This window comes from Kribbella sp. NPDC059898, assembly GCF_042730855.1.
GTDB lineage: Bacteria > Actinomycetota > Actinomycetes > Propionibacteriales > Kribbellaceae > Kribbella.
Genome location: NZ_JBHWKR010000008.1, coordinates 278,059 through 334,642, shown reverse-complemented (window position 1 = coordinate 334,642; position 56,584 = coordinate 278,059). Strand labels below are relative to the sequence as shown.

Genomic DNA, 56,584 nt, shown 5'->3' with positions numbered 1-56,584 from the left:
GCCTGCACGACCTGTGGCGGGAGGCGCTCGCGATGACCCAGGAGACCGAGAACCTCTACCTCTGCATCTGCGGTACGCCGCCGTACGCCGCGCGCCGCATTCTCGCCGAAGCCCCGCCGCACAAGGTGATCTTCGGGACCGACGCCGGCCTGTCCGACAAGGCCAGCCAGGACTACGCGGTCGCGCGGATCAAGGAGATCGACGGCTGGGGCATCACCGACGCGCAACGCCAGGCGATGCTCGTCGACAATCCGCGCCGCCTGCTGGAGCCCGCGTGACGGCCACGATCGCAGCGATCCAGACCGCCCACGTCACCCTGAACGCCGACCCGGAACTCCTGGTCCGCGGCGCCCGCGGCCCGCACGACCGCTCCGACTTCCTGCTCGTCCGGGTCCGCACCGGCGACGGCGTCGAGGGGTACGGCGAGGTCAGCGCGACCCCGATCTGGTCCGGCGAGGACGGTACGTCGGCGGACCACTTCATCCGCACCGTCCTCGCGCCGGCCCTGGTGAACCGGCCATTGACGCCGGTCGGTGCGCTGGAAGACCTGATGGACAAGGTGCTGCAGGGCAACCCGTTCACGAAGGCGGGCGTGTCGATCGCGTTGTGGGACGCGTTCGCGCGAACCCTCGACGTACCGCTGGCCGTCGCGCTGGGCGGGCCGTACCGGACCGAGGTCCCGATCAAACTCTCGCTCTCCGGGAACGACGAGGAACTGGAGCGCGCGTACCAAGCGGCAACCGCGGCCGGCTTCGACGCCTTCAAGGTGAAGGTCGGCCTCGACCTGCCCACCGACCTCCACCGAGTACGCCGAGCCCGCGAACTGTCCGGCGACGCCTTCCTGGGCACCGATGCCAACGGTGGTTGGACCCGAGCCGAGGCAGTCAGAGCGGTCCCCGAGCTGAAGGCCTTGGGCGTTGCGTTCTTGGAGCAGCCGCTGGAGCCCCGCGACGTACGAGGGGCGAATGAGGTGCGGCAGCTCGGACTGCCCGTGATTGCCGACGAATCTGTGTTTGACGTGCACGATCTGCTGAGCGTGATCGAGGCGGAGGCCGCGGATACCGTCAGTTTGTATGTGGGGAAGAGTGCTGGGCCGGGGCGGGCTGTGCGGATGGGGCTGATCGCGGCGGCGCACGGGGTCGACGTGCTGATCGGGTCGAACGGTGAGTTGGGGATCGGCGCGGCGGCGCAGTTGCACGTCGCGGCCGCGTTGCCGCGGTTGTCGGCGTACCCGAGCGACATCATCGGCGCGCACTACTACACCGAGGACGTGCTGGCGAAGCCGCTGGACAGCGACGGGCGGTACGTCCGGCTGACCGGCGGAGCCGGCCTGGGAGTGACCTTGCGAGACGACCTGTTGCGGGAGTTCCGATGATCGTCGACGTCCATGCGCACACACCGACCCACCGCGACGCCGTCCCCGAGGGCGAGCGGCAGGTCTACCACAACTGGCGCAACGACCGCCCGGTGGAGACCGCGAACTCGTGGGCCGACTACGACCGGGCGATGGCGGCCGCCGACGTGTCGATCGTCTTCAACATCGCTGTCGACAATCCGCTCGAGCTGACCGGTCTGCCGTATCCGCCGGAGCGCTGCAACGACGCGACCGCGGAGTTCGTCAAGGACAACCCGGCGAAGCGGATCGGTTTCCTGTCGGTGAACCCGACGGCGCCTGACGCGCTGGAGGAGGCCGACCGCAGCCGCGAGCTCGGCCTGGTCGGCGTGAAGCTCGGCCCGAACTACCAGAACTTCGACCCGCTCGGCGAGCCCGCACTGGCGTTCTACGACTACTGCCAGCGGCACTGCCTGCCGATCCTGTTCCACTCCGGCGCCTCGCCGATGCGGCACGCGCCGCTGCGCTACACCTATCCGCTGGTCACCGACGAGATCGCGCTGCGGTACCCGGAGCTTCGGATCGTGATGGCGCACATGGGCCACCCGTGGAGCCGGGAGACGGTCGTGACGATCCGCAAGCACCCACATGTGTACGCCGACGTGTCGTCGATCTACCTGCGCCCGTGGGTGCTCTACCAGTCGCTGATCAACGCGGTCGAGTGGGGCGCGACCGGGAAGCTGCTGCTCGGGTCGGACTATCCGATCGCCACCACCGGCGAGGCGATCGCCGGATTGCGGACTGTCAACAACATCGTCGAAGGCACCCGGTTCCCGCGCGTCCCCGACGAGGTCGTCGACGGGATCGTGCACGCGGACGCCCTCGGTGCCCTCGGGCTGGAGGTGCCCGCATGATCATCGACGCCCATGTCCGGATCGGCGACAGCCGGGAGGCGAGCCTGAAGCCGGCCGGCCTGCTCGCCACGATGGATGCCCTCGGCATCGACCGGGCACTCGTCGCGCCGTCCGAGCGCTGCATCGCGTACGACAACCGCGAGGGCAACGCGGACACCGCGCAGGCGGCAGCAGAGTCGGACGGCAGGCTGCTCGCGTACGCCGTCGCGAACCCTTGGCGCGGCCGCGCGGCCCTCGACGAACTCGACCGCGCCCGCGACGCCGGTGCCGTCGCGCTCGCGGTGGACTCGGTACTGCAGGGGTTCGACCTGCTCGACGGCCTGCTCGACCCGCTGCTCGACTTCGCGGCAGGCGCCGGCTGGTTCGTGTACGTCCGCACCGGTACGCCGCCCACCGCGCTTCCGCTGCCGCTCGCCAGCCTCGCCCGCCGGCGGCCCGAGCTGCCGGTGCTGATGGGCAAGAGCGGCGCCACGGACTTCTGGATCGACGCGATCCCGGCCCTGCTGCACGCGCCCAACCTGTACGGCGACACGTCGTACGCGCCCTGGGACACGGTGCTCAGCGGGTTCCTCGCGGAGCCCGGGATCGGCGCCGAACGGCTCGTGTTCTCGACCGATTCGCCGTACACCGTGCCGCTCGCGGAGGTGGACCGGATCCGGGACTGGCCGGTCGAACCGGACCAGAAGGCGGCCGTCTTCGGCGGGAACATCACCAAGCTGCTGGGGCACCACCGGTGAGCACAGTGACCACACAACGGGAGGCAGACATGGTCACCACGGAGGAGATCGAGGCCGGGCGGGCGGGCGACGCGTCGCTGCTCGTACGCGGCGTGTCACCGGTGCTCGAAGTACCGTTCACCGCCGACGGCGAGGTGGACTACGACGGCTTCGACCGGGTCGTGCGGTACGTGCTGGGCACCGGCGTGACCAGCGTGATGTTCCCCGGCTTCGCGTCCGAGTTCCACAAGCTCTCCGAGGACGAGCGCCGCCGGCTGACCGAGATCCTGCTGTCGCACACCCGGGACCGGGACGACGTCGCGGCCGTGGTCGCCGTCCAGGATCACGCCACCCAGCTCGCGGCGCGGCGGGCGCGGGAGTCGGTGGAAGCGGGCGCGGACCTGATCAACCTGCTGCCGCCGCACTTCCTGTCGCCGTCGCGGGGTTCGCTGGAGCAGCACGTCCGGACGGTGCTGACCACGATCGACCCGGTGCCGATGGTGCTGCAGTACGCACCGACGGAGACCGGGACCAGCCTGGACGCCGACCTGCTGCGCGCGATCGCCACCGACCACCCGAACCTGCGGCTGGTCAAGGTCGAGTCGAGCCCGCCCGGCCCGCTGATCGCCGAGCTCGCCCAAGGTACGCCGCCGCTCGCGTCGGTCGAGGGGTACGCCGGCGTCCAGCTCCCCGACGCCGTACGCCGCGGCGCCGTCGGGACCCAGCCGGGCTGCTCGCTGACCGAGCTGTATGTCGAGATCTGGCGCCGCCTGACCACCGGCGACGGGGAGGCCGGCGTCGACCTGCACCGCCGGCTGCTGCCGTACATCTCGTACTGGATGCTCGACACCGAGCGGATCATCGCGGCCGAGAAGCTGATCTCGGTACGCCGGGGCCTGTTCGCGAGCGCGTACTGCCGCGAGCCCGCCCACCGCCTGGACACCGAGGAGATCCGGATGGTCGACCGCCTCGTCGCGGAGTTCGCCGACCTCCTGCCCCACCTGGGCTGACGTTTGAGGGGTTAACCACGCAAATTGCCCGTTCACCGGCTGGATGCAGCAGGTGAACGGGCAAGGCGCGAGGTTAACCCCTCAAACGGGTCTGGTTCAGGGGGCGCGGAGGCGGGCGGTGAGGGCGTGGCCGTACATCAGCTCGGCATCGGCGATCGCGGCTGTCGACGGGGCGATCGAACGAGCGCCGTCGGCGGTCAGGCGCTGGTACGTCACCGTCTTCAGGAACTTCCCCACCCACAGTCCGCCCGTGTACCGCCCGGCGCGGCCCGTCGGCAGCACGTGGTTGGTCCCGATCGACTTGTCCGAGAACGCCACCGTGGCTTCCGGGCCGATGAACAGCGACCCGTAGTTGCGCAGGTTCGCGGCGTACCACTCGTCGTCCGACGTCTGTACTTCGAGATGCTCCGGCGCGTACGAGTCCGAGATCTCGATCGCCTCCTCGCGGGACTCGCAGACCACGACCGTGCCGTGTTCCCGCCACGCCGCGCCTGCTACCTCGACAGTCGGCCAGTCCCCCGCCAGCCAGCGCTCGACCTCGGCGATCACCGCCGTACCGAAGGATCGTGAGGTGGTGACGAGCAGCGCCGGGCTGTTCGGGCCGTGTTCGGCCTGGCCGAGCAGGTCGGCGGCGACCAGGCGGGCGTCGGCGGACTCGTCCGCGATCACCGCGACCTCGGTCGGGCCGGCGAGCAGGTCGATGCCGACCGTACCGAACAGCTGCCGCTTCGCCTCGGCGACGTACGCGTTCCCGGCGCCGACTACCAGGTCGACCGGCGGTACGTCTTCGATGCCGAAGGCAAGCGCCGCGAAGGCCTGGACGCCACCCAGACACAGGATCACGTCGGCGCCGGCGAGGTTCATCGTGTAGAGCTGCGGGCCGTAGATGCCGGCGGCGTCGCGGGGTGGGGCGACGGCGACGACGGTGTCCACGCCGGCGACCTTCGGGACGGTGACCGTCATGATCGAGGATGCGATCAGCGGGTACCGGCCGCCGGGTGAGTACGAACCCACCTTCGCGACGGGGAGGTGGCGATGGCCCAGAACTACACCTGGAAGGGTTTCGGTCTCCAGGTCGGTGAGGGTGGCTCGTTGGGCGCGGGCGAAGCTTTCCACCTGGGAGCGGGCGAACTCCAGGTGTGCCGCCAGGTCGTCGTCGACCGTCGCCGCCTTGATCTCGGCGGCGGATACGACGAACGAGTCCGGCTCCCACTGGTCCAGGCGGGCGGACCACCGGCGGATCGCCGGGCCGCCCTCCTGCTCCACCTCGGACAGGATCCGGCTGACGGTGTCGATCACTTCCTGCTGCCGCTCGACCCGTTGCGGCCACCCGGTCTTGAGGTGTTCGGCCATGATCACCCTCCTTGGTACACACGCGAGATGGCCGCGAAGATACGCGCCGGACGGTCCCGCAGGTAGTGGTCGTAGACCGACAGGAGTGGACCACTGCCGCGCAGGATCCAGTCGGCGTCCTCTTCGAACCCGCCGTTCCGGATGCCGAGCCCGATCGACTCGACGTGGTCCACACCGACGTCGATGTACTGCCCCGCCGTCTCTTTCAGCACGTGCAACCGGAACGTCACGTCCACGACGTTGCGTCCGGCAACGTACTGCGTGACGTCGACAGGGCCCTCCATGCCGTCACCATTGGTCCACACGGGCCAGCGCTGTTCGTACAGGTCCATGGTCCACACGACCGCGTCGTCGATCAGCAGCTCCAACTGGTACAGCCCGGGCTCGATCCCCGGCGAGAGGAACCAGCGGTGGTACCAGAACGACACCTCGTAGCGCGGCGACCGCGGATCGACCGGCACCCGCTGCGTCGCGGTGGCCGTCGTACCGGCGGCGGCCCGGCCGCGCGAGTTGACCAGCGCCAGCCGGCCGTCGCCGTACAGCGCCTTGTTGTCGGCGGTCGGCGCCGGCCCGTCGTCCAGCTGGGTGCCGTACGAGATCACGCCCGGGATCCGGCCGGCCGCGACGTACTCGGCCGTCGTCGTCAGCGTGTCGGTGCAGTACTGCGGGGTCGCGTGCAGCGGCGCGTCCAGGAACCGGCCGGTGTAGATCAGCGGGATGAGCTCCAGCCCGCGCGGGTCGGTCAGCGCGAGGATCCCGTCCAGGCAGGCGCCGAGCGAGGACGCGACCGTGGTGTTCTCGTGGTGCCCGTCGAGGAACGGGTAGATGATCCCGTCCACGAACTCGCCATACTTGTCGAGGAACTCCGGGTTGGTCGCCATCCCGAAGTACGCGCAGGTGTAGAACCGCAGGTCGGGAGCGTGGGACAGGAACTCCCGCATGTACTCCGGCGTGAACAGCGTGGCGTTGTTGCCGACCTCGAAGTCGTCGATCGCCCAGGCCTTGAAGTTCGGGTACTTCACCGCCAGCTCGGCGAACGCCTTCGCCCAGCCGACGTAGTCCAGCCGGTACGGACGGGAGGCGCGGCCGTACTCCGACGTCTCGGTCGGCGGCACGATGTACGGGATCACGTCGATCCCGGCGGCCGCGGCGGCGGGCAGGAACTCGTCGCACAGGTCCTCGAAGTCGGTGGCGGAGTCCCAGATGCAGTACAGGTACGTGTTCGCGTTCAGGTCGAGCAGCCGGCGGACCAGCGCCGGGGTGTCCAGGTGCCGGTAACCGTCCGCGCGCGGCTGGCGCTCGCGGAGCGAGGCGCCGACCGTGTTGCCACCGGTCAGGGTGGCCTTGATACCGCCGGCGGGCTGGGGATACGGGCCGTGCGTGGTCATCGCAACCACTCCTCAGTATTTTCGAGATTTCGAAAACGATTCCGCTATCTCAGAAAAGCCTAAGTCGCTCGCCGGGCCCCGGCAAGCCTCAGAGCTCGGTCGCGCCGAGCCGCTCGGAGATCGTGGCGGCCAGCTGGACCAGTCCGGACTGCGCCTGCTTGCGCTTGTCCCGGGTCAGGTCCCGCGCGAACGAGGTGACCCCGACCGCGCCGGTGACGTGGCCGCCGGCCGCGAAGAACGGCGCGGCGACACAGGCGATGTCCGCCTGCTCCTCCTGGTCCTCGACCGCGTACCCCTGCTTGGCCACCCGGGCCAGCTCGGCCCGGAAGCTCTCCTCGTCGACCGGCTTCGCCTTCGGCCCGTAGCCGGGCTCGAGCCGGGTGAGCAGCGGCTTCAGGTCCTCTTCCGGCAGGTACGCCGCGATCGCCCGGCCGAGGGCGGTCAGGTTGAAGTGCGAGACCTTGCCCGGATACGTGTCGAACTGGATGAACCCCGGCATCGCGGCCTTCGCGACGTACACGACCGAGGAGCCGGTGAGGACGCCGATGTGCACCGGCATGCCGAGCCGGTCGGCCAGCTCGCGCATCTCCCGGGACGCGACCGAGGACAGGTCGACCTTGCGGATCAGCTGCGTTGCCAGCCCGTACAGCCGCAGCGTCGGCCGCCAGAAGTGGCTGCGGCCGACCACCCGCCTGGTCGCGTAGTCGCGCTGCTCGAGCGTGTAGACGATCGACGCGCAGGTCGCCAGCGGGATCTTCGCCTTCTTGGCCAGCGCCGTGAGCGTGAGCTCCTCGTCGGACTCGACCAGGGTCTCCAGCACGGTCAGCGCCCGTGCGACCGCCGGCGACGGCGATCGGTCCCCCGCTGTCTCACTCACCATGCTCGGAGTGTAGCGCCCGGGCCGGAAGCTTTCTTCGAGTCACGGTATATACGGCATCATGAAAATGCACCTCAGATCTTGAAGTATGCAACGATTCGTGTCACTGTCCGACAAAGGGAGGTAGCCGCCATGTCCGATCCCCTGAGCCGCCGGACGTTCCTCCGGGTCTCCGGTCTCTCGCTGTCCGCGACCGCCGTCGCGGGCTGTTCGTTCTTCTCCACCGATGCCAAGAAATCCACCGGTTCGGCCGCCGCCGACGCCGGCGCCAAGGAGTCACCGGTCCTGACCAAGCTGGTCAAGGACGGCAAGCTCCCGCCGCTCGAGCAGCGGCTGCCCAAGAACCCGCTGGTGGTCAAGCCGATCCAGAGCGCCGGCAAGTTCGGCGGGGTCATGCAGCGCGGCCAGATCGACCGGAACGCCACCCAGAACCAGTACGTCGAGTTCGCCGGCCTGCTGGAGTGGACGCCGACGACCCCCGCGAAGGCCGGCCCCGGCCTGGCCGAGAAGTGGGAGATCGAGGACGACGGCAAGACCTACGTCTTCCACCTGCGCGAGGGCCTGAAGTGGTCCGACGGCCAGCCGTTCACCACCGACGACCTCATGTTCGCCTACGAGAAGGAGTTCCTGAACAAGGAACTCAACCCGGTCTTCCCCGGCTGGCTCGCGCCCGGCGGGAAGCCCGGCAAGTTCGTCAAGGTCGACGACCACACCCTGCGGATGGAGTTCGAAGTACCGCATGGTCTGCTGCTGAAGTACCTGTGCTTCATCGGGCTGACCGGATTCGGCTCGTCGTCCGCACTGTTGCTGCCGGCGCACTACCTGAAGCAGTTCCACAAGGACTTCGCGACGCCGGCGCAGCTCCAGGCCGCGATGAAGAAGGACCCCGCGCCGTCCTGGGCCGAGTTCTTCTCGAACAAGCGGAACATCTGGAAGAACGCCGACATCCCGGTCCTCGGCCCGTGGAAGCTGGTCGCGCCGCTGCAGGGCTCGGGCGTGACAGCCCGCCTGGACCGCAACCCGTACTACTGGAAGGTCGACGAGCAGGGCCGCCAGCTGCCCTACATCGACAGCCAGCAGTACACGGTGATGCCGTCGGAGACCCTCGGGCTGCGCGCCGCGAACGGCCAGCTCGACCTGCAGGTCACCGACATCCAGGCCGAGCAGCTCCCGTTGCTGATCAAGAATCAGGAATCCAAGGGCTACAAGGTCAACCGCTGGGTCGCCGAGCCGAACACGTCGCTTCAGCTCAACCAGAGCCACCCGGACCCGGTACTGCGCACCCTGTTCCAGAAGCTCGACTTCCGCGCCGGTCTCTCGCACGCGATCAACCGCAAGGAGATGAACGACGCGCTGTTCGCCGGCCAAGGCTTCGTCCGGCACCCGTGTGCCCAGCCCGAGGACGAGTACTGGGAGAAGGGCATGGGCCAGCGCTTCATCGAGTACGACGTTGCCGAGGCCAACAAACGCCTCGACGCCGCCGGCCTCACCAAGCGCGGCCCCGACGGGATGCGGCTGCGGCCGGACGGCAAGAAGCTGCAGCTCGTCGGCCGCTGCTTCGAGGTCGGTGTCGGCATCGACGCGATCAGCGTGCTCGAGTACGCGCAGCGGTACTGGAAGGCCGTCGGCATCGACATGGTCGCCAAGCAGATGACGCTGGAACTCTGGTACGACGAGATCCCGCACGGCAACTACGACCTGGTCGCGTACCCGCCGGCCACGATCCTGTGGGACATCGACTCGCTCTGGTACATCCCGACCAACGGCCTGACCTACTGGGCGCCGAAGTTCGGCAACTGGTACGGCAACCACAAGGACCCGTTCGGGATGGAGCCGACCGGCGACTTCCGCAAGCTGCAGCAGCTGTACGACGAACTGGTGACCACCGCCGACGACGCCAAACGGCTCGACCTCGGCCACCAGATCCTGCACCTGCACGACCAGAACGTGTGGATCATCGGCACCGTCGGTACGCCGTTCCAGCCGTTGATCGCGGCCGGCGACCTGAAGAACGTCCGCCCGGACGCGATCGCCAGCTTCCGCACCCACTACGAGAACGCCTCGTCGCCGGAGCAGATGTACTTCGACTCCCCGGAGAAGCACTCCTGACCCGAAGGGACTCAATTGGCCGGCTATCTGCTCCGTCGCCTGCTGGCGATGCTGCCCACCGTGCTGCTGATCTCGTTCGTGTCGTTCCTGATCATCCAGCTGCCGCCCGGCGACTTCCTCACCTCGGTCGTCGCCAGGCTGCAGCAACAGGGGCAGACCGTCGGGGCGGATCAGCTCGCGGCACTGAAAGCGCAGTACGCGCTCGACAAGTCACCGTTCGAGCAGTACCTGCGGTGGATGTCCAACATCGTCCTGCACGGTGACTTCGGTCAGTCGTTCGAGTACAACAAGCCGGTCGCCCAGCTGATCGGCGAACGGCTGCCGCTCACCCTGGGCCTCGGCCTGGCGACGTGGCTGATCGGCTGGACGGTGGCGCTGGTGGCGGGGATCTACTCCGCTGCCCGGCGCTACTCGAAGCTCGACTACGTGATCACCGCGCTGACGTTCCTCGGCCTCGCGATCCCCGGGTTCCTGGTCGCGCTGACCGTCGTCTACCTGGAGTTCAAGCTGTTCGGGCAGACGCTGTCCGGGATCATGTCGCCGGAGTTCGAGGGCGCCCAGTGGAACCTCGGCAAGCTGCTCGACGTACTCAACCATCTGTGGCTGCCGGTGCTCGTGCTCGCCTCCGGCGGGGTCGCGGGCACGATCCGGGTGCTGCGGGCGAACCTGCTCGACGAACTGCACAAGCCGTACGTGACCGCCGCCCGCGCCCGCGGGCTGGACGAGCGCAAACTGCTGATGCGCTACCCGACACGGGTCGCGCTGAACCCGTTCATCGCCACGATCGGGTGGACGATCCCGGCGCTGTTCGACGGCGAGGTGCTGGTCGCGAGCGTGCTCGGCCTGGAGACCACCGGGCCACTGCTGCTGAACGCCCTGAAGGCCCAGGACATGTACCTGGCCGGCGGCATCATCCTGATCGCCTGCGTGCTGACCGTGATCGGCACGCTGATCTCCGACCTGCTGCTCGCCGCGGTCGACGCCCGCGTCCGGGTCGGGTACGTCGGGAGCGGCAAATGACGACCGTGGAAGCCGAACCGACGCTCGCGCTGGCGTCTCAGCGGACGCTGATCTGGCGCCGGTTCAAGCGCAACAAGCTCGCGGTCGTGTCGCTGTGGATCCTCGGGCTGATCTACTTCACCGCCGCGTTCTGCGAGTTCCTCGCGCCGCAGGCCCAGGACACGTACGCCGCCGACCGGGCGTTCGCGCCGCCACAGGTACTGAAGGTCTCGCTGACCTCGAGCCCGCACCTGTACGTCAACGGCTACAAGGGCACGCCGAACCCGGAGACGCTGCTCCGCGACTACACCACGGACAAGTCCCAGCGGTACGGCGTACGCCTGTTCGCGAAAGGTGACCACTACAAGCTGTGGGGGCTGATCCCGTCCGACCGGCATCTGTTCGGGCCGAGTCAGCACGGGGCGCCGTTCCACCTGCTCGGCACCGACGACCAGGGCCGGGACAACCTGTCGCGGATCATCTACGGCACCCGGATCTCGATGTCCGTCGGGCTGATCGGCGTACTCATGGCGCTCGTCCTCGGGCTGTTGCTCGGCGGCATCTCCGGGTACTTCGGCGGGCTCACGGACGGGATCGTGCAACGCGTGATCGAGTTCTTCATGTCGATCCCGACACTGCCGCTCTGGCTCGGGCTCGCGGCCGCCGTACCGCCGGGGTGGAGTGCGTTGAAGACGTACTTCGCGATCACGCTGATCCTGTCGCTGATCGGCTGGACCGGCCTGGCGCGGGTGATCCGCAGCCGGTTCCTGCAGATCCGCGGCGAGGACTTCGTACTGGCGGCCGAGCTCGACGGCGCCCGCTGGCACCGGGTGGTCGGACGGCACATGCTGCCCGCGTTCACCAGCCACATCATCGCGTCGCTTACCCTCGCGGTCCCCGGCATGATCCTCGGTGAGACCGCGCTGTCGTTCCTCGGGCTCGGGCTGCAGGCGCCGGTGGTCAGCTGGGGTGTGCTGCTCAGTACGGCGCAGAGCATCCGGGTGCTGACCGCGGCGCCGTGGCTGCTGGCGGCCGGTGCCGCCGTGGTGATCGCGGTGATGGCCCTCAACTTCGTCGGTGACGGCCTCCGGGACGCCGCCGACCCGTACGAATCATGAGGAGGGACGTGGGCGAGCCGCTGCTGGAGATCGAGAGGCTCAGTACGCACTTCGACACCGCTGACGGACTGGTGAAGGCCGTCGACGACGTGACGCTGCGGGTCGAGCCGGGGAAGACGCTGTGCATCGTCGGTGAGTCCGGCTGCGGGAAGAGCGTCACCGCACGGTCGATCCTGCGGCTGGTCGACCCGCCCGGGGAGATCGTTGCCGGCAGCATCCGGTTCCGGTCCGGCGGCGAGGTGGTCGACCTGGCCGGGCTCGACGCCCGCGGGCCGGAACTGCGGCGGATCCGCGGCAAGGAGATCGGGATGGTGTTCCAGGAGCCGATGGTCGCGCTCAGTCCGGTGCACACGATCGGGCAGCAACTGGTCGAGGTACTGCGGCTGCACGAGGGGCTGGGCAAGAAGGAAGCGCGCGAGCGGGCGATCGCGGAGCTGCGCGGTGTCGGGATCCCGCAGCCGGAGCGGCGGATCGACGCGTACTCGTTCCAGCTGTCCGGCGGGATGCGGCAGCGGGCGATGATCGCGATGGCGCTTGCTTGCCGTCCGCAACTACTGATCGCGGACGAGCCGACGACCGCGCTCGACGTGACCACGCAGGCCCAGATCCTGCGGCTGCTGCGGACGCTGCAGGAGGAGCGCGGGATGGCGATCCTGTTCATCACCCACGACCTCGGCGTGGTCGCGGAGCTCGCGGACCGGGTCGCGGTGATGTACCTCGGGAACGTCGTCGAGGAGTGCGACGTGGACTCGCTGTTCCACGACCCGCGGCATCCGTACACGCGGGCGCTGCTCCGCTCGGTCCCCCGGATCGAACGGCGGGCCCGCCGCAGACTGCCGACGATCCGCGGCCAGGTCCCCCATCCCCAGCAACGCCCGACCGGCTGCCCGTACCGCACCCGCTGCGACCACGTCGTACCGGGCGAATGCGACACCGAAAACCCGGCCCTGGTCACCGACGGCACCCGAGAGGTCCGCTGCGTCCACTACCCAACCGCCGAATCCATCCGCACCGGCCACGACCTACAACCACTGGAGGCGATCGCCGATGCCGGCTGACGACATTCTGCGGGTTGAGGGTTTGACGATGCGGTTCAGTGGTGGGAGCGGGTTGTTCGGGCGGCGGAACCGGGCGACGGTGCACGCGGTCGACGACGTCGATCTCGTCGTACGGCGGGGTGAGACGCTCGGGCTGGTCGGGGAGTCGGGGTGTGGGAAGACCACGCTCGGACGGTGCATCCTGCGCGCGCACAAGCCGACCGCGGGGCGGCTTGTGTACCGGCGTGCGGACGGCACCGAGGTCGACCTGGCCGGACTGTCGCGCGCGGAGCTCCGGCCGCTCCGGACCGAGATCCGTACCGTCTTCCAGGACCCCAACTCCTCGCTCAACCCGCGGATGACTGTCCAGCAGATCGTCGCCGAACCGCTGATTGTCAACAATCTGGCAACCGGCAGCGAGGTGAAGGACCGGGTCGGCGAGGCCCTCCGACGCTGCGGCCTGCGCCCCGAGCTGATGCGCCGCTACCCGCACGCCTTCTCCGGCGGCGAGCGCCAGCGGATCGGGATCGCCCGGGCACTCGTCACCGAACCGCGGCTCGTCGTCGCGGACGAGGCGGTCAGCGCCCTCGACGTCTCCGTCCGCAGCCAGATCCTCAACCTCCTGGAAGACCTCCAGGACGAACTCGGCCTGACGTACGTCTTCATCTCCCACGACCTGTCGGTCATCCAGCACCTCTGCAACCGGGTAGCGGTCATGTACCTGGGCCGGATCGTCGAGGAAGCCGAGACCGAGGACCTGTTCGAGCGCCCCCGGCACCCGTACACCGAGGCGCTGCTCCGCTCGGTCCCCCGCCCCGACCCCCGCCTGCGACGACGCGACGATGTACTCCCGGCCGGCGAGATCGCCATCCCCGACCAGACGTTCACCGGCTGCCGCTTCCAGCCGCGCTGCCGGTACGCCGTGGACCTGTGCGCGCAGGTGGAGCCGGCGACCGTGCCGCGCTGCCACCGGACCGACGAGCTGGAGTTGGACGGGGTGTACGCCACGATCTGACGTTCCCGGTTGCTACGGTCGGACCTGCAGTCCGATCTCACGGGGAGTAGTCGATCATGTCCGAAACGCAACAGGCCGGGGAGAAGTCCTTCTTCGGGCATCCGCGCGGGTTGATGACCCTGTTCACCACCGAACTGTGGGAGCGGTTCAGCTACTACGGGATGCGCGCGATCCTGCTGCTGTACCTCACCGACAAGGCGCACGGCCTCGGACTCGGGCAGTCGCTCGGCCAGGCCGTGGTGTCGATCTACGGCGCCTCGGTCTACCTGCTCTCGGTGCTCGGCGGCTGGTTCGCCGACCGCGTCTTCGGCGCCCGCCGCACGGTGCTGTACGGCGGCAGCGTGATCGTCGCCGGCCACCTGTGCCTGGCGCTGCCGTCCACGGGTCCGGCGTACGCCGGGATCGCGCTGGTTGCCCTCGGCACCGGTCTGCTGAAGCCGAACGTGTCCACGATGGTCGGCACGTTGTACGAGCAGGGCGATCCGCGCCGCGACTCGGCGTTCTCGATCTTCTACATGGGGATCAACATCGGGTCGTTCTCGGCGCCGTTCGTGGTCGGGTTCCTGCGCCGCGAGTTCGGGTTCCACGTCGCGTTCGCGGCCGCCGCGGTCGGGATGACGCTGGCTTTGGTCGCCTACCTGCTCGGCCGCCGGACGCTGCACGGGCGCGGCGACACCCCGCCGAACCCGCTGACCGCCGCGGACCGGCCCGGGATGGTCAAGGTGTCGGTCGCCGTGCTCGCGCTGCTCGGTCTGGTGTTCGCGTGGTCGGCCTGGCGGTCCGGCGGCATCGGCCCGAAACCGGTCGTCGACGCGATCTCGTACCTGTGCTTCCTGGCCCCGATCGCGTACTTCGTGATGCTGCTGCGGAGCCCGCTGGTGACACCGGTCGAGCGGCAGCGGGTCCGCGCGTACATCCCGCTGTTCATCGCGGCGATGCTGTTCTTCATGCTGTTCGAGCAGGCGGCGACCACGCTGACGTCGTTCGCGGCCGACCGTACCCAGTTGAAGCTGTTCGGCGCGGAGATCTCGCCGGAGTTCTTCCAGTCGGTGAACCCGTTCTCGATCATCGTGCTGGCGCCGGTGTTCGCGGTGATCTGGATCAAGCTCGGCGACCGTGGGCCGTCGATCGGCCAGAAGTTCGCGACCGGGCTGCTGCTGGCCGGTGTGTCGTTCGCGGTGATGTCGCTCGCGTCATCGGTGGCCGGCCGCAACCTTGCGTCACCGTTGTGGCTGGTCGGGGTGTACGTGATCCAGACCCTCGGCGAGCTGTTCCTCTCCCCCGTCGGCCTGGCGGCCACCACCCGGCTCGCCCCGCAGGCGTTCCTGAGCCAGATGATGGCCCTCTGGTTCCTCGCCCCCGCGGCCGGCCAGGCCATCACGGCCCAACTGGTGCAGGCGACGCAAGGCGCGTCGGACACGGCGTACTTCGGTGGGCTGGCGGTCGTGACGATCGTGGTCGCGTTCGTCGTCTACGGGTTCGCCCCGTGGATCCGCCGCCACACCGAGGCCCAGAGTTAGCCGATCCAGGTCTTGAGGGATTCGTCGAGGCCGGTTGTGGTGTTGGCGTCCGACGCCCACGCGACGTAGCCGTCCGGGCGGATCAGTACGCCGGTGAGTTCGCCGGCGTACTTGGTGGTCAGGACGCGGACCCGATCGCCGGCGAGGTCGCGGAGTGCCGAGGAGTCGGCGAGGTCCAGCAGCAGCGCCTTCCCGTCGAGCAGGTGCTCGCCGAGCCGCGTGCCGTCGGAGAACTCGAAGTCCGGCGCCCCGGATCCCACCAGCTCATGGTCACCCTCGATCGGGTACCGGTGCAGCACTCCCGACAGCTTCTTCGCCAGGTACGTCGACCCGCTCGCCGACCGCAGCAGATCCGTGACGACGTCGCGCAGCGCCGCGCTCCGGAAATCCGTCCGCATCAAGGCGATCTGCGCCCGTGTCCAGTCCAGCACCCACGCGCCGACCGGGTGCCGCTCGGTCGTGTAGGTGTCGAGCAGTCCCTCCGGCGCGGTGCCCCGAACGGTCGCCGCGAGCTTCCAGCCGAGGTTGACCGCGTCGCCGATCCCGAGGTTCAGCCCCTGACCGCCGAACGGCGAATGCACATGCGCCGCGTCCCCCGCGAGCAGCACCCGACCCTTCCGGTACGACGTGACCTGGCGCGCGTTGTCGGTGAACCTGGTCGCACTGTGCACCGCGGTGACCGTGACCTCGACACCGGTGACGCGCCGCAGACTTCCCTGGATCTCCTCGGCGGTGATCGGTGCGTCGCGATCCTCGGGCGGTCCGTCGAACTCGACCGTCAGCACCCGCCCGGGCACCGGCCCGTGGGCGTAGACACCCGTCGGCGTGTGGTTCCAGCTGCTCTTGAGCCCCTCCGCCCCTTCGAGCTCCACGATCGCCTGCCGCCCGGTGATCTCCGGATCCGTCCCCGGGAAGTCGAACCCACCCAGCTTCCGCACCAGACTCCGCCCGCCGTCACACCCGACCAGCCAGGCCGCCCGCACCGTCACCTCGTCGACAATCCCGCCGGCCGGGCGGGCGTCGCTCAGGTGGACCGTGACGCCGTTGCCGTCGTCCTCGAAGCCGGTGACCTCGACCCCGCGGCGGATCTCCACGCCCAGCTCGGCCGCGCGCGCACCGAGTGCCGCCTCGACCGCCTGCTGGCCGACGGCGAAGATCGACCTCGCCGGACCCGCGTCCCGGAACGCCGGGTCCTCGAAGTCGACCTCGGCGGAGCTGACCATGATCCCGGCGAAGTGCCCGGCCGGCGGCGGCCCGCTCGGCCCCTTCCCACCCCGGAACGCCTTCATCTGCTCGAACGCCTGCCGCTGCACCTCCTGCAGCCCCGGCAGCATCCCGCGCCGGTAGAACGCCTCCGCGGTCGGCACATTGATCGACCCCGCCTTGATCGTCGGATCGATCTCCGTCAACCGCTCCACCACCAGCACGTCCAGCCCGGCCAGCCGGAGTTCGCAGGCCAGCATCAGGCCGACCGGCCCGCCCCCGGAGATCACCACGTCGTTGTCCATGCGACAAATAGTAGACCGAGTACAAAATTTGGTCCAGTATAATTCTCACCATGCCCCAGCCAGGACTGCGCGAACGCAAGAAGCAGGCCACCCGGCGGATGATCGCGGACATCGCCACCGGGCTGTTCGCGCTGCGCGGGTTCGACGCGGTGACGGTCGCCGAGATCGCCGAGGCTGCCGGCGTCTCGAAGATGACCGTCTTCAACTACTTTCCGCGCAAGGAGGACCTGTTCCTCGACCGGCACGCGGACCGCCTCCGTGAACTCGAGGCGGTCGTCCGTGACCGCCCCGCCGGCGAGCCGGTGCAGGACGCCTTGCGCCGGTACCAGCACGAACTGCTCGCGGCCGGCCATCCGCTGTCCGGCGCAATCGAGGGCGTCCGGGGTTTCTGGGTCGTGCTGCAGTCCAGCCCCGCCCTCGTCAGCCGCAGCATCGAGCAGGAGCACGAGGTCGCCGACCTGCTGACAGGCCTCCTGACCGAGGAGACCGGCGACGAGTTCGGCGCCCGGCTGACCGGGAACCTGCTGGCCGCGACGCTCAGCACAATCTTCCGGACCGCGGTCGTCCGGATCGTCGCGGGCGCGGACGTCGACGAGGTACGCCGTGATCAGCTCGCTGTCATCGACCGCGCGTTCGACGTCCTCGAGCACGGAATCGGTCCGCGGAGGGAGCCGCTTCACTCTGGCGGGTGAGGCGGCGGGGCGGCGTAGGCCGGATGCTCGGAGCGTGAGTACAACAGAGCGTCCCGTCCCCCGCTGGGCCTACGTCCTCGCCCACGCGATCCCGTTCCTCACGCTGCCGTCCGGGCTGTGGCGGCTCGGCCTGGTGTTCGGCTCGTCGATGGGCATGCTGGACGACAGCGGCCAGCCCGCGTACGCCGGCGGCCTCGGCACCAAGGTCTACATCGTCTGTCTGTCGATCTTCTCCGAGCTGGTCGCGCTGACCGCGCTCGGCATGGTCAGCCGGTGGGGCGAGGTCGCGCCGCGCTGGATCCCGTTCATCGGCGGCCGCCGCGTCCATCCGTACGCCGCGATCCTGCCGGCCACGCTCGGCGCGCTCAGCCTGATCGCGATCTGGACGTACGGTTTCCGCGACGCCTACACCGACCACTTCATCCCGTTCAGCAGCACGCCGTGGAAGGTCCTCATGCTCAGCTGCTACAGCCCGCTGAACCTCTGGGGCCCGGCGCTCCTGCTCGTCACCTGGGCGTACTACCGGCGCCGGGTCAGCGTGCCCGCGGTCGCGGTTTGAGCGTGGTTGCGGGCAGCGGCGGAGCGGGCAGCGGATCGCCGTCGTACCCCGGCACCATCGGGAAGCGCGGATCGCCGGTCGTGATGGCCGCCTGCCAGGCGTTCCGGGCGGCGACGATGTCCTCGTGGGTGCGGCCAATGAAGTTCCACCACATCACCAGCTCTTCCTCGAAGGGCTCGCCGCCGAGCAGCAGGAAGCGCGTGCCGTTGTCGGAGGCAACCAGTTCGATCGCGTCCCGGCCGGAGCCGAGGTAGGTCATCTCGCCGAACCCCGGAGCGAGTTCCCCGACCGTCAGCGAGCCGTCGACGACCAGGACGGCGTACTCGTTCGACGGAGTCAGCGGCACGGACACCGTGCGGCCGGGTTCGACCGTGATGTCGGCGCCGACCAGCGGGGTGTACGCCGGTGCGGGCGAGGTGACGCCGGCGACGGTGCCGATCATCACGATCACGTGGGCGCCGTCGAGGTCCAGCTCCGGCAGGTCGGCGTACGCGTCGAACGCGGGCGGGGTCGTCGTACGGACGCTGTCCGGCAACGCGACCCACAACTGCGCGCCGTGCAGCATCGGCGGCGCGTCCGGCGTCGACACCTCCGAGTGCGCGATCCCGTTCCCGGCGGTCATGATGTTCAGCTCACCGGGGCGGACGAACGCGTGCGAGCCGACGCTGTCGCGGTGCTCGATCTCGCCCTCGAACAGCCAGCTCACCGTCTGCAGACTCGCGTGCGGATGCGGCGGGACATGCATCCCGCGCTCCCCCGGTACGTCGTACGAGTCGACCCGCCGGGTCAGGTCGTCCGGCCCGTAGTGGTCGACGAAGCACCACGCGCCGACCATCCGGCGGTCCTTGTTCGGCAGCAGCCGCCGTACCTTCGTGGTCCGTCCCAGCACCACCTCGCGGGCCTCGAGCAGCTCCAGCGCGGGACCGTCACACTCACCCGTGCCAACCACTTCCGCCGGGTCCTTCTCAAGATCACTCACAGCCGCCCCTTCCGCCGCACGACAACGCAACGAGAGTACGACGCTAGGCGCGGCGCGCGAGCATCAGCTGGAGCAACGGCCAGCTCTCGGCCCGTTCGATCAGCTCGAAACCGGCGGCAGCGATCTGGTCGTCGTCGACCGGGTTCGCCTCGAGGCCGTGGTGGAACACCGTCTTGACCACTGGATTCCGGGGCGGACGGAGATCGGCCAGCATCAGCCGCCCGTCCGTCGCCAGCACCCGATGCGCCTCGGCCAGCGCCCGCGGCCGGTCCGCCGGCGCGATGTGATGGAACGCCAGGCACGACACGACGAGGTCGAACGACCCGTCGTCGAACGGCAACTCCTGGGCACGGGCGACCCGGACCTCCGCGTCGCCCGGCAGCCGCCGCTCCGCGAACCGCACCATCGTCGTACTCGGGTCGATCCCGGTCACCCGGCCACCGGGTCCGACCGCGGCGGCCAGCCGGCGCGCGAGGTACGCCGTACCGGTGCCGAGGTCGAGCACCCGCTCGCCCGGTCGCGCCCGGCTGTGCCGGACGATCCGGTCGTACACCTTGGGCCGTTGCCCGAGGAACACGATCCCCGCCGCGAGATCGTAGAGCCGTGCCTGGTGGATGACCACATCGCTCATGACGCACCTAGCTGTTGGTCCAGTCGAGCAGGGTCTCGGAGTCCCAGGTGTTGATGACTCGCTCCGGCGTGACGTCGCAGTCCTCGGCGCGTTCGCAGCCGTAGACCTGCCAGTCGAGTTGCCCCGGCGCGTGCGCGTCGGTGTCGATCGAGAACAGGCAGCCCGTCTCGACCGCCATCGCCAGCAGGCGTTTCGGCGGGTCCAGGCGTTCGGGGCGGGAGTTGATCTCCACTGCGGTCCCGAACTGGCGGCAGGCCTCGAACACCACCTCGGCGTCGAACTCCGACTCCGGCCGGGTACCGCGGGCGCCGGTGATCAGCCGGCCGGTGCAGTGCCCGAGCACGTCGACGTGCGGGTTCGCGATCGCCCGGACCATCCGCTCGGTCATCGGCTCGGACGCCATCCGGAGCTTCGAGTGCACGCTCGCCACCACGACGTCCAGCCGGGCCAGGATCTCCGAGTCGCAGTCCAGCGTGCCGTCCTCGTTGATGTCGACCTCGATGCCGTTCAGGATCGTGAACCCGTCCAGCTCGTCCTGCAGCTTCTTGTTGAGCTCGGCAACGACCTCGAGCTGCTGCAGGCGGCGTTCGCGGGACAGCCCGTTGGCGACGGTGAGCCGCGGCGAGTGGTCGGTGAGCGCGACGTACGAGTGCCCGAGGCGGTGCGCCGTACGGGCCATCTCCTCGATCGGGCTGCCGCCGTCGGACCACTCCGAGTGCAGGTGCAGATCGGCCTTCAGCGCGGCCCGCATCCGCTGACCCGCGGTGGTCAGCTCACCGGCCGCCTCCTCCAGCTTGACCAGGTACGACGGGGTCGCGCCGTCCATCGCCTCGACGATCACGGCCTCGGTCTTCGGGCCGATCCCGGGCAGCTCGGTCAGCGTCCCGGCCCGGCGCCGCGCCCGCACCTCGGTGGCCGGCAGCGCCGCGATCGTGTCCGCGGCCCGCCGGTACGCCTTCACCCGATGCGTCGGCTGCCGGTCCCGCTCGAGGTAGTACCCGATCGCCCGCAACGCCGCGACAGCGTCGTCGACACCCGCCTTGTCCGTCATGCACTCCATCTTCCGCCATTTGAGAGGTGAACCCGCAAGCCCGCCCCTTCGCCACGCGCATGCGACTGGGGAACCGGCAACTTCAGTGGTGAACCACTCAAACGCGGGCGGGGCGTTAGTGTCGGGGCGTGGCGAGAGACGGGCATCGGGCGCGCGCCGACCGGCTGCAGGCGGCGACCGGGGCGCTGGCGACTGCCGCGATGGCGGCGATGGAGGCCAAGCTGCCGTGGTTCGGCAAGCTGTCGGCGCAGGACCGGTCCTGGATCGGGCTGGTCGCACAGTCCGGGATCTCCGCGTTCGTCGACTGGTTCCGGGACCCGGAGGCGCACTCGTCGATGCCGACCCGGATCTTCGGGTCCGCGCCGCGCGAGTTCACCCGGGTGATCTCGCTGCACCAGACCGTCGACCTGGTCCGCACCACGATCGAGACCATCGAGATCACGATCGGCACGCTGCTGCCGCCGGCCGACGTACCGATCGTGCACGAGGCGATCCAGCGGTACGCCCGCGAGGTCGCGTTCGCCGCCGCCACCGTGTACGCGCAGGCCGCCGAGATGCGCGGCGCCTGGGACGCCCGGCTGGAGGCGCTGCTGGTCGACTCGGTGATCCGCGGCGAGACCGACGAGTCGGTCCGCTCCCGTGCCTCCGCCCTCGGCTGGACCGGCCGCATCGGTACGACGGGGTCCGCCGAGGTCGCCGTGGTGGTCGGACGGGCGCCCGCCGCCGAGACTCCCCCGCCCGCCGGCAGCTCGAACGTCGTGGACATGGTCCGGCACGCGGCCCGCGAGGCCGGTGCTGACGCACTGTGCGCGGTCCAGGGCGACCGGCTGGTGGTGGTACTCGGTGGTACGGGCAAACCTGTGGAGATCGTACAAAAGCTGGCCCGCTGGTTCGGACCCGGGCCGATCGTCGTCGGGCCGGTCGTGAAGGACCTGATGGCGGCCGTCACCTCGGCCCGCGCCGCGGTCGCCGGACTCCGCGCGGTGGCCGCCTGGCCGGGGGCGCCCCGACCCGTGTACGCCGACGAACTGCTCCCGGAACGGTCACTCTCCGGAGACGGCCACGCCCGCCGGCAGCTCGCGAACGAGGTGTACGCCCCGCTCACCGCGGGCGACGGGGCGCTCCTCGACACGGTCTCGGCGTACCTGGACTCAGGCGGCTCGATCGAGGCGACGGCCCGGGCGCTGTTCGTGCACGCCAACACCGTCCGGTACCGGCTGAAGCGTGTGGCGGACATCACGGGCTACAACCCGCTGAATCCCCGCGACAGTTTCACGTTGCGTGTCGCACTGACCTTGGGCCGCCTGCTCACTCCCGAGGCGAACACCCCCGGTTTGTAGGATCTCCACAAAACCGGGCCGGTAGAATTCGTGCTCGCCGCGCGGCTCCGAGGGGGCCCGGCTGAGGGAGAGTGTTCTCGTGCTCGTCATCGTCGCGCCCGGTCAGGGTGCCCAGACCCCAGGATTCCTCGAGCCGTGGCTGGCGGATCCCGTGTTCGAGAGCCGGCTGCACTGGCTCTCCGCGGTCGCCGGTCTCGACCTCGCCCACTACGGCACCGAAGCCGACGCGGACACGATCCGGGACACCGCGATCGCGCAGCCGCTGCTGGTCGCGTCCGGCATGCTGGCCGCGCTGGCGGTGTTCCCGCACCCGGGCGACGCGTTCACCAAGGTCGGCGCGGTCGCCGGGCACAGTGTCGGCGAGCTCGCCGCCGCGGCCGGGACCGGCGTACTGACCGCCGAGCAGGCGATGGTGCTGGTCCGCGAGCGCGGCAAGGCGATGGCCGCCGCGGCCGCGCTCACCCCGACCTCGATGACCGCGGTCCTGGGCGGCGACCGGGACGAGGTCCTGGCCAAGCTCGCCGAGCACGGCCTGACCCCGGCGAACGACAACGGCCCCGGCCAGATCGTTGCCGCCGGCACCGTCGACGAACTGGCCGCGCTGGCCGCGGACCCGCCGGCGAAGGCCCGGCTGATCCCGCTGTCGGTGGCCGGCGCGTTCCACACCAAGCACATGGAGCCCGCGGTCCAGACGCTGGCGAAGTACGCGACCGCGGTCAGCACCCACGACCCGCGGACCCGGCTGATCTCGAACCGGGACGGCCACGTCGTGCACGACGGCCGGGATGTCCTGCAGCGGCTCGTCACCCAGGTGAACGCACCGGTGCGCTGGGACCTCTGCATGCAGACCATGTCCGACCTCGAGGTCACCGGCATCCTGGAGCTGCCGCCCGCGGGCACGCTGACCGGGATCGCCCGGCGTGCGCTCAAGGGTGTCGAGACGTTCGCGCTGAAGACGCCGGACCAGCTCGACGACGCCCGCGCGTTCGTCGAGAAGCACGGCAGCCCGTCCGAGATCGACGCCTCCCCCACCTGGCGGCTGCTGGTCGCCCCGATCAAGGGCACCTTCACCCGCTCGGAGCAGACCCGCCGGGAGACCGGCGACACGGTCGAGGCCGGCGAAGTGGTGGCGACGGTGGCGAGCCTGCGCGACAAGGTCGACGTGACCGCGCCGCACGGCGGCATCGTGGTCGAGTGGCTCGCCGAGGAAGGCGACCCGGTCGCCCCCGGCCAGCCGCTGCTCCGCCTGCACCCCGCCGGGAGCTCGTCGTGATCACCGCGTCGACAGGCGCGCAGTACGCCGGAATCCTCGGGATCGGGTCGTACCGGCCGCGGCGCGTCGTACCGAACGCCGAGATCCTCGAGCAGATCGACTCCAGCGACGAGTGGATCCAGACCCGCTCCGGGATCAAGGAACGCCGCTGGGCGAGCGACGACGAGACCGTACTGGCGATGGCGGTGAGCGCGGCCAAGGACGCGATCGCGGAGTCCGGCGTCGACCCGGCCGACATCGGCTGCGTGATCGTCGCGACCGTCACGCACCTGTACCAGACGCCGGCGATCGCGACCCAGGTCGCCGTCGGCGTCGGCGCCCCGACCGCGGCGGCGTTCGACATCTCCGCCGCCTGCGCCGGCTTCTGCTACGGCGTCGCGATGGCCAACGACCTGGTCCGCGGCGGCAGCGCGAAGTACGTGCTCGCGATCGGCGTCGAGCGGCTCAGCGACATCACCGACCGCACGGACCGCAGTACGGCGTTCATCTTCGCCGACGGTGCCGGCGCCGCGGTGGTTGGACCGTCCGACGAGCCGGGGATCGGGCCGGTCGTCTGGGGCTCGGACGGGACCCAGCACGAGGTGATCAGCCAGAAGGAGTCCTGGCAGGAAGTGTTCGGCAGCTACAACTGGCCGCACCTCACGATGGACGGCAACCCGGTGTTCCGCTGGGCGTCGTTCGAGATGGCCAAGACCGCGCAGCAGGCGCTGGACGTGGCCGGTGTGAAGGCCGAGCAGCTCGACCTGTTCGTGCCGCACCAGGCGAACATGCGGATCACCGACGCGATGCGCCGGGCGCTCAAACTGCCCGAGCACGTCCGGGTCGCACGGGACATCGAACGCCAGGGCAACACGTCCGCGGCGTCGATCCCGCTCGCGATCACCGCGATGCGCGAGAACGGCGAGGCACACAGCGGGGACCTCGCGCTGATCATCGGATTCGGGGCGGGGCTCGTCTACGCCGCCCAGGTGATCCGGCTTCCGTAGTCCATAGTTGTCCGAGGCAGCTCAGGTGGCTGCTCCGGCAGTAAGTCAGCAGAAATCCGAAAGGGAACCAAGAGATGGCCAGCACCGAAGAGATCCGTTCCAGCCTCGCCGAGATCGTGAACGAGATCGCCGGCATCCCGGTCGAGGACGTCCAGCTGGACAAGTCCTTCACCGACGACCTCGACGTCGACTCGCTCTCCATGGTGGAGGTCGTGGTGGCCGCCGAGGAGAAGTTCGACGTGAAGATCCCCGACGACGAGGTCAAGAACCTGAAGACCGTCGGCGACGCCGTCGCGTTCATCGAGCGCGCCCAGAACGGCTGACGTACGCCGTGCCGGCCGGGTGCTCATCGGGCCGTTCCCGATGAGCACCACGCAGTACCAGCAGAACCAGCAGGACCAGCAGGACCAGCAGGACCAGCAGGACCCGCAGGACCACCCCTCGCTCCCAACCGCAGACCGTCGATGTGAAGGATGAGGTAACCATGTCGAAGACCCGAGTCGTCATCACTGGGCTCGGAGCCACGACCCCGCTCGGGGGCGACGTGGCCAGCTCCTGGGAAGGGCTGTTGGCCGGCCGCTCCGGCGCCCGGCGGCTGACCGACGAGTGGGTGCAGAACCTGGCGGTCCAGATCGCCGCACCGGCCGCGGTCGAGCCGACCGACGTCCTGGAGCGGGTCAAGGCCCGCCGCCTCGACCGTACGGCGCAGCTCGCCGTCGTGGCCGCCCGCCAGGCCTGGGCCGACTCCGGCCTGGAGGACTCCGGGCTGGACAAGGAGCGGCTCGGTGTCGCGGTGGCCTCCGGGATCGGCGGCCTGCACACCACGCTGTCGAACTACGACGCCCTCCTGAAGAACCCGCGGCGCGTCTCCCCGCTGGCCATCCCGATGCTGATGCCGAACTCGTCGGCGGCGTACGTGTCGCTGGAGCTCGGCGCCAAGGCCGGCGTGCACACCCCGGTCTCGGCCTGCGCGTCCGGCAACGAGGCGATCTGGCTCGGCCTCGACCAGATCCGGCTCGGCCGCGCGGACGTGGTCGTCGCCGGTGGCTCCGAGGGCGCGATCATGGCGCTGCCGCTGGCCGCGTTCGGGATGATGCAGGCGCTCAGCAAGCGCAACGACGACCCGGAGCGGGCGTCGCGTCCGTGGGACGTGGACCGCGACGGCTTCCTGCTCGGAGAGGGCGCCGGGATCCTGATCCTGGAGTCGTACGAGCACGCGAAGGCGCGCGGCGCGAAGATCTACGCCGAGCTCGCCGGCGCGGGCATCTCCGCCGACGGGCACGACATCGCACAGCCCGACCCGACCGGTTCCGGCGCCCGCCGGGCGATGGAGCGGGCGCTGTCCGAGGGCGACCTGACCCCGGCCGACATCGTGCACATCAACGCGCACGCCACCTCGACGCCGCAGGGTGACATCGCGGAGTCGCTGGCGATCCGGCAGGCACTCGGCAAGCACGCCGACCACGCGGTCGCCACCGCGCCGAAGTCGATGATCGGCCACCTGCTCGGCGGCGCCGGCGCGGTCGAGTCGGTCGCCACGGTGCTCGCCCTGCACCACCGGGTGTCGCCGCCGACCATCAACGTCGACAAGCTCGACGACCAGATCGAGCTCGACGTCGCGACCGAGCAGCGCAAGCTCCCGGACGGCGACATCGCCGCCCTGAACAACTCCTTCGGCTTCGGCGGCCACAACGCCGCCATCGCCTTCAAGTCGGTGTAGCCGACCGGCGCCGCCCGGCGTCACGAGCGCCGGGCGGCACCTTCACCTCCCGGAGGACGCCATGACGACCACCGCCGTACCCAAACCGGCCAAGCTCCCCCGGGAACTCGACCCACGGAACCCTGTCACCCGGCTGACCAACCTGCTCGATCCCGGCAGCCTGGAGCTGATCACGCCGGACAACCTGTCCGGGATGGTCGCCGCCCGCGGCACCGTCGAGGGCGCTCCGGTCGTCGCGTTCTGCTCCGACGCCACCGTGATGGGTGGGGCGATGGGCGACGAGGGGTGTGACGTCGTCGTCAAGGCGTACGAGATCGCGCGGGCGGAGCAGGTGCCGATCATCGGGCTCTGGCACTCCGGCGGCGCGCGACTGGCCGAGGGTGTGCTGAGCCTGCACGCCGTCGGCAAGATCTTCTACGCGATGACGCAGGCCTCCGGGAAGATCCCGCAGATCTCCGTCGTGCTCGGCCCGGCCGCGGGCGGCGCGGCGTACGGACCGGCGCTCACCGACATCGTCGTCCTCGGGCCCGAGGGCCGGATCTTCGTCACCGGCCCGGACGTGGTGCGTTCGGTCACCGGCGAGGACGTCGACATGCTCCGCCTCGGCGGGCCCGAGCCGCACGGCCGGCGTTCCGGCGTCGTCCACATCACCACCGAGTCCGAGGCCGCCGCCCTCGACCAGGCCCGCCGCCTCACCGACCTGCTCGCGAACCAGGGCACGATGTCCACGGACATCCCGGACACGGACCTGTCCGGATTCCTCCCCGAGTCGGCGAAACGCGCGTACGACGTGCATCCGCTGGTCGGCGGCGTACTCGACGACGACTCCCCCGTGGAACTGCATCAGCGCTGGGCGCCGAACATCGTCACCACGCTCGGCCGGCTCGGCGGGCGGACCGTCGGCGTGATCGCGAACAACCCGCTGCGGCTCGGCGGCTGCCTGGACGCGCTGTCGGCGGAGAAGGCGTCCCGCTTCGTGCGGATGTGCGACGCGTTCGGCGTACCGCTGGTGGTGCTGGTCGACGTACCCGGTTATCTGCCCGGGGTCGGACAGGAGTGGGACGGCGTCGTACGGCGCGGCGCGAAGCTGCTGCACGCGTTCGCGGAGGCCGTCGTGCCGCGGGTGACGCTGGTGACCCGGAAGACGTACGGCGGGGCGTACATCGCGATGAACGCCCGCTCGCTCGGCGCCACCCGCGTCTTCGCCTGGCCGCGCGCCGAGGTGGCCGTGATGGGCGCGGTCGCCGCGGTCCGGGTGCTGCACCGCCGCAAGCTCGCCGAAGTGGACCCGGAACTCCGCCCGCAGGTCGAGGCCGAACTCGCCGCCGAACACGAAAAGATTGCCGGTGGCATCGACCGCGCCCGCGAGATCGGCGTCGTCGACGAGATCGTCGAACCCACCCGTACCCGCACCGCCCTCGCAACATCCCTCGCCAAGGCCGAGGCCGACGGACCGCGCCGCGGTGCCCACGGCAACATTCCGCTCTGAACGGCTTGAAGGGCGCGAACCCTGAGGTTCGCGCCCTTCACGTGGTGCGGCCGCTGTTGTTCCCAACCACCGGGGGTGTCCCGACACCCGGTGGCCCAGCGGCCACGGCCCCTCCCACCCTTGTGCAACGTCTGATGCTCAGTCTCACCGAAAAGTTCGGGGAAAGCTCCGCACTTCACGGCTTTCTTCAGAAGTTCTCAGGGACTCCTTAGACAACCTGGTGCAGCCAGCGCACCGGGGCGCCGTCGCCGGCGTACCGGAACGGTTCGAGTTCGTCGTCCCAGGGGCGGCCGAGCAGCCGCTCGACCTCCTCGGTCAGGTCCGCCTCGCCGCTGGCGGCCTTCAGCATCGCGGCCTTCAGCCGCTCCTCGGGGACCATGATGTCGCCGTGGACGCCGGTGGTCGCGTGGAAGATGCCGAGCTCGGGCGTGAACGAGTACCGCTCGCCCTCGGCGCCGTTGCTCGGCTCCTCGGTGACCTCGAACCGCAGCTTCTGCCAGCCGCGCAGGGCGGATGCCAGCTTGGCCCCGGTACCGGCCTCGGCCTGCCAGGACAGCTCGGCCCGGTACGTGCCCTGGGCCGCTGGTTGCGGCGTCCAATCCAGTTTCACGGGCACGCCAAGGATGCCGCCCGCGGCCCACTCGACATGCGGGCACAACGCTGACGGCACCGTGTGGACGTACAGAACGCCACGAGTCGTCGCCACCGGGACCTCCTGTGCTCGAGGGGCGCCTTCCCCAGCGTTCTCGCAGCAGCTCGTCGATCTCGGTGCTTAAGGTGAGTTTCTCAGGACATCACAAGACGACCCGCGAAACACTGGACCATCTTGCACCACCACCCCCGCGAACACCAGTAACCTCGCCGTGTCAACCACATCACGGTCGTGTCGCTCCCCCCGACCCGCCCCGCCAGCTCTCGCCGTACGGCGTGAACGTGTACTCACCGCGGTACCAGAACTGCCCCTGCATCCCGACGGTGGCGCCGTCGACGTCCACCGACACGCCGCCCGGGTCGCCCAGCAGGACGCGGCAGCGCTCCTCGGTGAGGAACGGCTCGACCTGCTCGAACGGCACGGCGGCGACCGCCTTCACGGTTCCGAGGACTCCCATGACCGCAAGTGTAGCGTGGCTACCTATTGGCTTACGGGAAGCGGGAGGCGAGGGCGATGCAGGCACCGGCCGCGGCGAGCGTGAACAGCATCGCGATCCCGGCGTACCGGGCGGTGACCTCCTTGTCGACCTCGTCGTACCCGACCGAGGAGCCGATGTCCTTGTAGACGTCCTTCAGCTCGCCCGCGGACTCCGCGGTGTACGCCTCGCCGCCACTGATCTCGGCGATGCTGCGCAGCTCCGCGCGGTCCGGTGGGACCCGCTGGCGAATGCCGTCCATCTCGATGAACCCGGAGTCGGTGCCGAAGCAGATCGTGTAGACCGGGGTGTTCTTCGCCTTCGCGGCCTGCGCGCCCTCCTGGGCGGTCCGGCCGACGGTGCGCTTGCCGTCCGACAGCATCACGATCCGCGCCGGGGCCGGGTCGTTCGGGTGCGCCGGGTCCGGCGGCACCTGGGTCAGCGCCTGCAGCGAGGTGAAGATGCCCTCACCGGTCGCCGTCGACTCGGCCAGCTCGAGCCCGTCGATCGAGCGGTCCACGGTGGACCGGTCGGTGGTCGGCGGCACGATGATCGACGCCGTACCGGCGAAGTTCACCAGCGCCACGTTGAATTTCGCCGGCAGATTGTTGACGAACTCCTTCGCCGACTCCTTCGCCGCCTCCAGCCGGTTCGGATCGATGTCGGTCGCCATCATCGACAGCGAGACGTCGATCGCGACCACGATCGTGGCCCGCTCGCGCGGCACCTTGACCTTGGTCTTCGGCTGCGCGAACGCCAGGATGCAGGTCATCGCGGCCAGCAGCGCGAGCCCGACGGCCAGGTGCCGGCGCCACTGCGGGCGCCGCGGCGCGACCCGGTCGAGCAGCGCGATGTTCGTGAACCGCAGCGCGTACTGCGAGCGGCGGTGCTGGAGGGAGAGGTACCCCGCGAGGATCAGCGGGATCAGGATCAGGAACCACAGTCTGGCCGGAGACAGGAACTCCATCAGCGAGCCACTCCCTTCGGCGGTTGGTGCAGGCGTGGCGCCACCCGCCGGTAGGCGAGCACGAACCGGACGGTGTCGGCGACCCAGTCACGATCGGTCCGCAGTACCAGGTGGCCCGCGCCTACCCTACGCAGGGCCGCGCGGGTTCGTTCCCGCTGCGCCAGGGCGGCGACCTCGAACGCCTCCCGGATCTTCCGCCGCCGGGTGTCGATCTCGCGGACCTCGCCGGTCTCCGGGTCACCGATCGTGACGACGCCGATGTTCGGCAGCTCCAGCTCGCGCGGGTCGACGATCTCGACCGCGAGCACCTGGTGCTGGGCGGTCAGCTTGCGCATCGCCCGCTCCCAGGACGGCTCGACCTGGCTGGCCACCTCGCCGTCCTGGGGGGTCAGGAAGTCGGACACGATCACCCGCAGGCCGCGCTTGCGCTGCGTCCGCGCCATCGACTCCAGCGCCGCGGCCAGGTCGCTGCGGTGCGCCTCCTCGTCGCCACTGAACTGCTCGGCAAGCAACGCCCGCAGCAGTCCGTACAGCGCCAGCCGCCCGGACCGGGCCGGCCAGCGGCGGAGCGCCGAGTCGCGCAGCATCAGCCCGCCGAACCGGTCGCCGAGCCGGTGGGTCAGGAACCCGACGGTGGCGACCGCGGCCACGGCGAGCTCGCGCTTCTCGAGGCGCGACGTACCGAAGTCCATCGAGGCGGACAGGTCGACCAGCGCCCAGGTCTCCAGCTCACGGTCGGCGATCAGGTCCCGGACGTGCGGGATCGTCGTACGGGCCGTCACCGCCCAGTCCATCCGGCGGACGTCGTCGCCGACCTGGTACTCGCGGGCCTCGGCCAGCTCGGTGCCGGGACCGGGCAGCAGCCCGAGGTGCTCCCCGTGCAGGTAGCCCTCCAGCCGCCGTACGACGGTCAGCTCCAGCCGCCGCAGCGCACGCTCAGGAGCGAGCTGCGAGATCGTCATCGCAGCTCGCGGATCGGGACGGTTCGGCATCAGTGCTCCGGGTTGGGGAGGGCTTGAGTGATTGCGGCGTCCAGGTGCGTGCATCGCGGTGCTGGACGAGCGTCGTCGATGCGGAGCATCGTCGGTGGTCGGCCAGTGCCGTGAGGTGCGTGCCTGGGCGTCGCAAGCGCCAAGCACTCCCCAACCCGGAGCACTAGACGAACTCCGGGCGGCCGGTGGCGTCGGCGCCGTCGCGCCAGACCGGCTGCGGTGGCGGGACGGTGGCCAGGATCCGCTCGATCACGGCCCGCGGGTCGATGTTGTCCGCGACCGCGTCGAAGGTGAGGCCGAGCCGGTGGCCCATCACGTCCAGCGCGACGGTCTGGATGTCGCTCGGCAGCAGGTAGTCGCGGCCGTGGATCAGCGCCAGCGCCCGGCCGGCCGCGATCAGGCCGAGGGTCGCCCGCGGGCTGACGCCGAGCTCGATGATCGGCTCCAGGTCCGGCAGGTGGAAGTCGGTCGGCGTCCGGGTCGCCATCACCAGGCGGACGGCGTACTCCGCGACCAGGTTGTGCACGAACACCTGCTCCGCGGACCGCTGCAGCTCGAGGATCGTCTCCGGCTTCAGCACCTGCCGCGGCTCCGGCGGGTCGACGCTCATCCGGCGGAGGATCTCGAACTCCTCGTGCCCACGCGGGTGCGGTACGTCGATCTTGACCAGGAACCGGTCCCGCTGCGCCTCCGGCAGCGGGTAGACGCCCTCGGACTCGATCGGGTTCTGGGTGGCGATGACGATGAACGGCTTCGGCATCGGGAAGGTCTGGCCGCCGATCGACACCTGCCGCTCGGCCATCAGCTCGAGCATCGCCGACTGCACCTTGGCCGGTGCGCGGTTGACCTCGTCGGCCAGCACGAAGTTCACGAACGTCGGGCCGAGCTCGATGTCGAAGGCCTCGCGGGTCTGCCGGTAGATCCGGGTGCCGACGATGTCGGACGGAACCAGGTCCGGGGTGAACTGGATCCGGGCGAAGCTGCCGCCGACCACGCTGGAGAACGTCCGGACGGCCAGCGTCTTGGCGACACCCGGCACACCCTCGAGCAGGCAGTGACCCTTGGCCAGCAACGACACCATCAGGGTCTCGACCATGTGCTCCTGGCCGACGATCACCCGCTTGACCTCGCCGACGGCCTCGCCGATCAGCCGGGACTGCTGGGACACCGTTCCCGCCGGCACCGTGGTTTCGGTCATGCCTGTCCTTCCGGGGCCCGCACGCGAGCCATGTCAAACACCGTCATTCCCCACTTCGCAACACCGGTCATTCCATCAGATCACCGGGGCCAGCGCCTCCGGCGCCCCGTCCCATCCTGCCCTCGGACTCCAAATCCCGCCTCGCCGACCGCGCGGCAGGCGGCGGCTGCGGCGGTGCTACCGGCGATGTGGTGGGATTGGGGGTGATGACCGCGACCGAATCCCCGACCGAGGTGCAGCCTGACGACCGGCCTGCGCTGGAGATTCCGGACGCCCTGCCGCTGCAGCCGGAGGACCCGCCGCGGGTCGGCGACTTCTGGCTCCGCGGGCGGCTCGGGGCGAACGCGGCCGGCTTCCTGTACACCGCCGCCACCGAGGACGGCCGGGACGCGATCGTCGCGATGATGACCGAGGGCTCGGCCGACGACGCCGCCGCCCGGGAGCGGTTCGTGCACGCGGTCGACGAGCTGCCGGACGACGCCGTACTGGCGCACAACGACTCCGACGACGACGATCTCGCGCTCTGGGCGGCGTTCGGGCCGATCCGGGCCGACGGGTCCAGCGCGGCGTCCGACGAGCGGTTGCTGGCCGAACGCCGCGGTGAGGACGTACTGTCCGCAGTCCTGATGGACCGGGTCCCGCAGCCCGGGAAGCTCCGGGGGCCGGACTTCCGGCACTACTGGGAGAGCCGGCGGCGTCCCGGCCTGTTCCGGATCTGGCCGCTGCCGTGGCCGAACGCGCTGCGCCCGGCGTCGCGGTGGGCGCTGGCGTTCGCGTTGCTGACGATGGCGTTCATCATGGCGCTCGCGGTGTTCCTGGCGTGGTTGCTGTTCCGGCACGCCGCGCCGCTCGAGCCGGAACCCGTCATCCCGACGCCGACCGGGACCACGACCGTCACCATCACCCCGACCACACCGCCGCCGGGCACCGGCTCCACGCCGACGACGGGCCCGACGCCGACGGTGACGCCGACCACCGGGATCCCGACGCCGGCACCGACCGAGTCTCCTGGCGGGACGCCGACGCCTGGCTCGAAGCTCTAGGCTTTCTTCGCACGGAGGCTGATCAGGCCGAGGAGGCTGATCACCGCCCAGCTGCCTTCGAGCAGCAGGAATCCCCAGGAGAGCTGGACGGCGGCGATCGTTGCCAGCACCCCCGATCCGAGCAGGTTCAGCAACTGGTACGTGACCGTACGCTGCTGCAGGCGCCCGGCCTGGGCGGCGGCGAACGCGATCAGAATGGTGACCGCACCAACGATTTCGAGGACATCGAGCGCGTGCATGAGGACGGCCCCCTCCAGTGAGGGCTGGGCGTCGTCTTGTCGGACCGGGTACGGCGCCGCTCGTCCGGGGAGCCGCTGGACCGCGAACTCCTACTCCGAGGATAGCAAGCCGATCAGCTCCGGGTCCTTCCAGAGCCGCTCGGGCACCGGCTGCCGGACGAGCGCGGCGTCGGCGCGGATCTCGGCCGGGGATGCTGCTGTGATGAGTACTGACGTGACCGCCGGGTGCCTGCTCGGGAACGCGAGCGCCGCCTGTGGAAGTGAGACGCCGTACCGCTCGCAAACCGCCGAGATCCGGCGGGCCTGGACGGTCTCGGGCTCCAGCACGAGCGCACCGGCAACGATCACCGAGACACCGCGGGCGAGGCAGGTGTCGAGCAACGGTTCGGCCTGCTGGTCGAGCAACGAGTACTGCCCGGTGAGCAACACACAGTCCAACTCCACCTCCCGCACAACCCGCTCAAGCTCCCCCCACTCCCCACCAACCACCCCAACCGCCCGAACAACCCCCTCCCGCCGCACCCTCCCCAAACCCTCGAACCCCTCCCACCTCACACCGCGCCCACCACCCACCTCCCGCACGCCACCTCCCCCCACACCCTGCACACCACCTGCCTCCACACCTCCCCCCACGCCCTGCACACCACCTGGCTGCACACCCGGCACACCACCCGCCTGCACACCACCTCCCCCCGCACCGCGCACACCACCCCGCCCCGCGGCTTCCGCGCCACCCCTCCCCACACCCTGCGTGTCACCTCGCCGGGCGCCTTGTGTGTCCTGCTGGAGGAAAGCGAGGTCGATTGTGAGGCCGAGGGTCTGGCTGCTCTTGCGGATCGACTCCTCCGGGTCCTCCCCCACCACCCTCGTCGACACGAGGAACTCGCCCCGCGGCCGCCGCCGCAGCGCCGTACCGACGCGTCGCTCGGACTCGCCGTACGCCGGTGACGTGTCGAAGAACCGGATCCCCGCCTGGTACGCCGCGTCAACGGTCGCGAGCGCCGTCTCCTCGTCCGGCCAGCCGAGCTGCGACCCGCCGAGCCCGAACCGCGGCGGCCGGAACCGCACCGTGGAGCGCGGGGCAAGCACCTGGCTGGGTACGGCCACCGCACTCACCTCCGCCGGTCGGGTACCTCAAGGATCAAGGCTCGGCGAACTCTTCGCATCTCGAATCTAACGCCCGGAGCGGTAGAGCGCGTCCACCTCCGCGTCGGTCAAGGCCCGGTCGTACAGGTGGACCTGGTCGACCGTCCCGTCCAGGAAGTCGACCGGATTGCCGCCGAACTTCGCCCGCCCGATGACCGTGTTCCCCGTCGACCCGGAGTCAAGCGAGCACGCAGACTTGGTCGCCACGAGCTGCCCGTCCACGTACAGCTTCAGCTCCCCCTTCACCACATTCCGTACGCCGGTCACGTGGTACCACTGCCCCGGAGTCGGCTTGGTCGGCGCGAGCGCACGAATGCCCGGGAAGCTCATCGCGAACCGCTGGTCCTGCCCGGAGTACTGCAGGAAGAACGCGCTGTCGCGATCACCGTCCTGGCTGACGAACGTCTGGAACGCCCCGTCCACCTTGTTCAGCTTCACCCAAGCGCTGGCCGTGTAGTTCTTCGTCGTGTCGAGCAGCGCCGCACCGGTGTCGACGTACTGATCGGCTCCGTTCAGCACCACGCCCTGACCGTTCTTGCCCTCGCCGTACACCGCCCCTTGCTCGAGGGTCGCGTCGTTGTTGCCGACGGCATCTTTCCCGGACCCGTCGAGCGGATAGAAGTGGATGCCGTCGGCACCCGGCGTACCAGGCCCCGGATCCGGAGCACCGGCGCCGCTGCCGTCAGCATTGTCGACAATCTTCTTGTTGACAGTCCGCACCTGTGCGAAGTCCATCTTCGGCACCCGGCGGTCGTAGGTGAAGAAGCCGTTCAGCTCCCCCTCCACGTCGGTGATCTGCGTGTAGACCGACCCGCTGATCCCGCACTGCTGCGCGGATCTGAGCACGTTCTCCTGGTTCTCGACGTACTTGCGGGTGAGCGTCGCCGAGTCCGGCTCCATCTCGTACGCCGACCCGTCGCCGAACCACATGTGGTCCGCGACCTTCAGCCCGAACCCGCCGTGCTCGCCGTCCACCGCGGCCCGGTCCGCCGTCGGCATCGTCGTCGCCGGCCCGAGGTACGCGTGGTAGTCGAGGATGTTGCCGCGGCCGGAGTCACCGTGCGAGTTGCAGCAGTTCACGCCGCTGTGCGCGTCGACGAGCCGGGACGGGTCCTGGGCCGCGACCGAGTCCGCGACCTGACCGGTCTCGGTCCGGTCCCATTCGCCCCAGCCCTCGTTGAACGGCACCCACACCGTGATCGACGGGAAGCTCTTGTGTTCGTCGACCATCTCGTGCAACTCGGACTTCCACTGGGTCCGCCAGGGCTCGGGCATCGCGTCGGTCTTCGACGCCGGCATGTCCTGCCAGACCATCAGCCCGAGCTTGTCGGCCCAGTAGTACCAGCGGTCCGGCTCGACCTTGATGTGCTTGCGGACGGTGTTGAACCCGAGCCGCTTGTGCTGCTCGAGGTCGAAGCGCAGCGCAGCGTCGGTCGGGGCGGTGTTCAGCCCGTCCGGCCAGAACCCCTGGTCGAGGGCGGACAGGTTGAACAGAATCTTCCCGTTCAACGCCATCCGGAGCTTGCCGTCGGCCCCTTTCTGCAGGCCGACCTGGCGCATCCCGGCGTACGAACCGACCTGGTCGACGACCTTGCCGCGGTCGATCAGCCGGACCCTCAGGTCGTACAGGAACGGGTGGTCCGGCGACCAGGTCTTCGGGTTCGGGATCCCGAGCCGGAGCTCGGTGTTCGCCTTACCTGTCGTATTGCCGACAATCCTATTGTTGTCGTACGCCGTCACCTCGACGTCGAGGCCGGCCGGGCCGGTCGTCTCGGCCTTCACCTTGAGCGTCTGGTTCGGCAAGTCCGGCGTGGTCTGCAGACGGCTGATCGACGCAGCGTTCACCGGCTCCATCCAGACGGTCCGCCAAATACCGGAGCTGCCCTGGTAGAAGATGCCGTGGTCGCTGACCTCGCGCTGCTTGCCGATCGGCTGGTACGTCTCGTCGGTGAGGTCCTCGGCCCAGACGATCAGCTCCTGCGGGCCTTTCGCGTGCAGGGCACTCGTCACGTCGACGTCGAAGCCGTCGTACCCGCCGCGGTGGGTGGCGACCTGAACGCCGTTCACCCACACCTTCGCGTCGTAGTCGACCGCGCCGAAGTGCAGCATGAGCTGCTTGCCCTTCCAGTTGGCGGGGACGTCGAAGGTACGGCGGTACCACATCCGGTCCTCGTGCTTCTGCAGGCCGGAGAGGGCGGACTCGATCGGGTACGGGACCAGGACCTTCTCCTGGAGCGTGCGACCGACGGGCGGCTGCTCGTTCGGCGCGGCGGCGGACCACTCCCAGAGGCCGTTGAGGTTGCGCCAGTCGGGGCGGGTCAGCTGCGGCCGCGGGTACTCCGGAAGCGCGTTCGTCGGAGAGACGTCCGCGGTCCAGGGCGTGGTGAGCGGCGGCGTACCGACGTGCCAGTCGGGCGTGGCCTGAGCCGAGGGGACGACGAGCGCTGACGCGACGAGTGCGGCCGCGGTGAGGAACTTGAGCATGGGCGGGGTCCTTTCGGGGCGGGAAAGGGCACCTTTATGACAACGCTCTCACCACAAAAGCGCAAGGGCTCGCGCATGATCAAACATTGACGCAGACCGGAGTCGGCGTGCTGAAGTCACCCGTCTGCGTCAACGTGCCGGCCGCCTGGTCCACGGCGAACGTGGTGACGTTGTTCGACTTCTGGTTGGCGACAAACAGCAAGGTGCCGGTCGGGTCCAGCGCAGCATGGCGCGGCCAGTCACCGCCGCAACTCGGCGTACCGACCAGATCGAGATCGGCGCCCGCGACGCGGAAGATCGCGATGCTGTTGTGGCCGCGGTTGGTCACGTAGACGAAGCGGCCGTCGGCGGAGGTCAGGATCTCGCCCGGGTAGTTCTGCGGGCCTGCGGGCGCGGCCGGCCGGGTCGCGAGCGGGGTGAGGACGCCGCCGTCGTACCCGCAGATCGTCACGGTGCTGTCGAGCTCGTCGGCGACGTACGCGTACTTGCCTTGGACAACGAGGTGTCGCGGACCGGCACCTGCTTTGAGTTTCGCCTGGTGCTCGAGGGTGAGCTTGCCGGCGGCGAGCGTGTACGTGTAAACCGAGTCGGTGCCGAGGTCGACGGCGAGCACGTACTTCCCGGCCTGCACGACCTGGTGCGCGTGCGGTTCGGATCCCTCGTGTTTCACCAGGTCGGTTTGTTGCCCGAGGCTACCGTCCGGGTTGATCGGGTGGACGGCGATGTCGCCGGATCCGTAGTTCGCACTGAGCAGATGGTCGCCGATCTTCGCGAGGTGGCAGGGGCCGGATCCCTTGTTGGGTTGGCGATTGAGCACCTTCGGCGTCCCGGAGATGTCGATCGCGGTGACGGCGCCGGCGTCCTGCTCGTCGACGGCGTACAGGAGGTTTCCGTCCCGGATGACGAACGACGGATCCGGGACGCCGGCGATCGTCCTGGCCTTGGTGATCTTGCCGTGGCCGTCGTACGTCGCGATACCGACGCCGTCGCCGTACGTCCCGAGATACATCGTCCCGCCCGCGACCCGTCGGTCCGCCGTCGGCACCCCCGGACGGCTCCGGTCGGTCAGGCCCGGCTCGATCACGTCCTCGCGATACGACGGTTCGCGGCTCGCGGACTGGTGGACGGGCACGAGGGCCGCGGTGAGGCCGAGGAGTGCTCGGCGGCTGACGATCACGCCGCCACCGGAACGCTGATCGACGACGGATCGCCCGCCGGCGAAGTGAACGTCACGGTCGACCCGACCACGCTCCGCCCGAAGTACCGCGGATCCACCGTGTCCACGACGAGTACGAGGTGATGCCCCGCAGGCACCTCCCAACTCGTCGCCTCCAGCTGTACGTCGACCGCGACCGCCTTCCCCGGCGTCGCCCCGCGAAACGTGTACGGCTTGTGCGACATCAACGACCCGACCCCGAGCGCGTCAACGTCGTACAGATACGCGAACAACGACGTCGAAGCCGCCGACGGCCGCACCGTGACGTGCACCTTCGGCGCCCCGTTCACCACCGCCGCCCGGTCGAACGCCGGCCCGGACCACACCCCCGCGAAGGACCGATCCACCAGCGGCGTCACCACACCTGTGGGGATTGTCAACAATCCTTGCAAAGCCCCGGACACCAGTGCGACCCCGCTGTCCGCGACCGTCGGTACGCCGGCCCCGATCGCCCGGCTCCACCCGGTCGACTCCGCACCCTGCAGAGCCCCCGCCTTGGTCAGGTACGACGTACGCTCCTGCCCCACGGCCGCCCAGCTCGAGTACCCGCGCCATACCCCGCGCTGCGACTTCAACTGCACCGGCGCCTCCCGGTCGGCCCCGTTGTCAGCGCCGGTCAGGTAGTGCCGCAGCCAGCCGGCGAGCTCGTCCCAGGTCTCGTTCGGCAACCCGACCGCGCCGCTCGCTTCTGGCGTGGCGTGATCGCCGTGCGCCAGCAGCAGCCGCTTCGGCCCGGTCAGCCGGGTGAAGAAGTCCGTGTACTGCGAGGGCGGGAAGATCGAGTCCTCGAACGCGTTCGCCAGGAAGATCGCCGGCTTGTTGACATTCAGATTGTCGACCATCGTCGCCGGCGACCGCACCGGCGACAACTGCTTCGCCTCCGCGATCGCGCCGTCGAAGTCGCCGGTGACGAACTTCGACTGCAACGACGCCATCTCCGGCCCCGGCCGCCCGGTGACGTTGCCCAGGGCAAGCAGACCGGCGACGGCCTGCAGCGCGACCGTGTCGTTCGGGTCCAGCGACCGGATCAGATCCGCCCAGCCGCTCAGCGCGCCGACGGCCTTGATCCGCGGATCCTTCGCGGCCGCGAGCAGCGAGGTACCCGCGCCGTACGAGATCCCCACCGCCGCGACGCGGCTCGTGTCGGCGGGCGTGTGCTGCGCGGCCCAGTCGATCACCTTGCTGACGTCCGCGACCGTCGGCGGCCCGGCGATGTCGATCCCGCCGCCGGTGTCCCAGAACCCGCGGCTCGAGTACGAGATCACCTGGAACCCGGCGGTCGCGAGCTTCGCGCCCTGGCCGACGTACTCCGCGTTCGGCACGCCCCAGCTCGACGGCATCACCACGAGCGGGAACGGGCCGTCCCCCTGCCCGGTCGGCGTCAGTACGACGGCACCGATCTCGATCCCGCCGGCACCGGGGATCCGCTGGTACGACGTACTGAAGCCAGGACTGGCCTGACTCGCCTCGGCGCGTGGACCGATCGTGATCAGCGTCAGGACGACTGCGAGGGCGGCAGCAAGTCTGCGCACGGGATACCTCCGGCATCGGGAACTACCGGAGGGTAACCAGAAAACTGCCGCTCTGTCACTACCTCGGCACGGTGAGTGCGGGATCCACCCCGGTCGCGTCGACCGACCACGCCCAGAGGCGCTGCGCCAGCTCCGGGTCCTGCGCCGTACGCGTCGGCAGCACGACCTTCGGCGTACCGCGGTACTCGAAGAACGCGGGGCCGACGAACGATCCCGGACGCAGATCCGCGTACGTCGCGGCGTACAGGCTCGGCCATGCTCCCGCCGCGGCAGACTGAGCGACCAGCCGGGTAGCGAGGCCCCACAGCTGCGCCTGGAGCGCACGACCGGCGAGCTCCGGCCCGGCGGCCTGCAGGTGCGTCGAGGCGTACCCGGGATGCGCGCCGACGCTCAGCAGCTCCGCACCGGCCGCCCGCGCCCGACGGTCGAGCTCGAGCATGAACAGCAGGTTCGCGAGCTTCGACCGGCAGTACGCGTCCCACTTCCGATAGCTGTCCGCCGGCCGGCGCAGGTCGGCCTCGCTGATGCCGCGAGCGCCCTTGTGCATGAACGAGCTGACCGTGACCACCCGGCTGCCCTTGAGCAGCACCGGCATCAGCCGGCCGGTCAGCGCGAAGTGCCCGAGATGATTGGTCCCCAGCTGCAGCTCGAACCCGTCGACGGTCTGCCGGTACGGCGGCGCCATCACGCCGGCGTTGTTGATCAGCAGCTCCAGCCGGTCGTACTTCGCCAGCACCTCGTCCGCGGCGCGCTGCACACTCGCCAGATCGGCCAGGTCCAGCTCGAGCACGGTCGGCGCCCGGCCACCCTGCTGCGTCAGCCGCTCCGCCGCCCGCGCCGCCTTCTCCGGGTTGCGCGCGGCAACGATCACGTCGGCGCCGTGCCGGAGCAGTTCCAGCGCGGTCTCGTACCCGATCCCGCTGGTCGCGCCAGTCACCAGCGCCCGCCGTCCCGTGAGGTCGGGAATGTCCGCCGTACTCCAGGTCATGCGCCCACAGTAACGGTGTGGGCGCATGACCTGGCTGGGCGTCAGAGGATCTTGCGTGCCTTGAACGCGTCGGTCACCGTCTGCGCGGCGGCCTTGCCGTACAGCAGCCGGGCTGCCTGCACGGTGTCCTGCGCCGCACCCGCGAACGAGGTGTCCGGGTCGTAGAAGAACGTCGCCTCGAGGATCAGCTTGTCCGCCTTCGCCCGACCGAGCGACTGCTGGATGTCCCACAGCGCCCGCGACCAGATCTCGCCGTCGTCGTGGACCTCACCGTCGATGTCGTCGGTCGTCTTGGTCCCGTCCGTACGACGCAGGCAGTGCGGCTCGTCGGTCGTGTACGACGTCGCGTCCCAGTCCATCACGCACGGCAGGTTGAAGCCCTTGCTCACCGGGACCGAGTTCGTCACGGCCCAGTAGTCGCCGAACCCCTCACCGATCGCCCCCGCCTGCTCCGACTCCCCGAAACCCGGTACGACGTCGTCCTGGATCGCGTGCCCGTACTCGTGCCAGATCACCTCGGCGTCCTCGGCGTCGTCGACACCGCCCTCACCGGTCGTGATCATGTCGGTCGACGGGTCGTAGAACGAATTGTCGCCCGCGTACGTGTCGACGCTGAAGTCCTGCGACTCGTTGTTGACGTCGGTGAACCCGAGCTTCTGGATGTACTCCTGCGTCTGGTTGATGTGGTAATACACCATCACCTGCTCGAACTTGTCGTTCGCGCGCTGGTACACGAACGTGTTGCTCTTGCTCTGCGCGAGCCCACCCTTGGCTTCCTTGATGTTGACGTACGTCCCGTTGAGCTTCCCGGACCCGTCCAGATTCCGCAGAATCACGTTCTTCTGCGCAAGGAACAGCGCGTCCTGGTTCTTGTCGTTCATATCCGTGAGCTTCTCGTTCTGCTCACTCACCACCGGGTTCGGATCGAACACCGACCCCCGCCCGTCGATGTTGTCACTGATCACCTTCGACTCGACAACCTCGCCGGACTTCGCATCCACCAGCGACCGCGTAACCCCCTCGGCCGACCGACTCGTCACATTCCACACCACCCGGGCATCCGGCCCACCCACCACCGCCAGTTGAGCAGCCCCACTCGTAGCGGTCGGCTGCACCAACACACCCTTCCCCGGCCGCGCGATCCGCGCCCGCTGAGCCCGCGCAGTCACCGCCGCATTCGCAGTCTGCGTAGCGGCCGCCGGCGCAACCGTCGTACTCACATCAAGCCCCGCCGGCACCACCTCCCGCCCATCCGCAACCTCAACCGCCCCGCCCTTACCAACATGCTTCGCGTAATACCCCCCGACAACCGGCAACCCCTTGAACGTCTGCTGATACCAGTAATGCTTCCCCAACAACGACGTCTTCGTCCTAACCAACGTCAACCCCTCAGCACCCGCCACCGGCGCCGCCCCCGCAGCACTACTGAACGACAACCCCAACGACACACTGGCCACCCCAGCAACAACAACCGCCAGCCCCTTACGACGCTTGAACACAGGTTCCCTCCCACACTCATGTTCCGTAACCCATCCACTACAATCCGTCGAACCCTAGAACGGCGCGACGCCCGCTGGGAAGGAAATCAGCGACCGATTTCGCGGCGGCAAGGGAAAACCTGCCACGTGCCAAGCGATGGCTGATCCGCGCTCAGCTCGCGAGCGTTTCCAGAGCGCGTACTCGTTCTGCCGGCGACGGTGAGCTCGACATGAACTGCGAGCGGCGGTTGGTGTCGCGGCCGAGCATCTGCTGGTGCTGCATCTGCCAGCCGTACAGCACCTGGATGATTGTTGGGCCGTAGCCCATGGCTGCGGCCCGGCGGTCCGCCTGATGAACCTCGCGGCGGTTGAGCCAGGCGAGAATCGGCGGCGCGACCAGAGGGGTCAGGTAGAGAATCGGCAGCGCCAGGCTGTCGTCGAAGGTCAGGATGGCGATCAGGACGCCGATGTATCCGATCAGGATGAACCCGATGACGACGCATCCGACGGCGGGGACCGCCCTCATCCACCTGCCCAGTGCACGTACCGCGATCAGAGCGCATCGCGCGGGAATCGAGTACCAGAAGCTGAGCAGGCTGAGCCAGTCCCGCCCCCCGAGATGGTGAGCGAGTTCATGGGCCAGAACGCCCTCGAGGTGGGACGGCGGAAGCGTGTACAGCGCCCATCGGGTCAGGCCCACCGTACGTCCCGGCGTCGGCGTCGCGTTCGGTTCGTCGGATTCCTGGATCCACACCGTGTAGCGCTTGTCCGGGATCCCCACGCGAGTAGTGACATTGCGCCAGATCGGCTGTATGCGCTGCTCCTCCACGAGGGTGGGGAGCCGCAGGCGGAACAGATAGCGGGCCAGGAATTCCTCCACCGGCCTCAGGAACACGACGACCCCGGAGACCAGCCAGGCAACGACGAGCATCCAACCCCAGCCGAAGCCGAGCAGGCCCACGATCCAGGACACAACCGCGAAGCTCCAGAAGAACCAAGGGACTGCGGAGAGCAGCATCGCGGCGGTCGACACCTCGACCCGTCGGGCACGTCCGCCCGGACCGGGGCCGCTACCACCTGGGAGTTCTGTCCTCGGCGGATACGGCGGCAATGCCTGGTCACCAGGCCCACGTGGGTCGCCGTACGCACGGCCCTGCGTCCAGTCACGTTCGTCCCAGGCACCGTTCCGATCGTTGGGATCGCCGGGGACGGTCATCGGTCGTGCCTCCTGTGGGTTGGGCGGGGGGTGGTTACCACAGTGACACGTGGACGTGGTCGAAGTGGCCGCCGGTGGCGTCGGTGGGGTTGTAGACGCCGCCGCCGTTGTAGGGGATCCAGGTGCCGCGGCGGGCGGACCAGATCTTGCCGTACCAGATGACGTAGTGGACGCCGGTCTGGCCGGCGGTGTTGATGGCCCAGTTGGCTATCTGGTCGCCGCGGGCGCGGGCGGGGGCTGACTTTCTGGCGTCCGCGCCGACCATGACGTCGCAGGCCTTGCCGCGGGGGTGGTCGCTGGTGGGGTTCCAGACGTGCGCGTCCCAGCAGCTCATGCTCAGGGTGCCGAGGTTCTTGCGTGCCTCCGCGACCCACGCCGCCGTACGCGGGGTGACCAGGCCACCGGTGCCCGTTGGGTCCGTGACGGTCGCCTTCTGTTCCGGCCAGACGCCGTTGACCGGCTTGCCGCTGTTCAGGTCGCCGCCGGACTGATCGCAACTGTTGCTGTCCTGTACGCCGTCCACGACCGAGCCGCCCGTCGGTGCGCCAGAGCGCCCTGCGTACGGGTTGCCCGCCCTCGTCAAATCAATACCAGCGGAGGCGGCGATGGCACGAGCCTCTTGCTCACGCTGCGCGTACCGCTCGGGAAAGGCGGACACCTGAACCGCCTGGGCTGCATCACCGAGCGCCATCGACGGCCATCCGTTGATATCTACCAGGCCGGGCGGGCTTGGTCCGTCGGATCCTCCGAAGAACGCTTTGATCGCGTAGTCCGGGTTCGTGAGCTGCTGGAACGACCCCCAACCGGCGCTGACCCGCTGCTGAAAGAGCCCGTACGAGTCTCTGTCGCCGTAGAGAAGGTTCTGGAGGTCCGACTCCACCAGCGCGGTCATCAACGCGATCAAGGTCGCCTTGCCCGGTAGACCCCGCTGTATCGCGACGCTGTCAATCAGCTTCGCGAAGCCGACCTGAGTCGTACGCAGGGGACCGGTCGGGTTCGGGTCGGTGCCTTGGCCGGGTACGCCGGGTGGGCAGGCGGCCTGGGTCGTCGTACCGCCGCCGAACGGCGCGAGCATCAGCAGGCTCGCCACGCCGATCACCGCGAGCGCCGCCGCGCCCTTGGCGAACCACCCTCGACGCGCGACCGAGAGGAACCCGCGACCGAGATCACCCTCGTCGAACATCCCAGTCCCCTGCCGTCATGGTCCGGTACCACCAGACACGTCGCTAATCACCCATTGGTTGTTCTGGTTGGTCAGCGTCACGAGCAGGGGGACGTCGAACCGCTGAGCGTGCTTACCGGTGACGTCGATGGTGACCTTGACGAAGCGTGTGATCCGGCTGGGGGTGTCGACCGGTGCCTCGGCGTTGGCCGGCGGAGTCGTCACCGGGGCCGCCAGCACCGTGGACTTCCCGCCGTCGGCCTTGAGTGCGTCGTACGTCGGATCGCCCGCCGCGGTGAAGCTCGACGCGACCTCTTCCGTCATGTACTTCGAGCACTTGTCGACCAGCGCCGCGTACGTTTCGGCGCTGGGGTCGCGCGTGTAGAAGGCTCTGGCCCAGGTACCGGTCACGTCGGTCGCGAGGGCTGTGTCCTCGGATGACGGCCGCTGGCTCAGGGGCGGTGGTGTGGTGAGCGCCGAGGTCGTCGGCTCGCCCGGCTGGTTCGACTGGGTCGCCGGTGCGGTCGGAAGCACCACCGACTGGCCGGGTGTGAGCAGGCTGATCGGCGCGCCGTCGTCCTTGCTCTTGCCGCCGAACAGGCGCGGCAGTCCACCGCCGACACCGAGGATGATGATCGCGACGATGACGACCAGTACCACGATCGCGACCGGGCTGGTCGGCTCGGCCCGGCGCTGGTTGCGCAGCCATGCCATGCGTTGCACGTGGTCGTCGCGGCGCCAGTTCTTCTTGGCACGACGTCGCTCGCGACCATTCAGGTCGTCCATCTCGTCGGGGTAGTCGTAGTCGTTGCTCATCAACGACCGCCAGCCGTCCGGTGCGTCCGGGCGGCTGCGACCCTCGCGGCGGTCGTCGTCAGTGTCCTGCGGCTCAGGTGCGCGATGGCGCGACTGACCGCCACCCTCGCGGCGGTCGTACGGCGAACGAGATTTCCGGGCCATCCGGCATCACCTGCGCGTCGGGACGTGTACCGTCACGCCGTCCTTGGTGACGGTCGAGTAGTCGCGATACCGCCGCGCCGGCGAAGGCACCGGCTTCCGCCGCGTCCGCTGCCCCTTCGGCGGCCCTTCCCGCAAACTCGCCGAATGCGTGTGCGCACGGGGCTCGTACCGAACGTCGTTGGTGGGCACCGGAATCGGCCGCCGCGAATGCCGAGCCTTCGGCGCATCGGCCGCCCCCCGCGAACCGGCCGGCGCGGGCGCCGCGACTCCCGCACTCGTGACGGAAATCGTACGACGCCTGTCAGAATCCTTCGACTGCTCGCGAGAACGCGCAAAGTTGAGCGCTGACTGCGAGGGCCGTCCATTCGGGGCAACTCGACTGCCACCAGTACCTGCAGCAGTCGATGCGCCGCCGGGGCTGCCACCGGGCTGTCCGCCAGGAATGTTGCCGGAACCGTCAGTTCGCCTGCTGCCTGGTCCAGCGGCAAGCTCGTACGGCGACGAGCCGACTGCGCTCCGGCCCAACGCCGTATGCGCCGGCGCCTGTCGGTACACCCGCATCGACGGTACATGTTGAGGAGTCGTCGTATCCCCGCTGAGCCGGCCGCCCCGCCGTTCTGTCATGGACGGCGCGACCCCACGACTCGCGAGCGAACCAACCACTCGCTTGAAGGCGCCCATGGCACCGCGCCTGGCAAGACCCCCCAGGAGGATACTTCCCGACCCGGGCCGCATCATCGACGTGAGGTTGTCCAGCAATCTGCGCAGCCGGAAGCCGGCAATCAGAACCGCGATCGCAAGACCCGACACCGGCAGCCAACCAAGCACACCAGTAAGGCTGAACACCGCCGTTACCAAGGTCAGAGCGGTACCGAAGACGAGCATCGCCAAGAACGACTGGATAACAAGCCCGACCAACGCCTCGAACCAGTTGATTCCCCATTGTCTCGGTCGGCCAGGAACGGTCCAGAGACAGGCGAAGAAAACACCTACGACGAGCAAGAGCAGGCAGCCGACGAATGCCATCAAGGCCGTGAAGGCCAACGATACGTTCAAGAACGCGAACAGGGTCGCCGCGATGGCCGCGAGCATGACGACGGCGATGCGTCCGAACGCATTGTTGCCCTTCACCCACTTCACGGTCGGAGCGTTGTCGCCGCCCTCCGCCTTCACGATCACGGAGTCGATGTACTTCGATCGCGCGTCCGTATCGGTGCCGGCATCGAGCATGCCCTTGCCGTAGCGCGTGCAGGCTTCCAACGAGCCGAACTCAGCGATGCACCACGGGGTGACAGCGAAGCCTCGCCAACTCGCGTCGGCGGACTTCCTCAACAGGGTGTCGCGCGAACTGCCTGTGAACCCCGGCTCGGGCCACGGAATGGGGTTCTGCATCGTCGGCCCCATTGCATCCGCAGACGTCGTCATGATGGTGTCAGCACCCAACTGGCGTGCACCGTCGACACCACGTAGCCAGGTCGCAGGAGCGAGGGCGAAGCTGATGCTGAGCACACCAGCCACCAACACCCACACCAACTGCCCCATCGCACTGCCGCTTGTTCGCCGTTGTGTATAGGCAGCCACCGCACCGAAGGCCAACGCAGACGGCAACAGCCAGCCGACCAGTTGGGTGCTCGAGGCCCCAATAGTCGTAGAGGTCGCCTCGGTCAGCGGCTTCACATCGGTGAACGAGAACAACCACCAGCCGACCGAGATCGCTCCGCGCGTGATGGCGACGATGTACATCATCACCATGTGCGCATAACCGTTGAAGATCGACTCGATCGGGTCCCGAATGCTGCGCTCGAAGTCGAGCCCGTACTCCATCGGCCCGTACTGCTCGAACAGCGTGCGGGTGTCACCGTGGGTCAGGTCCGGGGTCGGGAGCAGGTCGCCGAATCCCGTCGGGCTGGTCGGACCCTGGTTCGGGTCGGCGGCGAGGGCTAGTTGGGAGGTGATTATGAGGGAGAGGGCTAGGACGGTGGCCGCGGTGCGGAGGCGGCGTTGCCACCTCATGCGACGTGTTCCTTGCCGCTGGGGGTTTTGGAGGGTTGGTCGGTGCCGTTCGGGGTGGGCTGGGGGTCGTCGTAGGCGGGGTACATGGCCTCGTTGTAGGCGGCCTCGTCGGCCTCCTGGTCGTAGACCTCGTCGGGGCCGATCGGTGACTCGTAGCGCAGGGGGTGATGGTGCTCGTCGATTGCCGGTGCCGGTGGGTGGCCGTTCTGTTGAGCTACCGGGGCAATAGGTGGTGTGGCCGCTGGCTGGGGGGCCGGTTGTGCGGGGCGGTCTTGCACTGCACCGTTCGCATTTGCGGGCCTTGGCTCGGTCGCGGGAGTGGTGGGCTGCTGCGCCGGTGCCGGGATCGGCTGGGGGCGCGCAGGCGGTGCGGACGCGGCCGGAGCCTCAGGTACGACCGGAGGCCGGGGCTGTACGACCGGAGGCTCGGGCTGTACGGCCGGGCGCCCGGGCTGTACGACCGGATGCTCGGGCTGGGCGAGCGGGCTGCGGGGGTCGGGCTGGGCGGTGGCTGCTGGTTCCAGAGGCTTCTCGTGCTCGTCGGGGAAGGCCTCGTCGTCGGCGAACGGGTCCGGGTCCTCGATCGGGGTGGGGGGTGGGGTGGTGTCTGTGTCGTGTTCGGATTCGGGGGTGGTGCGGAGGAGGGTGGCTACCTGCTGGCTGGGGATGTCGATCTGGACGGTGGCTACTTCGTCCCAGCGGTCGCGCATGATGCAGTGGCCGTGGCGGATGGATTTGCCGTTGGCGGCGGTGTTGATGCCTCGGACGAGCGTTTGGTACGGGGCGGTCTGGGGGCGGCCCAGGAGCTCCAGCAGCGAGTCGACCTGTTCGCGGGAGCGGAGGCTGAAGGCGAACAGGGTGGTGATCTGCTCGACCAGGCCCGGGAGTTTCAGGATCGAGGCCGGGTCCTGGGTGTCCAGGACGAGGGACGCGCCGAGGGCACGGCCGACGCGGGCGATGTAGTCGAGGAAGGACGCGCCGTCGGGGGTCTTCGTCAGCAGATGGACCTCGGGGACGATGACAACCTTCGAGCGGCCGCGGAACTCGCGTCGGCCGGTGGTGCGGATCATCCAGGCGAGGCAGCCGCGCAGGCAGGCCATGCCGACGCGTTCGATCGGGGACCAGGACTCGGGGGCCGACTCGGGGGACGGCAGGGTGAGGCCCGGCATCTGGACCACCCAGAGGCCTGGGTTCGTGGTCAAGGAGGACAGGCCGGACGGCGGGCCGGCGACGACCGAACCGAGGCCGGTCTCGACCAGGTCGCGCAAGGCGAACCCGACGGTCCGAACGGTCTCTTCGGAGGAGTTGCACAGCCGCTGGATGACGCCCCAGGAGGACGGGTCCGGTGACTGGATCTCGGCGCGGGTGGCGGCGACGACCGGGGCCTCGGCGGCGCCCCGCAGGTGCGGCGGGAGCAGCAGCATCAGCTGGGACGGTGCCTGCAGCAGCGCGTCGTCGACCGGCAGGACGCGGAGCAGGTCCGCGGCGCCGGAGAACTGGGCGGTGATCTCGATGAGGGCGGTCGGTACGCCGTACTCCGCGGCGACCGCGGACACGCCCGCGGCGTCGCCCTTCAGGTCGAGCAGCGGCACCCAGGCACCGGCGAACGCCGAGTCGAGGCCGCCGAGCATCGCGGCCGTCGTCTTACCGCGGCCCGATCGGCCGAGGAACAGCGTGGTGGTCGCGTCACCGAGCGCCGAACCGGCGGCCGCGTCGAAGCGGACCAGGCCGGGCGTGGAGCCGGTCAGGTACCCGATCGCCGGGCCGGTCGCGTCGCCGATCGACGCGCCGCCCCAGAACCAGGACCCGAAGAACGCGGTCGACTCGCGGACGTGCCCGAGGTCCGGCACCCGCAGCTGGTCGCCGGGCAGCGACTCGAGCCACAGGTCGCGCTGCTCGTCGGCGCCGACGGCGACCGTGATGCCGCGGTCCGCGTAGTGCGCGATGACGGCGTCGACGTAGGCCTCGAGGTCCTCGCGGGTGTCCGCGCTGACCAGCAGCCGCGGGTGGTCCTCGACCAGGGTGAGGCCGCTGCGGCTGATGTCGCGCTTGACCTCACGCATCACCCGCTCGGTCTCGACGATCTCGTCAGCGGTCTCCTCCGCCGTACCCTTCGCGGCCGAGCGGCGCTGTTCCTTCGCGCTCTTGCGCGTCTCGTCGACCAGGTTCCGCGCGGTCTTCTTGCTCAGTACGCGGAACCGCACCGAGGCCTCGACCGTGACGTCGAGCTCGTCGCCGTCGTCGTCGATCGCCTTGATCTCGGACAGCGTCCGCAGCCACTCCCCCGGCCCCGGCGTCTCGAGCTCCTCCGGGAAGTCGGTCATCGCCAGGACGGTCGTGTACGCCGCGATCTGGCCGCGGGTGTCGTAGATCCGCAGGTGGTCGGTGTACGGCACCACCCGGCCGGACGTCAGCCGGGCCAGCGAGGCGCCGGTGATCAGGCCGCGCCGGGGCGCCGCGACCGCACCGCGGTGCATCTCCCGGCTGATCAGCCACGAGATCACCTCCGCCGGCGCGGTGTGCGCGCGCCAGACGGTCGAGCCGAGCTGACGAGCGAGCTTGCGCACCCGCTCGTCCAGGTGCGCGAGCTCGCGCGCGCTCACCCGCCACGACGTCGTCCCGAGAGCGTCGCTGATCGAACCGCGGACCTGGGCGGTCGCCCGGGGGTCGCGGTCGGACAGGTGGACGCCGAGCGCGACGTACCGCTCCGGCATCCGCATCTCGTCGATCCGGTCGGCCCGGGTCTGCGCCCACGCCTCGTGGTCGCCGAGCCGGTAGTGGCCGGCCACCGAGTCGATGTAGTCCTGGCCGGTCGAGCGGCCCCAGACCACCTTCAGGTGGCTGAGCCGGTCACCGAGGATCGTCGCGGCGGCACTGATCGCGGCGTCCAGGGCGGCGTCCTGCTCGGCCTCGGTGGCCAGGTCGGTATTCGCCACCGAGATCAGGAACCACGCCTCGGCGCTGCGCTCGGTGACCAGCAGGCCGTCGGCGATGGCGACCAGGCGTGGCGGCGGCAGCCCCCGCTCGCGACCGACCCCCACCAGGTTCAGGAGCTTGTCAGCGATCTTCATCCAGGCCTCTTCCTGACGACGTCCTGCGACTCACCCGTTGTACGTGTTCGGATCCCAGCAGGCGGGCCCGCTGGTTGACGGTGATGTCCGCGCCCGCGCGGACCATCGGATCGACCTCCACCGCCACCTCGCGCTCCCATTCGGGCGTGACCCTGGCCTTCGCCAAGTCGGCGACCTTACGGGTCGACATCCGCTCCCGCCAGGGCAGGTACTCCGACTTGTCGGCGGCCCGGGCACCGAGGCCGATGATCGGCCGGTGCGCACGCAAGGCGTACCGGACGGCCAGCGCCCACTCGGTGACCCGGCGGCGGCGTTCGTGGAACTTCCCCGGCCGCCAGCCGAACGCGGTGATCACGAACGGCGGGACGACATACAGACTGACGGTGGGCTTCTGCGGTACGCCGATGAACGGGAACAGCAGCGCCACCCAGAGCACGATGACCACGGCGCCGAAGATGATCATCCGGCGGCGCGCGCCTTCGCCGAGGTCGATCCCGAGCAGGTCGTACTGCCGGGTCTCGATCTCGAAGTGGTGGGTGAGGGTACGGCCGACGCGCATCAATTACCCCCGGAGAGCAATCCCCAGAAGCCCTTCAGGACATTGATGGTCTGGTTGTTGGCATAGATCAGGCCGCCGACCAGGATCCCGGCCGCGATGTGGCCGAACAGCTCGCCCCACTCGCGCTTGAAGTAGTGGCCGATCGCTCGCAGCACCAGGATCGCGATGAAGATGTTCCCCGCGATGACCAGGACCCAGTCCTTGAAGTCCGCACCGGTCGGGACATTGGGGTTGCCGGCCATGGGCACGGCAAGCTGCACCACGCTCGCAGCCAGTTCGTGGGTCGTCATTGCGGTGTCTCCCTTGTTGCCTCGGTCATCCGATGGCCAGTCGCTGGATTCATCCGACGGCAGCCACTTGCCATCGCTGTGCTCCGTCCGTGGCGACAGTACGCCTCAGCGTGAGCGTGTACGTCTGGTCCAGCGTGGTATCGCCCACGCCGTTCCAGGTGACGGCGGCGGTCGCCTGCCGCTCGTCGTCGTTGCCGGCGTACACCTGCCAGTCCTTGAGTTCACCGAACTTCACCGCGCCGTTCAGGCTGCGGATGGTCGAGCCGGGCGCGGTCACCGCGGACACCTTGTTGTCCGACTCGGCGTACGCCGCGAAGAAGGCCTCGGCGTCCTTCTCGGTGGCCGAGGTCAGGTCGTCGTCGGGGGCGCCGGCGCCGGGCATGTTGGCCGGCAGCGGCGCGCGCTCGTCCGGTACGAACGTCGGCGGCGCGCTGACCACCACCCGGGCGGACGTCAGCGCGACCGGCACCGACAGCCGGTACCAGACGACCGGTCCGGCGCTGAACGCGTTGCTGCCCTGCCGGTTGAACGTGTGCACCCGGACGCGGACGTCGACGACCGCGGTGATGCCGTTCTGGTCGGCGCTGACCTGGCCCGGGTACGCGACGTCGGCGGTCTGCTTGCCGCGACCGTTCCAGCCGGCCCGGGCGTCCAGCCCGGACGCGAGGTCGAGGCCGACCTGGGCCGGGCGGGCGTCGGGGTTGTTCTCGTCCCAGGTCAGGTAGGCCACGGAGTACCGGGTCGCGACCGCACGAGCCTCGTCGGCCGGGAAGCTGCTCTGCCCGCTGACCACCGTCTGGGGCGTCCGGTTCGGGGCGATCCAGGAGCGGATCCCGCTGATCGCGGCCAGCAGCAGTACGACGACCACGAGGCCGCGGAAGAACCGCCGTGCCCAGGTGGAGAACGACGACTCGGGCTCGGTCGACCACGGGGTCTGTCCGGGTGTCAGGACGTCGCGGGCCGGGGCGCCGGGTGCGGCGTGCGCGCCGTGCGGGGAACGCTGTTTCAAACGTTCGGGCGGACGTGGTCCAGGCTCCGGCGGGGCGCCGTCCGGCGTCCGTCCGCCAGGGCGCCGGGGAGGTGCCATCACGCCACCGTTCGGCGGCGGGGTCTGGTTCTGCGGAGCGGAGTACTGCGCGGCCACCCCCTGCGCCTGGCGAGGGGTAGGGGACACCGGCCCGCCGGGGTGGGCCCACCACTCCGGCGCGGTACTCTGCGGGCGGCCCTTGCCGGGTTTCTTCGTCCGGCGCTGGTCCGACCAGTGCTCACCTTTTGGCGGCAGATTCAGCAACGTTCGCCACCAACTCATCCCTACCCGCCCCTCAGACAGCAGTTACGCGGACAGTAGCCGGGAGGATACGGCAAGCAACCGACCTCCGGGAGACCCGAGACCAGGATCCGGATGGTCCATCGCTCCCCGCAGCCATACTGTTACCCCGCACGCGGGCAGTGTCACCCTCACCCTGGCTCATTCCGGCCAAGCGTGACACCTTCGGTACCGTCGTCATAGCTCCTCTCTCATGCCCGATCGGGTCGCCCGGGCAGCGCACACCATGCCATACGCCGCGGACAGGTTCGAAGATCCGTGCGAACACCATGGTAAAAGAACCGCACCATACGATCACAGATAGTAACCGATCAGGCCACCCAGCTGTGGAAAACTCTCCCGTGGCGAGGGGGTCAAAGCCGGCTGTGGACAACCGCTTGCCGACAGGCTTTCCGGGCATAAGGTCGGCAGTGTTCCCTGCTACCCCCTGGAGGACCAGGATGGAAACTCGCCGGCTGGGCAGACTCGGCCACCAGAGCTCGGTACTCATCTACGGTGCGGCCTCCCTCGGCGGCGTCGACCAGGACCGTGCCGACGCATCGATCCAGGAAGCACTCGACGCCGGTATCAACCACTTCGACGTGGCCGCGGACTACGGCGAGGCCGAGCTCCGGCTCGGCCCCCGGATGCCGGAGATCCGGGACCGGATCTTCCTCGCCACCAAGACCGGGCGACGGACCTTCGAGGAGGCCTGGAGCGAGATCAACCGGTCGCTCGAGCGGCTCCGGACCGACCACGTCGACCTGATCCAGATGCACGCGGTCTGCGATCTGGAGAACCTCGACCTCGTCACCGGCAAGGGCGGCTCGCTGGAGGCGGCGATCCGGGCCAAGGACGAAGGCCTGGTGGGCGCCATCGGCATCACCGGCCACACCGCGCAGGCGCCGTCGGTGCACACCGAGGGGCTGCGGCGGTTCGACTTCGACAGCGTGCTCACCCCGCTGAACTACAAGCTCTCGACGGATCCGCAGTACGCCGCCGACTACGCGGCCCTGGTCGAGGCCGTGCAGGCCTCCGACGCGGCGCTGATGACGATCAAGATGATCGCCCGGCGCGGCTGGGCCGAGGGCGAGCAGAAGTCCTACGACACCTGGTACCGGCCGTTCGACGAGCAGCGCTACATCACCGCCGCGACCGCGTGGCTACTGAACGGGCACCCGGAGATCACCGGCCTGGCGACGGCCGGCGAGACCCGGCTGCTGCGGCAGATGATCGTCGCGGAGCGCGAGCGTTCGGAGCTGACCCCGGAGGCCGCCGCCTCGATTCTCGGCGAGGTGCAGGACTACGCGTCACCCTTCGTGGACATGCCGATCTGACAACGTGGCCCAGGTCACATTCGAGACTCCGCATTCCGGTCAGGTCGTCCGCCGTACGAGATCGGCGTACGGCCTGCTCCCGGGGCGCGGGAACAAGTCGCGGGGCGGTCGGTGTTGACTACGGCGTACTCAACTACTTTCGGAGGTCGTAGTGGCAACGGTCGAGCTGACCCAGGACAACTTCAACGAGGTGGTCGGTGGCGACGGTCTCGTGCTGGTGGATTTCTGGGCCGAGTGGTGTGGCCCGTGCAAGATGTTCGGACCGGTTTTCGAGAAGTCGTCCGAGCAGCACGCGGACATCACCTTCGGCAAGGTCGACACCGAGGCTCAGGGTGAGCTGGCGCAGGCCTTCCAGATCAGTTCCATCCCGACCTTGATGGCAGTTCGCGACGGCGTCGTGCTGTACTCGCAGGCCGGCGCGCTCCCCGCTGCCAGCCTGGAGGACCTCATCGGTCAGCTGCGCGCGGTCGACATGGAAGAGGTCAAGGCGCAGATCGCCGCCCACGAGGCGGAGCACGGCACCGAGCCGCACACGCACTGATCCGGTTTCAGCAGATCCGGGAGTTCGCACCGAGCTCCCGGATCTGCTGTGCCACGGCGACCCGGTCAGGGCCTTCCTGGAGCTGCGGGTTGTGGTCGAGGGCCGCGAGCACCTGGTGGCGCTCGTCGGGCGTGAGCCGCCCCCAGCCGCTCTGCGCGAGCTGGAGCGCGTGGAACTGCTCGTTGCCGGTCAGCGGGCCGTTGATCGCGTCCAGCAGGACCGCCGTGTCGATCAGCGAGCGGTCGCCCTCCATCAGGCCGAGCGCGATCACCCGGACGACCGGTGAGCCGGTCCGGAACAGGCCGGCGACCTCGTCCTTGTCGAACTTCTCCACGGCGGCCGCGTTCGCGACGCGTTGCAGGATCCGGTCGAGGATCTGGCCGCGGAGCGCGGTCAGATCGGACTCGCGCAGTTCGGTGTAGATGGTCGCGTACGCCGAGAGCTCCTGGCGCATGCCGAGCCGCTCGAGGGTGTCGGCGGTCTTCTTCGCGGACGCCGCCATCTGCCGCAGCAGGTCCACCTCGAACTGCCCGAGCCTGAGCGACCGGATCCGGTCGACGATCGACGGCATCACGATCAGCAGCAGCCCGGCCGCGAGGACCGTGACCAGCGCACCCTCGCCGACGCCGGTGAAGATCCCGACGAGGCCGGCGACGAGCAGCGCGGCGCCGAGCACCAGACAGAGGATCCGGCCCGCCACATCCACGACCGGCCGGGCCTTCACCACCCAGGTCGGCGGTTCGGTTCCGTTCATCAGCCAGAGCCTCCGTCCGTCGCCAGGTGCCCCGATCGTGCCCGCCCGCTCCCCCGCTCGGCAACCCGTCAGCCGGTCAGACGCGCATCCGTCGTACGCCGCATCAGCCGCGAGGCGCCGACCTGGTCCGTGAATCCCCAGCGGCGGTAGAACGGCACCAGATCCGGCTGGCACACGAGCTCCAGGCTGCGGACGTCCGCGAGCGCGGGGTGATTGACGACGGCTTCGAGCAGTACGGCGCCGACGCCGACGCCCCAGTGTGACTCGTCGACGATCACGTCCAGGAGCAGGGCGACGTACGTGCGGTCGGTGAGGACCCGGGCGAAGCCGACCAGCTTGCCGTCGTCCAGCACGGCGAAGACCAGATCGGAGTTCGCGAGCAGACGCTCGACGTCGGCCGGAGTACGGTCACTCATCCACCACGCCGTACGCATGAGCTCTGTCAGCTCCGCGACGGGGGCTGCCGAGGTGACGGTGAGCACGGTCACGCGTCGCGGGAGCTGAGGACGCAGAACTCGTTGCCCTCGGGATCGGTCAGGACGGTGAAGGACGCGCTGCCGGGCTGGCCGACGTCGGCGCGGCGGGCGCCCAGGGACTCGAGGCGAGCGATCTCGGCGTCACGGTCCTGGCTGGTGTTCGCGCATTCCTCGGCGGTCGCGTGGATCGTCTTCCAGCTGAGCGCCTCGGCCCACCAGGCCGCTTGCTTGCGTACGTCGTGGCAGTCGACCACGACCGAGTACCACCTGAGCACCATGGGCGGAACGATCGCACAGGGCGCCGACAGAAAGAGAAGAGCGGGCCCTGGGCAGGAGAAAATCGCCAGGGCCCGCTCTTGGGCTGACCGGAGCAGGTGGGTGGCCGGAGGAGGCGCGGGCAGATGAGGCGCTGCCCTGAGGAGGCTCACCGAGGCTGCTCGAGGTGACGGTCAGCGGGAGGGAGGGCCACGTCGTTGGGGCCCCTCCACGTGTCAGCGCAGTGGGTTGAAGGGGCGCAGCTCCTCCGGGGTGCGGCCGGTGGTGATGGTCTCGGCCAGCAGCCGGCCGGTGATCGGGCCGAGGGTGATGCCCCACATGCCGTGGCCGCCGGCGGCGAACACCCGCGGCGACGCGGTCGCGCCGATCAGCGGCAGGCCGTCGGGCGTGCACGGCCGCGGGCCGACCCACTCGAAGGTCCGGGCGTCCAGGTCGGCGTCCCGCAGCAGCGGCCGGGCGGCGTCCACGATCGCGTCGATCCGGCGCGGGTCGAGCTTCGCCTCGGGCTTGCGGAACTCCATCATCCCGGCCACCCGGAGCCGGTCGCCGAGCGGCGTGCAGGCGATCCGCTGGGCCGGGAAGTACACCGGGCCGGC

Annotated in this window: 53 protein-coding genes, 1 pseudogene and 1 riboswitch (2 of these 55 running past the window's edge); of the genes and pseudogenes, 22 read left to right on the top strand and 32 right to left on the bottom strand. The window is 69.5% G+C overall.

Annotated elements, in window-relative coordinates:
* The 5 genes in view from ACFV9C_RS25940 to ACFV9C_RS25920 are tightly spaced (at most 29 nt apart) and all read left to right on the top strand, a layout consistent with a single transcriptional unit that may run on beyond the window.
* Positions 1–278: the 3' end of an amidohydrolase family protein gene (locus ACFV9C_RS25940; protein ID WP_380197544.1), read on the top strand. Its footprint begins 481 nt before the window's first position; 278 of the gene's 759 nt are visible here — the last part of the coding sequence; its start codon lies off the left edge, out of view; its stop codon occupies positions 276–278.
* Positions 275–1,375, top strand: a complete 1,101-nt coding sequence (locus tag ACFV9C_RS25935; RefSeq protein ID WP_380197543.1) for a mandelate racemase/muconate lactonizing enzyme family protein — start codon at positions 275–277, stop codon at positions 1,373–1,375. Before ACFV9C_RS25940 ends, ACFV9C_RS25935 begins: the two co-directional genes overlap by 4 nt.
* Complete coding sequence (locus tag ACFV9C_RS25930; RefSeq protein ID WP_380197541.1) at positions 1,372–2,247, top strand: amidohydrolase family protein; 876 nt, start codon at positions 1,372–1,374, stop codon at positions 2,245–2,247. Before ACFV9C_RS25935 ends, ACFV9C_RS25930 begins: the two co-directional genes overlap by 4 nt.
* Positions 2,244–2,984 (top strand): amidohydrolase family protein, encoded by a 741-nt coding sequence (locus ACFV9C_RS25925; RefSeq protein WP_380197539.1) that lies wholly within the window; start codon positions 2,244–2,246, stop codon positions 2,982–2,984. The genes ACFV9C_RS25930 and ACFV9C_RS25925 overlap by 4 nt, the downstream gene beginning before the upstream one ends.
* A gap of 29 nt (positions 2,985–3,013) precedes the next feature.
* The gene (locus ACFV9C_RS25920) at positions 3,014–3,973 is read left to right on the top strand and encodes a dihydrodipicolinate synthase family protein (protein WP_380197537.1); all 960 of its coding nucleotides are present in this window, start codon (positions 3,014–3,016) and stop codon (positions 3,971–3,973) included.
* Between the two features lie 96 nt (positions 3,974–4,069).
* Here ACFV9C_RS25920 and hisD read toward each other — a convergent pair whose 3' ends face one another.
* The 3 genes from hisD to ACFV9C_RS25905 form a co-directional block, all read right to left on the bottom strand.
* Entirely contained in the window at positions 4,070–5,326 is a 1,257-nt protein-coding gene (gene hisD / locus ACFV9C_RS25915; RefSeq protein WP_380197535.1) for a histidinol dehydrogenase, read from the bottom strand.
* Positions 5,327–5,328: 2 nt separating this feature from the next.
* Complete coding sequence (locus tag ACFV9C_RS25910; RefSeq protein ID WP_380197533.1) at positions 5,329–6,714, bottom strand: hypothetical protein; 1,386 nt, start codon at positions 6,712–6,714, stop codon at positions 5,329–5,331.
* 88 nt (positions 6,715–6,802) lie between these two features.
* Positions 6,803–7,594, bottom strand: a complete 792-nt coding sequence (locus ACFV9C_RS25905) for an IclR family transcriptional regulator (RefSeq protein ID WP_380197531.1) — start codon at positions 7,592–7,594, stop codon at positions 6,803–6,805.
* A gap of 129 nt (positions 7,595–7,723) precedes the next feature.
* Here ACFV9C_RS25905 and ACFV9C_RS25900 point away from each other — a divergent pair, with 129 nt between their 5' ends.
* Genes ACFV9C_RS25900 through ACFV9C_RS25875 form a run of 6 tightly spaced genes read left to right on the top strand, consistent with a single transcriptional unit; the run spans position 7,724 to position 15,389 of the window.
* Complete coding sequence (locus ACFV9C_RS25900) at positions 7,724–9,700, top strand: ABC transporter substrate-binding protein (RefSeq protein WP_380197529.1); 1,977 nt, start codon at positions 7,724–7,726, stop codon at positions 9,698–9,700.
* 15 nt (positions 9,701–9,715) lie between these two features.
* Entirely contained in the window at positions 9,716–10,720 is a 1,005-nt protein-coding gene (locus tag ACFV9C_RS25895; protein WP_380197528.1) for an ABC transporter permease, read from the top strand.
* A complete protein-coding gene (locus tag ACFV9C_RS25890; RefSeq protein WP_380197526.1) occupies positions 10,717–11,817 on the top strand; it encodes an ABC transporter permease in 1,101 nt (366 codons plus the stop codon). Before ACFV9C_RS25895 ends, ACFV9C_RS25890 begins: the two co-directional genes overlap by 4 nt.
* A complete protein-coding gene (locus ACFV9C_RS25885) occupies positions 11,814–12,875 on the top strand; it encodes an ABC transporter ATP-binding protein (protein ID WP_380197524.1) in 1,062 nt (353 codons plus the stop codon). Before ACFV9C_RS25890 ends, ACFV9C_RS25885 begins: the two co-directional genes overlap by 4 nt.
* A 28-nt stretch (positions 12,876–12,903) precedes the next feature.
* A complete protein-coding gene (locus ACFV9C_RS25880) occupies positions 12,904–13,869 on the top strand; it encodes an ABC transporter ATP-binding protein (RefSeq protein ID WP_380197523.1) in 966 nt (321 codons plus the stop codon).
* Between the two features lie 56 nt (positions 13,870–13,925).
* Entirely contained in the window at positions 13,926–15,389 is a 1,464-nt protein-coding gene (locus tag ACFV9C_RS25875) for a peptide MFS transporter (RefSeq protein ID WP_380197521.1), read from the top strand.
* Here the strand turns inward: ACFV9C_RS25875 and ACFV9C_RS25870 are convergent.
* Positions 15,386–16,897 (bottom strand): FAD-dependent monooxygenase, encoded by a 1,512-nt coding sequence (locus tag ACFV9C_RS25870; protein ID WP_380197519.1) that lies wholly within the window; start codon positions 16,895–16,897, stop codon positions 15,386–15,388. The two genes, ACFV9C_RS25875 and ACFV9C_RS25870, sit on opposite strands and share 4 nt — an antisense overlap.
* A gap of 50 nt (positions 16,898–16,947) precedes the next feature.
* On the opposite strand from ACFV9C_RS25870, the gene ACFV9C_RS25865 reads away from it, so the two are divergent.
* A complete protein-coding gene (locus ACFV9C_RS25865) occupies positions 16,948–17,589 on the top strand; it encodes a TetR family transcriptional regulator (RefSeq protein WP_380197517.1) in 642 nt (213 codons plus the stop codon).
* Positions 17,590–17,623: 34 nt separating this feature from the next.
* Positions 17,624–18,148 carry a hypothetical protein gene (locus ACFV9C_RS25860; RefSeq protein WP_380197515.1) on the top strand — a complete coding sequence of 175 codons (525 nt, stop codon included), beginning with the start codon at positions 17,624–17,626 and terminating at the stop codon, positions 18,146–18,148.
* On the opposite strand, the gene ACFV9C_RS25855 is transcribed toward ACFV9C_RS25860, so the two are convergent.
* From ACFV9C_RS25855 to ACFV9C_RS25845, 3 genes are read right to left on the bottom strand one after another with little or no spacing between them, the layout of a single operon-like run.
* Complete coding sequence (locus tag ACFV9C_RS25855; protein ID WP_380197513.1) at positions 18,123–19,127, bottom strand: pirin family protein; 1,005 nt, start codon at positions 19,125–19,127, stop codon at positions 18,123–18,125. The two genes, ACFV9C_RS25860 and ACFV9C_RS25855, sit on opposite strands and share 26 nt — an antisense overlap.
* A 43-nt stretch (positions 19,128–19,170) precedes the next feature.
* Entirely contained in the window at positions 19,171–19,758 is a 588-nt protein-coding gene (locus ACFV9C_RS25850) for a class I SAM-dependent methyltransferase (protein ID WP_380197511.1), read from the bottom strand.
* A 7-nt stretch (positions 19,759–19,765) separates the two neighbouring features.
* Positions 19,766–20,809, bottom strand: a complete 1,044-nt coding sequence (locus ACFV9C_RS25845; protein WP_380197509.1) for a PHP domain-containing protein — start codon at positions 20,807–20,809, stop codon at positions 19,766–19,768.
* 128 nt (positions 20,810–20,937) lie between these two features.
* On the opposite strand from ACFV9C_RS25845, the gene ACFV9C_RS25840 reads away from it, so the two are divergent.
* The 6 genes from ACFV9C_RS25840 to ACFV9C_RS25815 all read left to right on the top strand — a co-directional run bounded on the left by ACFV9C_RS25840 (position 20,938) and on the right by ACFV9C_RS25815 (position 27,617).
* Complete coding sequence (locus ACFV9C_RS25840; protein ID WP_380197508.1) at positions 20,938–22,149, top strand: PucR family transcriptional regulator; 1,212 nt, start codon at positions 20,938–20,940, stop codon at positions 22,147–22,149.
* 79 nt (positions 22,150–22,228) lie between these two features.
* The gene (locus tag ACFV9C_RS25835; protein WP_380197506.1) at positions 22,229–23,422 is read left to right on the top strand and encodes an acyltransferase domain-containing protein; all 1,194 of its coding nucleotides are present in this window, start codon (positions 22,229–22,231) and stop codon (positions 23,420–23,422) included.
* A complete protein-coding gene (locus tag ACFV9C_RS25830; RefSeq protein WP_380197504.1) occupies positions 23,419–24,408 on the top strand; it encodes a beta-ketoacyl-ACP synthase III in 990 nt (329 codons plus the stop codon). Before ACFV9C_RS25835 ends, ACFV9C_RS25830 begins: the two co-directional genes overlap by 4 nt.
* Before the next feature lie 74 nt (positions 24,409–24,482).
* Positions 24,483–24,731: an acyl carrier protein gene (locus ACFV9C_RS25825; RefSeq protein ID WP_130380551.1), complete on the top strand. Its 249-nt coding sequence runs from the start codon at positions 24,483–24,485 to the stop codon at positions 24,729–24,731.
* Between the two features lie 161 nt (positions 24,732–24,892).
* Complete coding sequence (fabF, locus tag ACFV9C_RS25820) at positions 24,893–26,128, top strand: beta-ketoacyl-ACP synthase II (RefSeq protein ID WP_380197502.1); 1,236 nt, start codon at positions 24,893–24,895, stop codon at positions 26,126–26,128.
* 61 nt (positions 26,129–26,189) lie between these two features.
* Entirely contained in the window at positions 26,190–27,617 is a 1,428-nt protein-coding gene (locus ACFV9C_RS25815; RefSeq protein WP_380197501.1) for an acyl-CoA carboxylase subunit beta, read from the top strand.
* Positions 27,618–27,825: 208 nt separating this feature from the next.
* On the opposite strand, the gene ACFV9C_RS25810 is transcribed toward ACFV9C_RS25815, so the two are convergent.
* The 5 genes from ACFV9C_RS25810 to ACFV9C_RS25790 all read right to left on the bottom strand — a co-directional run bounded on the left by ACFV9C_RS25810 (position 27,826) and on the right by ACFV9C_RS25790 (position 31,901).
* Complete coding sequence (locus tag ACFV9C_RS25810) at positions 27,826–28,323, bottom strand: DUF3145 domain-containing protein (RefSeq protein ID WP_380197499.1); 498 nt, start codon at positions 28,321–28,323, stop codon at positions 27,826–27,828.
* Positions 28,324–28,492: 169 nt separating this feature from the next.
* Positions 28,493–28,726 (bottom strand): hypothetical protein, encoded by a 234-nt coding sequence (locus ACFV9C_RS25805; protein WP_380197497.1) that lies wholly within the window; start codon positions 28,724–28,726, stop codon positions 28,493–28,495.
* A gap of 31 nt (positions 28,727–28,757) precedes the next feature.
* Positions 28,758–29,711, bottom strand: coding sequence for a VWA domain-containing protein (locus tag ACFV9C_RS25800; protein WP_380197496.1), 954 nt, complete (start codon positions 29,709–29,711; stop codon positions 28,758–28,760).
* Complete coding sequence (locus ACFV9C_RS25795) at positions 29,711–30,703, bottom strand: DUF58 domain-containing protein (RefSeq protein WP_380197494.1); 993 nt, start codon at positions 30,701–30,703, stop codon at positions 29,711–29,713. The genes ACFV9C_RS25800 and ACFV9C_RS25795 overlap by 1 nt, the downstream gene beginning before the upstream one ends.
* 163 nt (positions 30,704–30,866) lie before the next feature.
* Positions 30,867–31,901 carry an AAA family ATPase gene (locus tag ACFV9C_RS25790; protein WP_380197492.1) on the bottom strand — a complete coding sequence of 345 codons (1,035 nt, stop codon included), beginning with the start codon at positions 31,899–31,901 and terminating at the stop codon, positions 30,867–30,869.
* A gap of 206 nt (positions 31,902–32,107) precedes the next feature.
* On the opposite strand from ACFV9C_RS25790, the gene ACFV9C_RS25785 reads away from it, so the two are divergent.
* Positions 32,108–32,944, top strand: coding sequence for a hypothetical protein (locus tag ACFV9C_RS25785; RefSeq protein WP_380197491.1), 837 nt, complete (start codon positions 32,108–32,110; stop codon positions 32,942–32,944).
* Here ACFV9C_RS25785 and ACFV9C_RS25780 read toward each other — a convergent pair.
* The 16 genes and pseudogenes from ACFV9C_RS25780 to ACFV9C_RS25705 form a co-directional block, all read right to left on the bottom strand.
* Positions 32,941–33,183, bottom strand: a complete 243-nt coding sequence (locus tag ACFV9C_RS25780; RefSeq protein WP_380197489.1) for a hypothetical protein — start codon at positions 33,181–33,183, stop codon at positions 32,941–32,943. The two genes, ACFV9C_RS25785 and ACFV9C_RS25780, sit on opposite strands and share 4 nt — an antisense overlap.
* 25 nt (positions 33,184–33,208) lie before the next feature.
* A riboswitch (guanidine-III (ykkC-III) riboswitch) is annotated at positions 33,209–33,274 on the bottom strand.
* Positions 33,274–34,290, bottom strand: a complete 1,017-nt coding sequence (locus ACFV9C_RS25775; protein WP_380197487.1) for an aldo/keto reductase — start codon at positions 34,288–34,290, stop codon at positions 33,274–33,276. Its footprint overlaps the riboswitch before it by 1 nt.
* Before the next feature lie 66 nt (positions 34,291–34,356).
* The gene (locus ACFV9C_RS25770; protein WP_380197485.1) at positions 34,357–36,813 is read right to left on the bottom strand and encodes a LamG-like jellyroll fold domain-containing protein; all 2,457 of its coding nucleotides are present in this window, start codon (positions 36,811–36,813) and stop codon (positions 34,357–34,359) included.
* 79 nt (positions 36,814–36,892) lie between these two features.
* Positions 36,893–37,990 (bottom strand): lactonase family protein, encoded by a 1,098-nt coding sequence (locus tag ACFV9C_RS25765; protein WP_380197482.1) that lies wholly within the window; start codon positions 37,988–37,990, stop codon positions 36,893–36,895.
* Positions 37,987–39,561: an alpha/beta fold hydrolase gene (locus tag ACFV9C_RS25760; protein ID WP_380197480.1), complete on the bottom strand. Its 1,575-nt coding sequence runs from the start codon at positions 39,559–39,561 to the stop codon at positions 37,987–37,989. Before ACFV9C_RS25760 ends, ACFV9C_RS25765 begins: the two co-directional genes overlap by 4 nt.
* Positions 39,562–39,619: 58 nt before the next feature.
* The gene (locus ACFV9C_RS25755) at positions 39,620–40,549 is read right to left on the bottom strand and encodes an oxidoreductase (RefSeq protein WP_380197478.1); all 930 of its coding nucleotides are present in this window, start codon (positions 40,547–40,549) and stop codon (positions 39,620–39,622) included.
* Positions 40,550–40,590: 41 nt separating this feature from the next.
* Positions 40,591–41,589, bottom strand: coding sequence for a M4 family metallopeptidase (locus tag ACFV9C_RS25750; RefSeq protein ID WP_380197622.1), 999 nt, complete (start codon positions 41,587–41,589; stop codon positions 40,591–40,593).
* Between the two features lie 225 nt (positions 41,590–41,814).
* Positions 41,815–41,952, bottom strand: a pseudogene (locus ACFV9C_RS25745) (hypothetical protein); the annotation flags it as partial.
* Between the two features lie 247 nt (positions 41,953–42,199).
* A complete protein-coding gene (locus ACFV9C_RS25740; protein ID WP_380197476.1) occupies positions 42,200–43,243 on the bottom strand; it encodes a M48 family metalloprotease in 1,044 nt (347 codons plus the stop codon).
* Positions 43,244–43,277: 34 nt separating this feature from the next.
* On the bottom strand, positions 43,278–44,426 hold the full coding sequence (locus ACFV9C_RS25735; protein ID WP_380197474.1) for a hypothetical protein: 1,149 nt from the start codon (positions 44,424–44,426) through the stop codon (positions 43,278–43,280).
* Positions 44,427–44,441: 15 nt separating this feature from the next.
* Positions 44,442–45,365 carry a hypothetical protein gene (locus ACFV9C_RS25730; protein ID WP_380197472.1) on the bottom strand — a complete coding sequence of 308 codons (924 nt, stop codon included), beginning with the start codon at positions 45,363–45,365 and terminating at the stop codon, positions 44,442–44,444.
* A gap of 6 nt (positions 45,366–45,371) precedes the next feature.
* Complete coding sequence (locus tag ACFV9C_RS25725; protein ID WP_380197471.1) at positions 45,372–47,378, bottom strand: hypothetical protein; 2,007 nt, start codon at positions 47,376–47,378, stop codon at positions 45,372–45,374.
* Complete coding sequence (locus tag ACFV9C_RS25720) at positions 47,375–50,449, bottom strand: ATP-binding protein (RefSeq protein ID WP_380197468.1); 3,075 nt, start codon at positions 50,447–50,449, stop codon at positions 47,375–47,377. The genes ACFV9C_RS25725 and ACFV9C_RS25720 overlap by 4 nt, the downstream gene beginning before the upstream one ends.
* Positions 50,436–51,008, bottom strand: coding sequence for a hypothetical protein (locus ACFV9C_RS25715; protein WP_380197466.1), 573 nt, complete (start codon positions 51,006–51,008; stop codon positions 50,436–50,438). The genes ACFV9C_RS25720 and ACFV9C_RS25715 overlap by 14 nt, the downstream gene beginning before the upstream one ends.
* Positions 51,008–51,298, bottom strand: coding sequence for a hypothetical protein (locus tag ACFV9C_RS25710; RefSeq protein WP_344189722.1), 291 nt, complete (start codon positions 51,296–51,298; stop codon positions 51,008–51,010). Before ACFV9C_RS25710 ends, ACFV9C_RS25715 begins: the two co-directional genes overlap by 1 nt.
* Before the next feature lie 49 nt (positions 51,299–51,347).
* A complete protein-coding gene (locus ACFV9C_RS25705; protein ID WP_380197464.1) occupies positions 51,348–52,307 on the bottom strand; it encodes a conjugal transfer protein in 960 nt (319 codons plus the stop codon).
* A 758-nt stretch (positions 52,308–53,065) separates the two neighbouring features.
* Between ACFV9C_RS25705 and ACFV9C_RS25700 the strand changes: the two genes are divergently transcribed.
* Positions 53,066–53,941 (top strand): aldo/keto reductase, encoded by an 876-nt coding sequence (locus tag ACFV9C_RS25700; RefSeq protein ID WP_380197462.1) that lies wholly within the window; start codon positions 53,066–53,068, stop codon positions 53,939–53,941.
* Positions 53,942–54,092: 151 nt separating this feature from the next.
* A complete protein-coding gene (trxA, locus tag ACFV9C_RS25695; protein ID WP_344189728.1) occupies positions 54,093–54,482 on the top strand; it encodes a thioredoxin in 390 nt (129 codons plus the stop codon).
* A 7-nt stretch (positions 54,483–54,489) separates the two neighbouring features.
* Here the strand turns inward: trxA and ACFV9C_RS25690 are convergent, their stop codons facing one another.
* From ACFV9C_RS25690 to ACFV9C_RS25675, 4 genes are all read right to left on the bottom strand, one after another.
* Positions 54,490–55,236 (bottom strand): hypothetical protein, encoded by a 747-nt coding sequence (locus ACFV9C_RS25690; protein ID WP_380197459.1) that lies wholly within the window; start codon positions 55,234–55,236, stop codon positions 54,490–54,492.
* A 68-nt stretch (positions 55,237–55,304) separates the two neighbouring features.
* Positions 55,305–55,652 (bottom strand): GNAT family N-acetyltransferase, encoded by a 348-nt coding sequence (locus ACFV9C_RS25685; protein WP_380197457.1) that lies wholly within the window; start codon positions 55,650–55,652, stop codon positions 55,305–55,307.
* Between the two features lie 68 nt (positions 55,653–55,720).
* Positions 55,721–55,990, bottom strand: coding sequence for a VOC family protein (locus ACFV9C_RS25680; protein WP_380197455.1), 270 nt, complete (start codon positions 55,988–55,990; stop codon positions 55,721–55,723).
* 213 nt (positions 55,991–56,203) lie between these two features.
* Positions 56,204–56,584 carry the final stretch of an NAD(P)/FAD-dependent oxidoreductase gene (locus tag ACFV9C_RS25675; protein WP_380197453.1) on the bottom strand. Its footprint extends 885 nt past the window's final position, so only the last 381 of its 1,266 coding nucleotides appear in the window; its start codon lies off the right edge, out of view — the gene reads right to left on this strand; its stop codon occupies positions 56,204–56,206.

Excerpts from the sequence above, each read along its gene's own strand:
- ACFV9C_RS25885 (WP_380197524.1), top strand. The coding sequence starts at position 11,814 with ATGAGGAGGGACGTGGGCGAGCCGCTGCTGGAGATCGAGAGGCTCAGT.
- ACFV9C_RS25795 (WP_380197494.1), bottom strand. The coding sequence starts at position 30,703 with ATGCCGAACCGTCCCGATCCGCGAGCTGCGATGACGATCTCGCAGCTC.
- ACFV9C_RS25680 (WP_380197455.1), bottom strand. The coding sequence starts at position 55,990 with ATGGTGCTCAGGTGGTACTCGGTCGTGGTCGACTGCCACGACGTACGC.
- ACFV9C_RS25805 (WP_380197497.1), bottom strand. The coding sequence starts at position 28,726 with ATGGGAGTCCTCGGAACCGTGAAGGCGGTCGCCGCCGTGCCGTTCGAG.
- ACFV9C_RS25725 (WP_380197471.1), bottom strand. The coding sequence starts at position 47,378 with ATGAGGTGGCAACGCCGCCTCCGCACCGCGGCCACCGTCCTAGCCCTC.
- ACFV9C_RS25720 (WP_380197468.1), bottom strand. The coding sequence starts at position 50,449 with ATGAAGATCGCTGACAAGCTCCTGAACCTGGTGGGGGTCGGTCGCGAG.
- ACFV9C_RS25910 (WP_380197533.1), bottom strand. The coding sequence starts at position 6,714 with ATGACCACGCACGGCCCGTATCCCCAGCCCGCCGGCGGTATCAAGGCC.
- ACFV9C_RS25850 (WP_380197511.1), bottom strand. The coding sequence starts at position 19,758 with ATGAGCGATGTGGTCATCCACCAGGCACGGCTCTACGATCTCGCGGCG.
- ACFV9C_RS25905 (WP_380197531.1), bottom strand. The coding sequence starts at position 7,594 with ATGGTGAGTGAGACAGCGGGGGACCGATCGCCGTCGCCGGCGGTCGCA.
- ACFV9C_RS25715 (WP_380197466.1), bottom strand. The coding sequence starts at position 51,008 with ATGCGCGTCGGCCGTACCCTCACCCACCACTTCGAGATCGAGACCCGG.
- ACFV9C_RS25755 (WP_380197478.1), bottom strand. The coding sequence starts at position 40,549 with ATGACCTGGAGTACGGCGGACATTCCCGACCTCACGGGACGGCGGGCG.
- ACFV9C_RS25735 (WP_380197474.1), bottom strand. The coding sequence starts at position 44,426 with ATGTTCGACGAGGGTGATCTCGGTCGCGGGTTCCTCTCGGTCGCGCGT.
- ACFV9C_RS25930 (WP_380197541.1), top strand. The coding sequence starts at position 1,372 with ATGATCGTCGACGTCCATGCGCACACACCGACCCACCGCGACGCCGTC.
- ACFV9C_RS25875 (WP_380197521.1), top strand. The coding sequence starts at position 13,926 with ATGTCCGAAACGCAACAGGCCGGGGAGAAGTCCTTCTTCGGGCATCCG.
- ACFV9C_RS25800 (WP_380197496.1), bottom strand. The coding sequence starts at position 29,711 with ATGGAGTTCCTGTCTCCGGCCAGACTGTGGTTCCTGATCCTGATCCCG.
- ACFV9C_RS25740 (WP_380197476.1), bottom strand. The coding sequence starts at position 43,243 with ATGACCGTCCCCGGCGATCCCAACGATCGGAACGGTGCCTGGGACGAA.
- ACFV9C_RS25900 (WP_380197529.1), top strand. The coding sequence starts at position 7,724 with ATGTCCGATCCCCTGAGCCGCCGGACGTTCCTCCGGGTCTCCGGTCTC.
- ACFV9C_RS25700 (WP_380197462.1), top strand. The coding sequence starts at position 53,066 with ATGGAAACTCGCCGGCTGGGCAGACTCGGCCACCAGAGCTCGGTACTC.
- fabF (WP_380197502.1), top strand. The coding sequence starts at position 24,893 with ATGTCGAAGACCCGAGTCGTCATCACTGGGCTCGGAGCCACGACCCCG.
- ACFV9C_RS25710 (WP_344189722.1), bottom strand. The coding sequence starts at position 51,298 with ATGACGACCCACGAACTGGCTGCGAGCGTGGTGCAGCTTGCCGTGCCC.
- ACFV9C_RS25815 (WP_380197501.1), top strand. The coding sequence starts at position 26,190 with ATGACGACCACCGCCGTACCCAAACCGGCCAAGCTCCCCCGGGAACTC.
- ACFV9C_RS25925 (WP_380197539.1), top strand. The coding sequence starts at position 2,244 with ATGATCATCGACGCCCATGTCCGGATCGGCGACAGCCGGGAGGCGAGC.
- ACFV9C_RS25880 (WP_380197523.1), top strand. The coding sequence starts at position 12,904 with ATGCGGTTCAGTGGTGGGAGCGGGTTGTTCGGGCGGCGGAACCGGGCG.
- ACFV9C_RS25790 (WP_380197492.1), bottom strand. The coding sequence starts at position 31,901 with ATGACCGAAACCACGGTGCCGGCGGGAACGGTGTCCCAGCAGTCCCGG.
- ACFV9C_RS25825 (WP_130380551.1), top strand. The coding sequence starts at position 24,483 with ATGGCCAGCACCGAAGAGATCCGTTCCAGCCTCGCCGAGATCGTGAAC.
- ACFV9C_RS25845 (WP_380197509.1), bottom strand. The coding sequence starts at position 20,809 with ATGACGGACAAGGCGGGTGTCGACGACGCTGTCGCGGCGTTGCGGGCG.
- ACFV9C_RS25685 (WP_380197457.1), bottom strand. The coding sequence starts at position 55,652 with ATGAGTGACCGTACTCCGGCCGACGTCGAGCGTCTGCTCGCGAACTCC.
- ACFV9C_RS25870 (WP_380197519.1), bottom strand. The coding sequence starts at position 16,897 with ATGGACAACGACGTGGTGATCTCCGGGGGCGGGCCGGTCGGCCTGATG.
- ACFV9C_RS25785 (WP_380197491.1), top strand. The coding sequence starts at position 32,108 with ATGACCGCGACCGAATCCCCGACCGAGGTGCAGCCTGACGACCGGCCT.
- ACFV9C_RS25690 (WP_380197459.1), bottom strand. The coding sequence starts at position 55,236 with ATGAACGGAACCGAACCGCCGACCTGGGTGGTGAAGGCCCGGCCGGTC.
- ACFV9C_RS25865 (WP_380197517.1), top strand. The coding sequence starts at position 16,948 with ATGCCCCAGCCAGGACTGCGCGAACGCAAGAAGCAGGCCACCCGGCGG.
- ACFV9C_RS25920 (WP_380197537.1), top strand. The coding sequence starts at position 3,014 with ATGGTCACCACGGAGGAGATCGAGGCCGGGCGGGCGGGCGACGCGTCG.
- ACFV9C_RS25730 (WP_380197472.1), bottom strand. The coding sequence starts at position 45,365 with ATGGCCCGGAAATCTCGTTCGCCGTACGACCGCCGCGAGGGTGGCGGT.
- ACFV9C_RS25890 (WP_380197526.1), top strand. The coding sequence starts at position 10,717 with ATGACGACCGTGGAAGCCGAACCGACGCTCGCGCTGGCGTCTCAGCGG.
- ACFV9C_RS25770 (WP_380197485.1), bottom strand. The coding sequence starts at position 36,813 with ATGCTCAAGTTCCTCACCGCGGCCGCACTCGTCGCGTCAGCGCTCGTC.
- ACFV9C_RS25780 (WP_380197489.1), bottom strand. The coding sequence starts at position 33,183 with ATGCACGCGCTCGATGTCCTCGAAATCGTTGGTGCGGTCACCATTCTG.
- hisD (WP_380197535.1), bottom strand. The coding sequence starts at position 5,326 with ATGGCCGAACACCTCAAGACCGGGTGGCCGCAACGGGTCGAGCGGCAG.